Below are 57,671 nucleotides of genomic sequence, written 5' to 3'. Positions count from 1 at the left end.
AGGTCAGCGGCGTCAGCACGAAGGTCGGGATGATCGAGATATCGTCAAAGTTGCGTGCGAACACCGCGTTGACGAAGCCCAGCAGCGAGAAGATGGTAGCCGTCAGCAGTACCACGACCACGGTCACACCCAGGTGATGCACCTGCAGGTCGGTGAAGAACATCGACAGGATGGTCACGATCACCCCCACCGCCAGGCCACGCAGCACGCCACCCAGCACATAGCCGACGAGGATGGTGTGTGGCGACACCGGTGACACCATCAGCTCTTCGATCGAACGCTGGAACTTGCTGCCGAAGAAGCTCGACACCACGTTGCCGTAGGAGTTGGTGATCACCGACATCATGATCAGCCCCGGCACGATGTACTGCATGTAGGTGAAACCACCCATGTCGCCGATCTGCCGGCCGATCAGGTTACCGAAGATGACGAAGTACAGGACCATGGTGATCGCCGGCGGCAGCAGGGTCTGCGGCCAGATGCGCAAAAAGCGCCGCACTTCGCGGTAGACGATGGTCTGCAGGGCGACCCAGTTGGTGCGCAGTTCCACACTCATACGGCCACCTTCGACAGGTTTTTTTCCACCAGGGACACGAACAGCTCCTCGAGTCGGTTGGTCTTGTTGCGCAGGCTCTGCACTTCGATGTTCTGCAGCGCCAGCTGGCCGAACAGCGCAGTGATGCCGATGTCCTTCTCCACCTGCACTTCCAGGGTGTGCGGGGTCAGCAACCGGCACGGGTAGCCTTGCAGCACCGGCGCCGAAGCCAGGTCCTGCTTGAGGTCGAGGACGAAGGTCTCGACATGCAGCTTGCCCAGCAGCTGGCGCATGCTGGTGTTCTCGACGATGGTGCCGTGGTCGATGATGCCGATGTTACGGCACAGCTGCTCGGCCTCTTCCAGGTAATGGGTGGTGAGGATGATGGTGATGCCCTTCTGGTTGAGCTCGGTGAGGAAGCTCCACATCGAACGGCGCAGTTCGATGTCCACCCCAGCAGTGGGTTCGTCGAGGATCAGCAAGCGCGGTTCATGGATCAACGCACGGGCGATCATCAAGCGGCGCTTCATGCCACCGGACAACGACCGCGAAGGCACGTCACGCTTGTCCCACAGGCCCAGCTGGGTCAGGTACTGCTCGGCGCGTTCCTTGGCTACCTTGGCCGGGATGCCGTAATAGCCCGCCTGGGTCACGACGATGTCGAAACACTTCTCGAACTGGTTGAAGTTGAACTCCTGCGGCACCACGCCCAGGCAGCGCTTGAGCGCCGAAGGCTCGCGGTCAAGGTCATGGCCGAATACGTTGACCGTGCCGCTGGTCTTGTTCACCAGGGTCGAGAGGATGCCGATGGTGGTGGACTTGCCGGCGCCGTTGGGGCCGAGCAAGGCGAAGAAGTCGCCCTCGGCAACGTCCAGGTCGATTCCCTTGAGGGCCTGGAAGCCGTTGCCGTAGGTCTTGGTCAGCTGTCGGATGGACAGGGCGGAACTCATAGCGGGTCACTTACCGAAGAAAAAGGTGCAGGACACGCCAGGCAAAGTCACTGGCGCAGTGAGTGCGGCCAATGGTGCTTGGCCTGGCCGCACAAGTACAGTCATGTGTATTGATAGTGACTATCGAAACAGCCGTGGTGTTCGATCAGGTCAGCGCGGTCATCACCGCAGCCTGGTAGGCCGGGCGAGCCTTGAGGCGCTCGTACCAGGCTTCCAGATGACGCATGGCCGGGCGCTCGATGGGCATTTCGAACCAGGCGTAGACGAAGCTACCCAGTGGGATGTCGCCCATGCCGATCTGGTCACCGGACAGGTACGGCTGTTTGGCCAGGGTTTCGTCAGCAATGGCCAGCAACTGGGCGCATTGCTTGTGCGCGGCATTGATCGCTACCCAGTCGCGCTGGTCTTCCGGGGTGCGCAAAAGCCCCCAGAACAGCGGACGGAACGGGCCGGCGAAAGACGAGGTGGTCCAGTCCATCCACTTGTCGGCCAGGGCGCGTTGGCGCGGGTCTTCCAGGTACCAGCCCTGCTCAGTGCCATATTCGGCGCACAGGTAGCGGACGATGGTGTTGGATTCCCACAGGGTCAGGTCGCCGTCTTCGAGCATGGGCACCAGGCCGTTGGGGTTACGGGCGCGGTAGTGCGGCTCGTTGACCACGCCGAAGGCGCCGCCGGCGTCGATCGACTCGAAATCCAGGCCCAACTCGTGGGCGATCCACAGCGCCTTGCGCACATTGCTCGAATTCTTGCGGCCCCAGATCTTCAGCATGGCAACGTCCTTATGAATGCGGAGGAGGCACAGTCTACTCCAGAGTTTTATCGCCTGTACCGGCCTCTTCGCGGGTAAATCGGGGCGCCGAACCGCCACTCATGCAGGTACTGCACCGCTCTCAGGCTTGGTGTGATCCCTATGGGAGCGGGCGCGCCCGCGAAGAGGCCGATACAGGCAAACACCGGACTGAAACTCCCACCGCCATACCCTGTCACTGTTCTGACCCGGCCGTTCGCAGCGTTGCGTCTAAGCTGTCTGGTACGGCTTACCCCCCCTGGTTCCGAGGAGGACCGATTATGTTGCTGTTGTGGTTGGTAGTGCTGGTGATCGGCGCGGCGTACCTCACGCACCGGCGCCTGGCGCCCTTGCAGATTCTCGGCATCATGGCGGGCTATGTACTGCTGATGGGCATTTTCAGCAGCGCTCCCGGCTGGCTGCTGACTCTGATCTGGATAGTGCTGGCACTGAAAGTCGCCCTGGTAGCGTTGCCGGAATGGCGCCGCAAGGTATTCACCGGCCCCGTGTTCAAGTGGTTCCAGCGCACCCTGCCGCCAATGTCGCAAACCGAACGCGAGGCGATCGACGCCGGCACCGTATGGTGGGACGGCGAACTGTTCAGCGGCCGTCCAGATTGGCGCACCCTGCTCGCCTACCCGGCTCCGAAGCTGACCGAAGAAGAACAGGCCTTCATCGATGGCCCGACTGAACAACTCTGCGCCATGGTCAGCGACTGGCAGATCGGCCAGGACATGGACCTGCCGGCTGAAGCCTGGGCTCATATCAAGCAGAATGGCTTCTTCGCCCTGATCATCCCCAAGGAATACGGCGGCAAAGGCTTCTCGGCATACGCACATTCCCAGGTGGCGATGAAACTGGCCACCCGCAGCGGCGACCTGGCCTCCACCGTGATGGTGCCCAACTCGCTCGGCCCGGCCGAACTGCTGTTGCATTACGGCACTGACGAACAACGCAACCACTACCTGCCACGCCTGGCGCGTGGCGATGATATCCCCTGCTTCGCGCTCACTGGCCCGCTGGCCGGCTCCGACGCGGGCGCCATGCCTGACACCGGGGTGGTCTGCAAGGGGCAGTGGAACGGCGAAGAGGTCATCGGCCTGCGCCTGAACTGGGAAAAGCGCTATATCACCCTCGGGCCCGTCGCCACCCTGCTGGGCCTGGCGTTCAAGGCCTACGACCCGGACCACCTGTTGGGCGAGCAGGAAGAACTGGGTATCAGCCTGGCGCTGATCCCTACCGACACGCCCGGCGTCGAAATCGGCAAACGCCACCTGCCGCTGGGCGCCGCGTTCATGAACGGCCCCAACAGCGGCAAGGATGTGTTCGTGCCGTTGAGCTTCCTCATCGGCGGCCAGGGCATGCTTGGCAAGGGCTGGATGATGCTGATGAACTGCCTGTCGGTAGGCCGCTCCATCTCCCTGCCCGCAGTAGGCACTGGCGCGGCCAAATACACCAGTCTGGTCACCGGCCAGTACGCCAACATCCGCGAACAGTTCAATGTGCCGCTGGCGGCTTTCGAAGGTATCCAGGAGTCGCTGGCTCGCATCGGCGGCAATGCCTGGCTGATGGACAGCGCGCGCCTGCTGACCGCCAAGGCCGTGGACCTGGGCGAGAAGCCTTCGGTGCTGTCGGCGATCCTCAAGTACCACCTCACCGAGCGTGGCCGCGAGTGCATCCAGCACGCCATGGACGTGCACGGCGGCAAAGGCATCATCATGGGGCCGAACAACTACCTGGGGCGCAACTGGCAAGGGGCGCCGATCTTCATCACCGTCGAAGGCGCCAACATTCTTTCGCGCAACCTGATGATCTTCGGCCAGGGTGCCATCCGCTGCCACCCGTTCGTGCTCAAGGAAATGGCCCTGGCCGGGCGCGAGGACCGCGATCAGGCATTGAAGGAATTCGACGACCTGTTGATGAAACACATCATGTTCGCCGCGAGCAACGCGGCCAGCACGCTGGTGTTGAACCTCGGCCTGGGCCGCCTGGAAAGCGTACCGGGTGACGCCTTGAGCCAAGGCTACTTCCGGGCGCTAAACCGCCAGGCTGCGGCATTCGCCCTGCTGGCCGACCTGTCGATGATGCTGCTGGGCGGCGCGCTCAAGCGCCGCGAACGCCTGAGCGCAAGGCTGGGTGACGTGCTCAGCTACCTGTACCTGTCCAGCGCCGCCCTCAAGCGCTATCACGACCTGGGTTCACCGGAGCACATGCAGCCACTGTTGCGCTGGGCCATGGAAGAAAGCCTCGGCCAGGCGGAAAACGCCCTGGACCGCCTGCTGGACAACTTCCCCAACCGCTTCGTCGGCTGTGCCCTGCGCGTGCTGGTATTCCCCTTCGGCCGCCGCCATAGCGGGCCGAGCGATGAACTGGATGCCGAAGTCGCCGCACTGATCGGCCGCAGCAAAGGCGACCCGGCGCTGGAGGAGCTGTTAGCGGGATGCTTCAGGCCACAGGCCGAAGGCGACCCGGTTGCAGCGTTGCAGCGGGCCAGTGATTTGCTGAACGAAACTGCCCCTGTGCAAAAAAGGCTGCATCAGGCCATCAAGGACGGCAAGGTCAAACCAGGGCATGGCCAGGCGACGATCGAAGCTGCCATTGAAGCAGGCCTTTTGCAACCGGCAGAGGGGCAACGCCTGGTAGAAGCTGAACAGGTGCGCCGCAACGTCATTGATGTGGACGCCTTCGACAAAGATCAGTTGGCCCCCAATCCAGGATGCATTCGCTGAGCTTAGGCGAAAAGCCATAGTGCCGACAGAGCCGCAAAACGGCTCTGTCGAGATGTTGCAAGCAGGAACAAAGTGTTAACCGTTATATAACGCCACAGCCTCCTCCGGCGAGTAGAGCGGCATGGGGATAATGGTGAACGCCCATAACAGAAGGCGGGGGTCACTCGTGTCCCGCGCCCAGACGACAGAGAACGAGGATGGATTGCTGGCGGCCGGGTTGAATACCCCCGAAGGCGATAGAGTGCCATTACCCGAAACGACACCCCACTCGGTATCATCTTCCGGGACCGGCAGGTCTTTACCCGCCCCAACGTCGTAGTACCAGAGTTCAAGTTTGAACTTGCCGTTTTCCAGGGAAGCCTTCAAATAATGCGTTTGCGGCGCATGATATGTGGCAAATGTCGAGTATGCACTTTCGCCATTTTGCGTGGCTTTGACCGTATCAGCCGTGAACCATTTGGGGACGCTGGAAATAACAGCGGCCGGGCGACCGGTCTTGTTGTTCACATCCAGAACCACACCAGAGCCAGGACCAACAGGAGGGTAATAGTATCGGGTGCTACCTTCTTTCTCCAGGCGCCCCAGCGGCTCGCCTTCCAGAACCCAGGCCGCCGTATCGGGACCTGGCTGTAACAGCACAGCCTGTCTATATTCGCCACTCGCAACGACACGCACCAAGGGGTCGAGCGTCAATGCAAGCTTTTGTGGCCGAACGCCTTCAGCTGGAGAGAATTGCTCCCGGGGGGAATCGTATTCCGTGCCATAGGCACCTAATGAGGATTGGTAGGAACCATCTTTCCTCCTGAGCCGGGGAGGCGGGAAAACCAGAGTGGGAAGCCAGGTTTCATCTTCAGGAGCCTTGCCCTGCTTCACTTCAGGAAATGCATGCTCGCTGAACAGGAATACCACGACGTTGTCCACGAGCACGTTTCCGGGCAAAGGCAGCGAGCCCGGTGCACGCTCAGCCAGCGAATCTGGGGTGAAATACTGGAAGGCCATTGCCGTTCCCTGATTGTAGGGCTGGAAGAAAACACTCAACTCACGCAAGGTGCCTTTGATGGGCTGCTCCAGGGAATAAAGATCGACACCGCGCTTGGTTTGATAACCCCGCATCAGTTTCAACCGCAGTGTGTCTTCGCCGGTAAATGAAAAATCCGGTTCTGCTCCCCACCTCAGGCGAACAGAGCCATCAGCGCGATAAGCGACAGAGCTGCCAAGCATGTCGGCCTTGATCGTCAGGACCTGGCTGCCGTCATAGACGTTATCCCTGATTTCACTCAACCACCCGACACTGCGCCCCGGCTCCAGGCGAAACGCAACCTCACGTTCGCTCAGCAGCCGTTTTTTCATGACGATGAAGCGGTCCGACCATGTCAGTTGCGGATGACCAAAAACCACGGACGCCACTTTATGCACATTGGCACCGGCCTGCCTTTCGAGCAGGAGTGCTTCGCCCGGCGTAAACTCATTCTTTGCGTAATATGCCTTCCAGCAGTCGTTCAGCAGGATGTACCACACCAGACTGTAGGCAATGGGAAACCCTGCATTCGGTACCAGATCATTTGCGCGATCCATGATGCTCTCCAGTTCAGGCCAGATGGCCTGGCACCATTTGAAATCGCTTCGCCTTTTTCTTTCTACTGGCAAAAATGTCAGGCCTCCAAGCACGCAAACCAACTGCACGCTGCCCAGGTGGGCGAACCTCATTGGGGTATACTCGTACTTTTGAGCTAGTCGAGGACCGCATCATGGCCACCCCCCACCTGCAATATCACCTGCAATTGCTGCAGCATCTGCGCACCATTCTGGTGGCTGTGGCCGAGGCCGAGCAGGTACCAGAAGAAAGCCATGCATTGTTCCTCGAGCGCTTCGACGAACTGCTGAACCTGCTGCCTCAGGATCCACTGCATAGCCAGTACCTGGGGCAAGACCTGCTTTGCCAGGTCATCCAGCGCTATCCGCAAATCGCCCACCTTGTACCGCGCGATCTGCTCTGGTTCTTTGGCGGTGATTGCCTGCACTTCATGCCCGATGAAGAGTTGAGCCTCTATCAGCAACTTGAAGAGCGGCGCCATGAAGCCGAGCAGAACGGCGAACCCTTCGACTGGAATGTACAAAAACAGCTGATGACGGCGGCCCGGTAATACCCCTCTACCCCTGGCGACACCTGTCGTGGCGCGTTCTCCACGCAGCAATGCGACTTCCCTTACAGCTTGCCTTTTGCGATCGACGATAGGCTTACGCATGCCGACCCGCCGTCCAGCCCCCTGGACGTCGGCTCGACATACACCAACACGTCAACTCCCTATCTGGATCGCATCATGAAACGTATCCTTGCACTTTGCGCGCTTGGCCTGGCCTGCAGTTCGGCCATGGCCACTACTGGCCTCATCGACTTCGAAGGCACTGTGAGGGCTGGCGGCACCTGCCCGATCAGCGTCGTCAACCCAGGCGGCTCTCCCCTGCCGATAATCAACTTTGGCAACTTCGAGACCAAGGACTACACATCGGCCGGCCAACAAACGGAGATGAAAAAGTTCGCGCTGCGTCTCGACCCTGCTACCTGCACCGAGACCATCCCGGCCGAGACGACCGTCACGTTCAATGCCAACTATACCGGCCCAACGCCCAAACTGTATGGCCTGAAAACGGGCGTAGGCTACAGTGAGGGCTTTGCGATTGCCATCTACGACTCGAGCGGTCAGCTCGATCCTAACACCCCGTCTGCCAAGTACCCTCTGGACGATACAGTCCCCACTGAAATGATTTTCAACACCAATCTGCACACTACTAAGCCAGTGACCGAGGGAACAATCGCTTCCAGCATCAGCTTCGTGGTTGCCATTCCTTAAACCCGAACTCGACAAGCGTGGCTCGCTGCGCTTGTTTCCATGCCTTTGTCAGACCACCTTTATGCCTACTTCCCTATTGCGTCAGATTGTCCTTGCCACAGCCGTCACTAGCGCACTCATCTCCTCGGCCCAGGCGGCGCTCACCATCAGCGTCACCCGCATCGTGCAGGCAAGCGACAAGCAAAGCAGTTCGATCACCGTTGCCAACCCCAGCACCCAGGCGTTTGCAGTGCAAAGCTGGGTGGATACCGACGTGGACGACGGTACCATTGCTGTTCCATTGATAGCCGCACCCGCCTTGTTCCGACTGGACCCGGGCAAAGAACAGACCGTACAGATCAATCGCCTGCCCAATGACCTGCCAGATGACAGAGAGTCATTGTTCTTCTTCAATGTGCAGGAAATCCCCCAGGTGCAAGATGAACAGGCGAACACCCTGACCATTGCACTACGCACCCGGATAAAGCTGTTCTACCGCCCTGTGGGCCTGCAGGGTTCTGCGCAGGCCGGTTTGAACGCCCTGCAATGGTCGGTGCAACACAACGACGGCAAGGCACAGCTGGCCGTGCACAACCCCTCGCCCTACCACTACACCTTCAGGAACCTCCAGGTGGGCCAATCCACTGCGCGCAAAAGCATCCAGGCACAAGAGATGGTAGCCCCCAAAAGCACCCAAACCTACGACCTGCCAACCTCGGCTTTGGCCCCAGGCATGCAGGTATTCTTCACAACCATCAACGATTACGGCAGCACCACGAGAGAAGTGACGGCGCCGGTTTCCGGCCTGTGAAAGGTATTCCGGCTCAGGGTAACAAGCGCGGGCTCAACTTCGGGAACGGCACCGGAACGCCTTGCGCGGCAAACCTGACCTCGACGTGCAAGGTGAATGGTAAGTCGAGTTTCAGCGTCTCCAGGAAGGACCTGGGCAGGACGACGTCGTTACCTCTACCTATGCCTTCGGATAGATCAGCGGTCTTGACTACGTAGTCTTTGAGCACCTGGAATGGCTCTGCTTCGTTATCGTCAGCCAAGACCCCCGTCACCCATATGTCGACCAACTGACCTTCAAGCATCAACGACCAGGTATTCAACTTCACCGGAATACGGGCTGGCGCCTTGGAAAGTTCCAGGCCGGTACCGCTGACGCCTACCAACTCGACCCTGGGCAACCCTTTGCTTACTCGCCAAATGTACAGATTGACCGGTGGCGACGGGTAATCGAGACGCTTGTCGCCAGACGCCACAAACCTTACTTGAAGGCTGAGCGCCCCCTGAGCCAAGACGTTTTGCAGCGGAATCTCGAACTCACGCTCACGCCCCTGATAACCAGTCGTGGCTGAGTAGTAACCAGGATCGCCGGGTTTCCCCCACTCCACCCGCAGCCGCTCATCCGGGTAGACCACAGCCGAAGCCGGCACCCCGACCAACAGCGGGGGCTCCAGGTCATCGAGCGCAAGGCGCAAATCATCGTCTTTTCCCTCCGCCTGGGGAATGCTCGCTAGCGGAAAGGTTCGCGTAGCGGCCGAGACCCGCAACTTTAGAGGCTTGGAAAACGCACTGAGGTTGCCTGCCCTATCCTTGATCGCATAGTACAGGTAACGGTCCCCATCGCCGAACCGGACAATCATTTCAGCGTCGAAATCGATGTAGAACGGCCCGCCAGTGTCGTCAATGCCGAATTCACCGACATCGTTCTCTTCAAAAGGCTCGGTATCCCAGTAGTAGATGATCCTGTCACCGACGGCAGGCGTTGTGTAGCGGGCTACCTCGGTGCGCAAGCGCTGGCCGTGGTTTCTCAGGTAGCGCTCGGTGAGGCCGTCACGCTCGATCTCGTCCGGGTCTTCCAACACCGTCAGCATGCCCTGGTTCGCGCCCAATGCAGGCGGGGTCAGGTCAATCAACACGGTCAGCGTATCCGATGGGCTCATGTCACAAAAGGCGTTGGTCACCTCATAACGCAATTGATGGGGCCCAGCGACAAGTCGTTCTTTTGGAACGCTCAGTATGAGGTCCTCGGGCTGTACCGGGGCTTCCCACTTCTTGTCTTTCACAACCGGGAACTCATCCCAGAACAGCGTAAGCCATTCGGGCTCTCCAGGTCGCGGATCGGATATCGGCCACATGGGCACGATGACGCGCAGGGGCTGCTGCGTTGCGGTGACCGGCAGCAGGTTTTTCTCGCCGCCGTCGATATCTTCGAGCAGCACCGGGACATCTACAGGCTCCAGCAACGCCCCAGGCTCGCTTGGCAGGGTACTCATCGGCTTCACTCTCCCGAAGTGGAGGCCTCGACGGCCCCCACGGTTGGTGTTTACCAGCGGTAATGCACGCCCACGTTCACACCCCAGGGTTGGTCGACGTGCTCGCCAAGGCTGTGGTCGAGGTCGACGTGCATTTGCAGGCGCTCTGCAACCGTTACCGCCAGCCCCGCCCCCAGCTCCAGGCGCGACCCCGACAGGTCATTGGCGAAACGGTTCTGGTTGACCTTCACATCGTTGTTGTTGATGAACTCATGCGCGTAGGCCGCCCGCAGGTAGGGCTGAAGGACACGTCCCTGCTGCATTTCGAAGTTACGGCCAAACGTTGCCCCCGCCTTGCCCAGCAGCGAACGTACGGCATCACCCTCGGCCTGCAGGTCGTTATCCAGCTGATAGTTCTTGCCTTGGATGTAGGCGGTGGCCCACTGGGTGAATGGCTCGAAGAAATAGCCGTGCTCCCATTCGATATGCCGCCCGAATTCGGCCGACACGCCAACACCATGGTTGTTGTAATGCCCCTTGGTGCGTGTGCCGTCACTCAGCGCCACTTTCGAATCATTATCGAAGCGGTTGAATTTCAGCACGCCATCGAAGTAATAGCCGCTGCTACGGTCCAGCCAGCTGCTGTACAGCCCCAGGTAGTAGCTGTCGATCTCCCCACTGGTGCCACCGCTCAGGTCCAGGTCCGAGCGGCTATGGCCGGCTAGCACACCGAGCAGCCATTGCCCGTCCCCAATGGGCAGCGGTGCGTCGGCCCCCAGCGAGAAGCCCTGCTGGGTTTGCTTGTAGGCGACGCCCGAGCTGGCGGCCACGTCATACTTGTTGCCGTACGCACGCATCCAGCCACCGGCCTTGCCATCATCCAGGCGCAATTCCCCCATACGGCTGCGCAAGCTGGTCAGCTCGCCATACCAGACAGTGGGCGCGGTGTTGAACAAAGCCAGCACCGAACGGGTGCCTGGGCTGATGATCTTGCGCGAGCCATCCAGCCACCAATCGTTGCCCTGCTTGGTCAGCTCGTAGGAAAACGCCCCCAGATCCACCGGCCCGTTGATCAACGAAAACGAGGCGCCACCATCTGCCGTCTGCACCACTTTCAGCTTGCCTTCCTGCTGTGGCTCTTCCCCGCTGCTGCCAATCAACAAACCATGGTTGCCGCTGGATGTGCCCGTGATATCGAGAAAGTCGGTTTTCCCTTCGGCAAAGTCGGCATCCATGGCAAAATTGCCACTTCCCCGCAGGCTGCCGAGTGTCAGGCGCTGGTACTCGGTGGGTTTGCCGAACTGCACCGTGCCGCCATCGAGGGCCAAGTCACCCACGGCGGCGTCATCGACCATTGTCCAGCGCGACTGATTGCCAATGGTCAGCTTCCCGACATTTTCCAACTGCCCGGTGAGGGTGGCCTGCTTGTCGAGCGTGACGGTAGCGCTGGAGCCTTGTTCAGCCCGAACGTTGCCCTCGAGTTTGCTGTTCTCGACAACCAGTTCGGCATTCGACTGGTTACGCACTTCAAGCAGGCTGCCATTGCTACCGCTCAGTTGCGAGCCGTTGCTGACCGTGATCTTCGCGGTCGCCGCGCCCAGCCTGCCGCCGTCCACCACGATGGCGGCCCCATCCTGCCCGACGACCCGCGACCCGTCCAGGTCAATGCGAGCTCGCCCCGTGGTGCCGTCGGCACTGACCAGAATGCCTTCCTGGGCACCGATGACCTGGCTACCCTGCGCGTCGAGCCAGCTATTGAACATCCGCACGCCGGCACTGCCCGGGCCCATGCTCTGCACCCTGCTGCCAGCGAGGTGCAGCTCCGAAGTGCTGGCGACCTGCGCGCCCCTCAGCTTGCCAGTGACGGTGCTGTCGCTCAGCCAGGCCGCCGAACCGCCAGCACTGCTGCGCGCCACTGTCAGGCCGGTACTCTCGCTGGCGATGGTGCTGCCATTGATCCGGGCTAGCGAGCCCCCCTCCATCAACACACCATCGTCCGCTGCAACGATCGAACTGCCGTTGAACTCCAGTTCACTTCCCTCACGCAAGAAAATGTGCTGGGTAGATGCGCCATTACCGGTCAGCTTCGCCCCACCCAACACCTGATAACCGACCAGGGGACTGGAAGCTTCAATGACCGTGTCACGCTCGATGATCTGCTGGGCTGCCAGTATATTGGCACCGTACAAACCAAGGGGCAGCACTGTTACGCAACAGGCCACGCTTCGGTAAAACCTCTGCACACTAAACGTGCTCTTCATATCAAAGCTCTCATGCGGCTCAAGTTCAGGCACAACCTTGGCGAACACAGGGAACCCCCCAGGCAAGTACCAACCTCAGCCAAGCTACAGGGAAGAAAAACACCGATGCATAGGAAAAGTCCTACAAATACCAGAGAAAAGACTGATATCGCGCAAAGCGCTTCGTGCACAATGCGCGAGCCACCCAGTAACGGATCAGCGACTGATATCGCAAACCCCCGATGATGGAATGAAAGCAAGCAGGACCTTGGTCACTCCTGAAGGGATCTCTTCATCCGTTAGAATCGTATATTCGAAATTCGCTCTCGACTTTGTGTATTCCGGATCGTCTGATCCTTCGTAAGTGGGAAGCACGTTTGTATCGTAAGGAATACGGTAGGTGAAACCAGTTACAGGATGATCCTCATCGATATCAACCTCTTCTTCAATCGTCACTTTTTCAATGATCACCTCAGGTTCAGCAGGATTTTTACCGCGATAGACCCACCAATGAACTCTTATTTTGGTGAACTTACCGTACTTCAGGTATTCGCTGAGATCCGGAATCAGCACTTCGACCGCAGCCCCATCAGGGTGATCTTTCGTTGCCTGAATACTGACACAGGTGACCGCGTCTTTGACTAGATGATCAAATGTTGCATCTGGCGCTTTAATGACAATCGCGTCGACCTTGACCTCGGTAACAACAGACCGCACGGGGTTAGGCACACCAGATCGCCAGACCTCATAATACACAGGAACAGCGGGGTGATTGCCCACCTTGAGAATAGTACCCCAAGGCACATTATCCACTTTAATTAAGTCACCGGCGTTATCTGTATCTTTTACCGTATAGGTGACGGCCGCTTCTCCACCCCAGTAAAAATAAAGTGTGTCATCTGTTTCGGCAAAATCGAAAAGCTCAAATTCCAGCGCGGCATCCAGCTCAGTATCCCTGTCATCCAGTTCATCACGCAGGCCACTCCCCTGACCGGTAACAACTGGCTTTGTCGCATCTGGATGAATAGGCAGCGGCCACTCCGGATCCGGGGCTCCCGGATACAGGGTTTCGAAATTGACAACGATATCGGTATCGGCACCACCCATCGGGTGGGTCCCCCGCCGCACTGTATAACTGACCTTGGTATCCACCTCGCCTGGGCCCGAGCCGTACCCGTTCAACAAGGCATCTTTGGGCACCTTGATCCGAATGTACTCGCCTGGCGCAGAGCCAACCATTTCACCTGACAGTTCCGTCCCCTGCCATTCGACTACAACGAGATCGGTGCTTTTCAAAGCGACATCCGCCTTGACCCAGACTTCAATACCTTCATCGGCGTCAAGCTGGTCGATCAGGTAACCGTCTTCTGCCGTGGCAAGCGGTACAATGGGATCTTCAAAAACCGTGGGCAGCGTGCCAAGTGCCACTGCCACGCTCTGGTAGATGGAAGGGAGACTGACGTTGCCAGCCCGGTCAACCAGAACATATGCAATGAACACACCACCGTCGCCGACCGCTCGAACAACACGCTCATCGATCTCTACGGACTGCCCTTTGCCGGTTGTTACAACATTCGTAACGGGCGGGTCAAAATCCTCGAACTTATCGGGAATACGGTTCATCCAGTACACATAAGCGGTATCCCCTTCCTCCCAATCTTTATGCTCAGGCAACTGAAGGATCACTTTGCCACCGGCAGCCTCCAAGGACGCATCAGTCACCGCCGGAACAGGGGCGAATGGAGTGGGTGCCAGATGCTTGTAAGGCGGTTCCGTATCGAAAATCAAGACCAGCGAATCCGAGGTCGAAATATCGTCATAGTCGTTCATGATCCACGTTCTGAAATAATGAGTGCCCTGCAAGCGCATCTGATCCTTGCTTTTATCCAGCTTTATAGGATAAGGATCAGCGACAGGGTTACTCAAGAAATCTTTCGTTTCCTCATAAAGCGTCGTCCAGCGTTGCTCATCGCGCGAATGTTCGATACGCAGCGTGTCCTTTTCGGAAAATAACCACTTGGGCACGCTCAAGATAAAATCGTGCGCGTCGTCCTTCAAGTATTCACTGCGTACCAGACCACTGTCTTTATCGGCCAGCAGGGCATCATCAATAATCAGGTCACCCAGATCGCTTTGCAGCCCTGGAAGACGAGCACGTTGCCATGCCGCAATTGCACGCCGGAATTGGATACGAAGCCATTCGGATGGCGAATATTTCTTTGTGGAGCTGCTCATGATTTTCTCTCTTCGTTGGAAAGCTGAAACCGAACCTGCCCGACGAGAAAGTTAAGTGCTTGCCCTGCCTGTGACAACTAGCATTTTTACCAGGTACCGAAGCAGGCATGCCCCTGCCTAGGCAATAAAAAAGGGGCTGCCATGCAGCCCCTCTGCCCGCGCCCGCTAAACAAGCAAGCCAACACGCCTGCTTGCGCCAACGGGTAACTATTGCTTTTTCAGCTCAAGGTAATTTCGCGGGTCTATAGTACCTGTAAACAGAAGCCTGAGATCGTGTTGATTACCGTAATTGTCCGTTACGGTAAACAACACGGAGTCCTGCAACACCTTGCGGTATTCAGTACCCCCGTAGTCGTCCCAATAGATCAGGTTCGAAGTTCGCTCCAAGCTAAACAGCACCGCACCGGATGTCACATCCTCCTGGCCTTTGAAGTCATAATCAAGCCCCTTGAAGTTGACAGTTGGCTCCGCAGCCAGCAGTTGCAGTTCAGCCTGGTAATTAATGCCTGGCGGTATCTCCACTGTGTCATCAGGCAGCCGTGGTTTGAACGCGCTGCCAGTAAAGGTGGCAAAGGTCTCGTCGAGTTGCTCCGACTCCCACTTGACCATCGAATAGGTTTCAAATTTGGCATCGACGAAGTAAAACCCCTTACCGCTCAGCTCCCAGTAATCGGTGGTCGAGTGGTAATAATTGAAGGGATCTTCCTTGACGATCTCACCGGGCCCACTCGCCACGCGCTTGCCCATTTGTTTTGGAAATTCGAAAAGTTCCAGGTTTGTTACGGGTGGCTTGACGCCCTCCAACTGAATTTCACCGAGACCTACCGTAGTATCGATCGAGTAATGCGTTTTCTTGGTATGCGCCTGGAATCTCGCCCTGAAATTCGCCGTTTCCGCGAGGTGTGAGTGCACAAAGAATGTGACGACACGTCTACCTTCATCTTCCCCCGGAATGCGCTCCACGCCTTCGTCCTTGGGCTCCACCTCATGTCCAGGGTTGACTGGAATATAGTCATACTTGTACTGGCTGTCTTTCGGAATACCTATTTGATCTCCCGTCAAGCAAGACACCGGGTTGTTAGCCTCATCCAGGAGTTCCGGTGAATTGAGCTCCGTTTCATCCACCGGGTCCAACACCTCATGTCCTTGGTTGACTGGGAAATAATGATACTTGTTCTGGCGCCGACGAGTGAACATCCACTTGTTCGGGCTGCCTTCCGGAATACCTATTTGATCTCCCGTCAAGCAAGGCACCGGGTTGTTAGCCTCATCCAGCAGTACCAGTGTATTGAGCTCCGTATCATCCACCGGGTCCCACACCTCGTTGCCATGCTCGTCTTTGAACGAATGGGTTTGCAGAATAACATCTATGCCAACCTGTCCAAGCCTATTGGCGTACACCTGGTTTCTATTGTTATTGTTGAGCCGCAGGCTGAACTCTTTGAGGGTTTTCCACCGTTCGCTCAGCGACAACGCTTGTGCCGGAGCAGGGGTTTGGTGCTCGATGATGACCGCGCCGGCGAAAGGCCCGTCAAATGCCACGACGACACTTGCTTCCTCGTCGGTTGTAGCCGGTGCTGTGTATTCCCCTTTGGCACTGATTTCTCCGGGGCCAAACAAGCGCCAATCAGCTGGTGCATCCTCCGGCAGGCTGAAACTCTGGGTAGCGCCCGGCACTATGCGCGGGACAGGGTTCGGCTTGACATTGAGCACGTGGCCAACCCCAAACAGTACGATCGTGGCATGGCCCGTTTTGTCGCCTTCGCTGACTTCAATACGCTGCACACGGACGAAGGGTGGATTATCCAACCTTGTTGGCTTGAAGGTTGCCTCGCGAGGGTCATTGGGGTCATACACGATGGTACCGAACTCAGTCTCCAGCAATTTCCACTTGAGGCCGCTGCCGCCACTTGCACGCAGGACAATCTCGTCCGGATAGTTGGGATACCAGCTGGCCACGCGCGGTGAAATCGTCAGCGGTTCCACAGACTCGATCACCAATGCTGACCGCGCTGCAGCATCAGCTTCCTCCGACACCTTGGCCGTCACTACAGTTACACGCTGAGCGCTGCCACTCTCCTCGACGGGCCTGGCTTGGTAGGCCTTGTCGGTAGCTGACCCTGCAGCCCGGGGGAAAGAGATGTCCCGCGCCTGCCAGTCATACATCTGGGCGCCGTTGGTCGTGAAGGTGACACGCTCGCCCGCTGCGATGCTGCTCAGGCCCGGTGAAAGCCAAGCCATCCTGGCACTTGCCTTCAGACCACCAAAACCGATCAGGTCGTGAGGGTGGTGCACATCGGAGACATCCAGGGTCTGCCCGCCAGGCAGAACAAGTTGCGAGCAGATCCGGCGGGTTTGCTCCGTTGCAATCTGGCCCCTGAGCTTGCTGACCAGCAAAGCAGCGCCCATGTTTTCAGCCACGCTGTCGACCTTGCGCGGCAACAGGTACGGCATCGCACCAGGAGTCGAGCCTCTTTTGGTTGTACCCGACATGTGCAGCAGGAACAGGGCGGCCCCATCACTCTCAGGTGAACTTCCGGTGCCAGCGCCCTCGGGAGCCCTTTGGGTAATAGGGGAAACATCAACAATAGTGAAGGCATCCTTGCAGTGCGGTACTGCGGTCATGAACACAAACGGCTGTTTGAACGCTGATTGAGCCATCAGCTGCTTCAGCATGAACTTCCCCATCGGCTCTGCCGCTTCCGAAGAAAGCTTACAGCGCGGATCCGTTGCACTGCTTAAATCGAGTGCGAACTGGAGTTGTTTCTCGCCCGGCGCCTCCAGCGGCAATATCACCAGATTGGCCGTGAACTCCAGCCGCTGGCCGAGGCCTGGTACCAGCCGATGGATCCTACGCAGGTGTTTCACCGTACCCGGAGCCACCGACCAGTTCTCGCATCGCCCTGCAATCAGTTCCATCTGCACAACGACCTTGTTGGACTGGCCTGAGGCTTGTTCAAAGGACAAGGACGGCGGGCCGAACATAAGGCCCTCGAAAATCACCTGGTCGTTTTGACGCTCATCAAGATAATAAGACCCAGCAATGGGAGGGATGAAATCGTTTCGGCTCAAGCGGTCAGAAAACGTGTTCTGCAGCAATGCCGTGAGCGTATCCCGCCCAAGCGCAAGGATCGCTCCCCAACCGTAATCCCTCGGCCCCTTGGCAAGTTCAGTGAGTAAGGCTGATTTAGTATTAACGGCCATGATCAGATCTCTCCCTCATCAGATACAACGGCGATGGCGCGTTTGACGGTGTTGCTCAACACTATGACCGAGTACGACCAGACAGGGTTACGTTCGACATCCGTTTCTCGGGACGCAACAATAATATAAGGGCCCTCGGAGTCTTGTATTTCATAATAACCCGTACTGGAATCGATAGTGCCTTCTCCCCTCAGCACCGCCCATGTTAATTCCTCAGGCTCAATTAAAAGTTCCTTACCCTGCCCCGCATCGTAGTACCAGAGTTCCAGCTTAACGACCCTTTTGCCTCCGTGTTCAGTCTGTACGGCCTTGATATGACCAAACGCTTCACGCCAAGGTATGACGATATCGATGCTCTGTTTCAGCCCACCGGCCGAAACCTCCACCCGGTCTAGATGAACAAGCGCCTCTATTGCGCCAGCATCCGGCACCCTTTTGGGGGACAGATAAATGCGTACATCCTTGTCCTCGGGAATTTCCAGATCGTCGTCATCCATAGGCTTTCGTATGGTACCCTTGCTGCCGGCGGCCATGGACCAGGTCAGGTCGTGCTTGATTTCACCCCCCCTCAGAACAGAGCGTGGGGTCGGCTCGCCTTCTTCATCAGGGTCAAAGTGCGCAATCAGGAAATATGGATATACGGAAATGCTGGCCGGCACGACGGTCACCAATGCGCTGCTCTTTTTATCTCCAGCAGTAGCTGTAACAATCACTCGTTTGTAGCCCCCCTCGATCTCACTCGCCGATGGCGGGGTGTAAAGCCCATTTACAATTGTGCCAAGGTTCTTGGGCGACTCATTCGGTAATGCCCTGAGCGTCCAAACCACTTCGCCGACGTCTTCTGGCAAGTCGTCATACTTGAAGGTATCACTTGCTGCAATCGTGTTTTCAAATGGAGTCAAGGCCAAAGAGTATTTCGGGGTCAGGTCGCCCATCAGCGCGAAATCATCGGCGAACTCGCCATCGCGAGGCGTGGCAACATCCTCGCTTCTGAAAACCAGACCATTCAGGCGGAATAGGTCCACCTCTATACCTGCATTATCCAGAGCATTGGTAATACTTCTGAACGCAGCACGGATAGGATCAATGAATCTGTTCTTACATTTTGTAAGCACATAGTATTTGGATGCATAATTGAAGCCAACCGAAACATCCGTTGTAATTTCTGCCTCTTCTACAGCTGCCCCAGCTTCGACCTTCAACGAACCGTTATCCAAAAGCCTAATAGGGTAATCTTTTTTAAAGTTTAATTTTACTCTACCTGGACGGTCAGCGGTAAACCATCCTCCCCCTCCCACCCCCCCAGACCCGCCTAGCCAGAAGGTGCATGAAAAGTCCACAGGGGCGTCAATATTCACCCCAACTGAAATCTTACCTCCACTAAAATTTACATATAGTTTTACAGCATCAAAATTGAGTCCAGAATGATACTGACGCTGATATTTCCACCCCCCTTCCTCAAAGCCCGGATCTGGATAATTTTTGTCCTCGGTGGGCACATTGAAAATCGAGGCCTTAAACGTCATCTCCCGATAAAAACCTGACTCTTTCTCCAGCGTGTACTCAAGCCCCGAAAGCTCCGGTATCGCCAAGATGTGCTTGAGCAAGACCTGCCGCACCCAGGCCTCATTGGACAATATAATACCCATCGAGTAGGGGGCATCACTAGAATTTCTAGGCTCGAACAGATAGTAAGGAATATCACTATTTTTGTCCGGAAAGTTCCCAACCACATCGCGCAAAAAAGAAATACCCACGTAAAGTACCCCTTCAGGGATTTCTTCCGCACTGACCTGACTGAGTTCCATAGCCCCCACCAACGGATGCGTGCGCACCCTGAATCTGACAGGATTGAGTTGACCCTCAACAGGCTTGAGAACATTAAGCTCCCACACCTGCTTGTCTTTCGGCCATATTTCTTTGAAATATTTCTGAAGCGCCGCCCCCAGCTTCTGGTTCATCTCTTCCCAGCCGGTGGCCTCGAATGTGTATCCCGTACCATTCGAAAGATCGAATACTACAGCCCCCTCTTCACTGACGAAGCCGTCACCGGTTTCCTTGAGCAATATGTCCATGCGGAGCTTGGGTGCGCTCAAGGGGTCCATAAAGGAGTATTCGACCAACTCCGGCTGAGAACTGCCGGGAACTTGCCGATACTCTCTGAGAATACCACCCAGCACATTCATGCTCAAACGGGCCTTTGACATTCCAAGGTCAGCGTTTGCAAAGGAAAGAACAGGCCGATCCAACTGCATGTTCTCGATTTCACGCCAAGTACCATTATCCCTGTCGGTCTTCAGAGTGATCAAAGGTAGCCATTCTCCGCCGATGAGAAATTCCAGATGCTCCTGCGCAAGTATCGCGTTGGTTCTCCAGCGGTCCAAAACCAACACTGCATGCCATCCAAACGTGCATGGCCCCTGATCCATATACTTACGAAACTGTGCTCTCGTTGGTCGTGCCATTACTATATCCTCCGATAACGAACACCCAGTGCAGGCCTTCGGCCTCAAGCTGACCCTGGCCCCGACTGGGCATAAAAAATCAACTCAAGGTTTCAATGTAGGCGACAAACTCTTCAGATTGATGTAGTGGGCCCCACCGTCAAAGCTCAACCGTACATGCAACGTAAAGGGCGTGTCGAACTTCAGCCTTTTCAATATTTTTTGCTTGTCCAATTTTGCCTTGATACCATTTTCTGCCTCCTCCGCGGTAACAGGCTCAGACGCGTCACGGATAATCTCTTTCAGCTTGCCATCCTCTTCGCCCGGTTTATCAGGCGGTGTCACGCCAGTTATTGACAACTCGATCAAATCGCCTTCGCGAGCAAATACCCAGTTATCCAATTCAAGATCGGCCCCCTCTTCGGGCACTGCGGACAAGTACAAGTTACGGTCAGTCACCGGCGGACATACAATTGCAATTTGCGGATATTCACCTATCTGCACGGGCTTGATACGCAGGTGATAGGGATCAGACTCGCTCGGGGCACCACCGCCGTATACCTGGTACACCACTTCGAAACGCCGGCCCTCATCGGTCGGGCCCCGGCCCATGTTCGCTGGCACGTATTCGGCCGGGATGTGGAAGCGAAGCGGATTGTCGAAATCAGGCGTTTTGGCGGTGTACTCGCCATACCCAGGCCAGCCGCGCCATTCAACTTGCGCCCGTTCGCCCGGCAACAGCACGTCCGGGAGTTCCACCCAAACCCCGCTGAGCCCATCGTTGGCATCCAGAGTGCCGCGGTCCTTTGCGTCCGGGCTTGCATCGATGACATTCGGTGCAGACAGTACGCGCATGATGCCTACCTTGACCGACAGCTCGAGTGAACGCTGCCCGGCGCCTTCACGGCCATAAAGGTAGGAAAGCCTGACGGTCGCTCCCTGGTTCTCGGCCAGGTAATCGAACGGGATATGAAAAGAGACATCACCTACGACTTCAGTACTGGCATCCACGCGAATGGTCTGCAGGAAATCGCGCACAGGGCTACGCCAGCTCAACGTGACCCGATCCGCGATCGCCATATCGGGGTAACCCTTTACGACGATCGTCAAACCATTCCTGAAGTTTTCAGGGGGCAGTTCGTTACCCGGACTATGGCCGTCGATAATCGGTTCAGGCAAGTAACCAGGCAAGGTTGCTTCAGAGTCGACTACGAATATCTGCTTGGGTGACTGGACTGTTTTTTCATCAACGGAATCAACTTTATAATCGACCTGCTTGCGTGACTTGGCATTTTTTTCACCACCGAAAACAATTTCATAAAAGACTTCAGCACGACCTGGGTCGATAAACCGAAATTCATTCTTGCCGACGGTGAAGGTCAGGGCCTTGTTATCCAGATGCTCTTTAGTCACTTCCAACTGACCGGTAATAGGTTTTTGCTCCTCACCCTCTTCATCGAACCCTATCAAGGTGAACTTGATGATGTCACCTATTGTCAGCGTTTGATAAGAAGGCACGACAAATGTCACCCCTGCCGTATCCAGATCTTGTGGTTGTATGAACAGTTCGTGCGATTCAAGGGCGAGAGCGACAGGCAAACCCTCGGGACTTGCCGCTGCCCTTACCCCAATGAAAGAGAAAACCCGACGTGACTGCAGGATCTCGGTCCCGGTGTTCACGGTATAGGAATAAAATGCCTCGCCGTCTTTGGCCTTGGTAACAATATCATTCCTGATTCGCACCTTAAGCCCATTCTTTACGTCATCGTCCGAAGGAAAAAACGTACCCTTGGCATCAAAAGACTCGCCAAAATCGTTCACGCCCCACCAATCGATTGAAACTACATCTTCCTCGGCCATGCCGGTGTACTGGATGATAGTTTCCAGATCGTCCGTACCCACCCGCTCAAGATCGATCTCTTTCCTGTCATTTCGCAACGGGATAACAGGCTCTTCCAGCCCCTCAAGCTTTTGATTCATAACTGCTTCCTCGCTTTCGCACCGGGCTGACCAACTGCCTGCAGCAGCGGTCAATTCAATCGAATGCGAGAAAGTTATAAAGGCTCTGTTCCAGCCTCACAACTAGCAGAAATAACAGGTTCTCGCGCCGCGGACAGCACCCGCAGGCATAGGCCTCGTGCAAGTACCTATCAGTTTTGCCAGGTGTCGGCGCACGCCAGATTTTCTACTCTGCACCTGCAACAGGCGCGCGCCTATCAACTTCAAAGCCCTGAAAGGACTGCCCCATGAATCCGAAACAGCCCGACACAGCCAAAACCGCTGGAACCATTACGGTTTACACCACGAATGATGACCACCGCGCATACGAAGTTCCTGCCGAAGGCAGTGACTGGTCTAAGACATTTTCGCTATCCGGTTTTAAAGCACGGCAGATTCATATGATCGGCATTCCCTCGGCCGCCACCATTACCTTGGAGTCGAGAGATCGGGTGGACGGTAAACCGAAATGGTGGGTGACATTCAAAACCACCCATTCGCCCTCAGTGCTGGATAAGAACGACATTGATCAGTATGTCAATCGCAACGCAAAGAACAGCTTCATACGCACCGCGCTCGGCTTTCTGGTCGTTGACAAGTCTGAACAACCTGCAGACAGAGACACACTCGGCGAAATAATCGTCAAGGTTTCAGCCCCACGTCGAGAGCCCAATGCCACCGCGCCTGTCGCTGCTGCCGACCATGGAGAACAACCATGACCCTGCAAAGCAACGCAACCAACTTCGCCAGCTACACCCGTGGCAGCGTCGACGTGCGTACCGGGCTGTACGGTTTCACCCTGGAAGTGCCACCGCTCAATGCCAACTTCCTGCAAGGCCCCAAACTGCCCGTGGACCTGACCTTCAACCCGCTGAACATCTTCAACGCCGGCTACGGCATCGGCTGGGACTTCAAGTTCAGCCGCTACGACCTGCGCACCCATATGCTCAGCCTGTACACCGGCGAAAGCTTTGCCGTGTCCGACCAGGGCCCGGGCCAACCAGCCGTGATCCACGAGCAGAAGTTCAAGGCCTTCACCTTCGAGCACATCGGCAGCCACGATGCCCCGCGCTTCCTCGTCACACACACCCACCACCTGCGCGAAATCCTCGAGCCCCTCCGCGCCGATTACTCGATATTCCTGCCGACACGGGTCGAGACCCTCGCCGGCCTCGGCATCAACTTGTGCTACGACGACCGCGGCCGGCTGGTATCCATCACGGACGATTTCAATCAATCGCTGCTCACCCTCCAGTTCGAGGGCAACAGCCAGGTGCAATTGCACGTGCACCCCGACACTGAAGCCCACCAGCAGTTCACCCTGAAGTTCGAGGGTGAAGAGTTGCGCTCCCTGATTACGCCCGCCAGCGACCAACGCGAATGGACTTTCCAATACGACCGCATGGCCGGCATGCCTGTCCTGCTGCGGGTCTCCCGGCCCTTCGGCGGCGAAGAGCGCATCGACTACAAGGAGCGCGGCCACCAGTACCCCGGCATCGACGAGTACCTGCCCCATGTGATCGAGCACCTGGAAATCCCCGACCCGCGGAACGAAAAGGACGCGATCAAGACCACCTACCAGTACAGCGGCGAAAACTTCCTGGGGAACGGCGCATCCGGCCTGGTCTGGGACAAGCAATCCAACCGCGACCAGCTCTACCGCTTCGCCGGCAGCAGCTACAACTACCACACCACGGTCAGCCACTACCTGAATGGCAAGGTGTCGAAAACCGTCAGGCATGCCTTCAACCGCTTCCACCTGTTGACCGAGCAGGTCACCGACGAAGCCGGCTGCATCCTCACCGTCAGCACCGAGTACCACGACAAGGCGGGCAACTTCGACTCCCAGGACGTGCGGGTGCAGTTGCCGAAAAAGGTGACCAAGACCTGGACCGTGCGTGACACCAAGCTGCATCGCCAGGAATCGATCGAAACCGATTACGACACCGACGGCAACCTTGTGCGGGAACGGCTCGCCAACGGCATGATCATGCTGCGCGAGTTCTACCCCGCCAGTGGTGCCAAGGGGTGCCCGCCCGACCCCGATGGCTTCAAGCGCAACCTCAAGAGCCTCACCGTCTACCCGGCCGAGGGTGAACCGGCCAAGGTCCTGCGCACACGCTACACCTACCGCTCGTTGCCCAGGCTGGCCACCGCCCAGGCACCCCGGCAGGCCGACAGCTGGCTGGCCACCGACGGCTGGCTGGTGGCCGACAGCGTGCAGGAGCTGGAAGTCGTCGACGGCGGCGAAAAACTGCTGCGCCGCGAGGACATCACCCACCTGAACATGGCCGCCAATGCGTTCCTGCATGGGCGCATCGGCTGCAAGACCACCACGCTGGGCAAGGCCGTGTCGCGCACCGGATGGCACTATCAGCAGAGCAACGATGACAACGGCAAGCCGACCCAGGTGCGCACCACCACCACCTTCAAGCCCCATGGCGGCACGCTGGAAAGAACCATCAGCAACCTGCACAGTGCCTTGCGCGACCAACCCATCGAAACGCAAGACAGCAACGGCGTGAAAACCCGCTACGACTACGACGTCGTCAACCGGCCGAGCATCGAGACCGTGGCGCCCGGCGACGCCGACACCGCCAGCCGCACCTATCGCTATGGCCGGGACACGGAAAACCAGCCCACCCTGTGGTACGCCGAGACCACCGACGTCAACAAGGTGGTCATCCGCACCTACCATGACGGGCTCAACCGCCCGGTCCGCGAAGAGCGCACCTTGGTCGCGCTGGACGACCCGCAGTCCAGTACCCGGATCACCCGCAAGGTCTGGGAAAAAACCTACGACACCCTCGGCCGTGTCGACAGCGAGACCCAGTTCGACTACCTGCCCACCGCGCCCGGCAGCGACAACGCCAAGGAGCAGGTCATCGCGCTGACCTCGCACTACCGCTACGACGCCTGGGGGCACCGATGCGAGGAGCTGAAACCGGATGGGGTCAAGCTCGTCACCCTGTTCTCGCCTTTCGGCGCCGACGGCAACCACATCGAGCAGTGGCAGGAAAGCCCCGACCAGCCGGGCATCAGGCAGAAACACCGCGTGGTGGAGTACAACCGCTTCGACAAACCGGTCTACGAATACAGCCTGCACCTGCCCGCCGACGCCGAAGCAGGCGCCAAGCCGGTGGAAGTCGACCGCATCGACTACCTCTACGATGGCCTGGGCCAGGCCGTGAAGGAAACCCTGAGCTTCGCGCCCGAGCACAACATCAAGCCGCGCGTCACCGAATACCGGTATGACGCCTGGACACGCCACTTCGAAACCGTGCGCCCCGATGGCAGCGTGCTGACGCGCACCTTTGACGAACGCAGTACCGCAGAACTCACCACCCTGCTGGAAATCCGCGCGCAAAGCGGCGCAGCGCCGCAGCCGGTGTGCAAACGCAGCTTCGACGGGCTCGAACGCCTGACCAGCGTAACGGTTGGCCCGCGTGTGGAAACCTACCAGTACCGCGACCAGACCGACCTGGTGAGCACCCGCACCTTCAGCAACACCGACCCGGCCCACAAAGACAAGCCCAAACAGGTCGAGCGCTACGAATACAAGCCGGCACTGACCGCCGAGCCCACCCTGATCAGCACCACCCTGGAAGACGCGCAAGGGCCACAGGCCGCCAACGAAGCCACGTTCGCGTACCGCCCCAGCAGTGCCGAAGTGGTCAGCGCCGGCAACGAGCAGGGTGACCGCGTCTACGCCTACACCGACCAGGGGTACCTGGCCCGGGAAGAATGGAACGGCAGCGATGCGCAGCAGTACACCATCGACAACCGTCACTCCCTGCAAGGCCGCCTGCGCTATCGCAAGCACAGCGACGGCGACGCCTGCCTGTACGAGCATGACCCACTGGCGCGGCTGACCAGCGTCACCCAGGGCCACCTGCAGGCCGTGCTCGCCTACGACAGCATGGGCCGGCTGCACACCCTCACCACCCGTGACACCCGCGACCCGGAAAACCGTTATGTGCGCACCACCCAGACCTACGACGACCTGGGCCGTGAGCACCGGCGCACGCTGCAAACCCCCGACCAGACGCAAATGCTGGAGCTGCAATGGCTGGACGGCACCACATTGAAGTCACGCACCCTCTACAACCTCACCGATGCGGACGAACACGAGTGCCTGCGCCAGGAAGTGTTCGAGTATGACCCACTCAACCGCCTGGTGATCCAGGACTACCTGGGCGACTGGGACAAAGAGGACGAGACGAGCGAACGCTGGCAGGCCTTGCCGCGCAATGCCAAGGGCCGCGCCATCTGCGCCAAGACCTACGACTTCGATGCCATGGACAACCTCGAGCGCTGCCTGACGCGGTTTGCCGATGGCAGCAAGGACACCGCGAAATTCAGCTATGCAAACGACGACAGCTTCCAGTTGACCAAGGTGACCCACACCCTCGGAGACTACCCGCCAACACAGGCCTTCACCTACGACGCGCGCGGCAACAGGCTCAACGACGAGCAAGGGCGCCCGATGGAGTACGACCTGCGAGGCCGCCTGGAGCGTGTACGTGAGAAAGACGGCAGTGAACGGGTGAGTTACCTGTACGACGGCCATGACCAGTTGCTGGCCAGCGTGCACGGTGGCGGGGCCCGCAAGGTACAGCGGCGCTACCAGGACCATCGGCTGGAGGCCACCCTGGAAGGCAGCCTGCTGACCCAGTACCTGCTGGGTGACACCCATGCCCTGGCCGTGCAGCGCTCGGACGCCCCCAGCGACCCGCTGCTGCTGCTGACCGACAATGCCGGCAGCATCGTCACCGAGGTGGACGCCAAAGGTACCCGCCCCGCCAGCTACACCGCCCATGGCGAACGCCAGGACGACAACGGCATGCACTGCCTGCTGGCGTTCAACGGCGAGCTGCGTGAGGAGGCCACGGGCTGCTACCTGCTGGGCAGCGGTTACCGCGCCTACACCCCGGAACTGGGCTTCAACAGCCCCGACTCAATGCCACCGGAAGAGGTCGGGCCCAACCCTTACCTGTATGCCCTGGGCAACCCAGTCAGGTGGGGGGACCCTACCGGGCATAAGGTGCAGCCGCTCGCTGACAGTGGCGTGGCTGAGTACGAAGATGACGTGGACAGAGCGGTAAAGGGCGCGAAATGGGGCATGGTGGGTGTATTTGGCGTCATACTCCTTGGATCAGTCTTCCTCTCACTATCTGGTGTCCCTTTGGCAGCCGTATCTCCCATAGCCTGGGCCGGTATGGCTACGCAAGCTATCGGCTTAGGCATACAGCTCGCGGGAGCAATACTTGAAAAGAACAACTCTAAAGTTTCAAATACACTCACTAGTGTAGGTGCGGTAATCAGCGCCATTGGCGTAGCTTTTACTTTAGTGGGCATAGCCAGAAAAAAAACTCAACTATATGGTTCTAGATCCTCAAGTGTCCCAAGGGGAGTATCCAACCCTCCAGCGAACCGCAATCCTATGACAACCCCCCCGGATCTTTTAGAAGCGTACCGACGTGTACAGGCAACTCGTTTGAATGCATTAATTCCACCTCCATCTTACGACAGGGCAACGCTGCCAACTTACGCTGAAGCCATACAGATGACTCCCCTCTCGCCCGGAAACACCCCGGCGCTGCAAACACCACCTTCATCTGCACCGGTGCCCGCTTCATCTTTGTCAACGTCTGATTCTGGTAGTCAAGGAGACTATCGATACGTAAGGACGCCCGTTCACGTAAACAAACCGACGGTCCGACCATGGTCTTGATCCTCAAACCCGACCCGACACGCTCCACCGCTCTCACATTACAAGACGCATAGCTTTTCCAACCAGACGGCGCTCCCGGCTGCGATATTCGCCGGGAGTCCCCCCTCCCCTGTCCATATCTCTCTACAGCGCGCAAGACTGTTCCTACATCCGCCTCAGACCTCCCTCCCTACCCTGTCTGTCCCGAACCCGGCGCCGTCAGCCTCCCCTGATGCATGCCGCCTTCTGCATACAGCCAAGCCCCAGCTCCTGCCTCAGCCCCGGAGCCAAGGGTGCCCTAGGGACCTTCCATGCCCAAGCTTCACTGTCGCAGGCCTGCCTGGACACCTCCACTGCCCGCGTTAGTGGGCAGTTCATTACTACTGCTGTCGATCACACCAACCTTCGCCGCTACGCCGCGCTTCCAGGCCGAGTTCATGCACCAGGCCGCAGGCCAGGCCAGCGAGGCCGGCGCCTTTGCCCTGCAGGCGCTGGCCGAGCAAGCCCCTCTGGCAGCCGGGCGCTACCGCGTGCAGGTCGTGGTCAATCACACCACGCCCTACACACGCGAGATCGACATTCACAGTAACGACGGTCAAGGCCTGCAGGCCTGCCTGACCGGCGAACTGCTGCGCGCCTTCGACCTGCGCGAAGAAGCCCTCGATACGCCATTGCCCACCGATGACAGCTGCCTGGACCTGGCCACCCTGGTACCCCAGGCACGGGCCGACTTCGACCCACAACGCCTGCACCTGGCATTGTCCATCCCCCAGATCGCCCTGCGCCGGCACACCGCAGGGTCAGTACCCGAAGCGCGCTGGGATGCCGGCATCAATGCCGCGTTCGTCAACTACCAGGTATCGGCACAGCACTACAGCAGCGACAGCGGCCGCCGCCGCAGCAGCCAGGACCTGTACCTGAACAGCGGCATCAATGTCGCCGGTTGGCGCCTGCGCAGCACCCAGGCGCTTCGTGACAGCACCGATGGCCAATTCGACAGTCGCCGCAGCGACACTTATGCGCAAAGCGATGTGCCGGGGCTGCGGGCCAACATCACCCTGGGCGAAACCTCCACCGGCAACGAAGTGTTTCGCAGCGTGCCCTTCGTCGGCGCACGGCTGGCTTCGGACCTGGACATGTACTCCGACACCGAACAGCAGTACGCACCGGTGATCCGCGGGGTAGCCCAGACCCGCGCGAAACTGGAGGTGCTGCACAACGGCTACCCGATCTACTCCACCTACGTGGCACCTGGGCCATACGCCATCGATGACCTCAGTGTCGGTGCCAGCCATGGTGAACTGGAGGTGATCCTCACAGAGGCCGATGGGCAGGTACGCCGTTTCACCCAACCCTATTCGTCACTGGGCAACCTGCTGCGCGAGGATGTATGGCGCTACAGCGCAACCGTGGGCCGCTACAACGGCGCCGAGGACCTGGACCGGCCACGGTTCTGGGAAGGCACGCTGGCCCGGGGCGGGGTCTGGGACAGCACGCTGTATGGCGGTGTGTTCACCAGCGATTACTACCGCGCCGGTGCCTTGGGTGTCGCCCGTGACTTCGCCGACCTGGGTGCGCTGTCGTTCGACGTCACCCACGCACAAACCGACCTCGGCAGCTTGAAAGGCCAGGTGCAAGGGCAGAGCTTCACCACGCGTTATGGCAAGAGCTTCGCAACCGGTACCAATCTGCGCTTCGCCGGCTACCGTTATTCGACTGAAGGCTACCGCGATTTTGTCGAGGCCGTCCGGGAACGCAACCAGTCCGTGCATTACCTGGGCAACCGCCGCAGCCGACTGGAAGCTTCGGTCTACCAGAATGTCAGCAATGGCTCGCTGAGCCTTACGTTCTCGCAGGATGATTACTGGGGCAGCACTGCCCAACGCCGTCAGTACCAGGTGCAGTACAACACGCGCTGGCGTGACGTGAGCATCAACCTGTTCGCCTCCCAGGCCCTCACCGACAACACCGGCGATAACCGCATGTTCGGCCTGAGCCTGTCACTGCCCCTGGATTTCGGCAGCCGCCATACCGCCAGTTTCGACCTGCAACGCCATGACAGCCGCTACAGCGAACGTGCCAGCCTAAGCGGCGGAATGATGAACAACCAGCTCGGCTACCAGGTATCGCTGAGCAACGACCAGCAAAACAACACCAGTGGCGCACTGTCCCTGGCCCATCAAGGGACCAACGTCAGCTATGGGGGCGGCTACACCCAGGGTGCCGACTACCGCAGCGTGTCGCTCAACGCCAGCGGTGCCCTGCTGGCCCATGGTTCGGGCATCGTATTGGGCCCTTACATGGGCGAGACCAGCGCCCTGGTACACGTGCCTGACGTTGCCGGCATCACCCTGGCAAACACGCCGTCGAGCCAGGCCAACCGCCAGGGCTACCTGCTGTCACCGAACCTGCGCCCTTACCGGCTGAATTCGCTGTTGCTGGATACCGACGAACTTTCGCCGGAGACCATCATCGACAATGCCACGCAGCAGGTCGTACCGCGCCGGGGCGCCATCGTCAAAGCCAGTTTCCCCAGCCGCCAGGTGATGCGCATGGTCCTGACCCTGCAGGGGGCGGACGGGCGCCCACTGCCCTTCGGCACACAGATAAGCGATGCCCAGGGCAATGTCCTGGCCGTGGTCGGCCAGGCCGGCCAGGCGCTGGTCGCCAGCGATGAACCAGGGCCCCAGCAATTGCACGCGCGGTGGGTAGACCAAGCCACCCGCGAATGCCAGGTGACGGTCCACCCCGGCGACATACCCCAGGTCAATGGCTACCGCCTGCAAACGTTAACCTGCCAACCCCGGCATGCAGCGTCTTCAACCCAAACCGACATGAATCACCAGGAACACACCTCATGAGCACATTTCGATGCACGGCACCGCGCCCTGCCGCCACCGCTGCCTGCGCCTTGGCATTGGGGCTGCTCTGCAGCGAGGCACAGGCCAGATGCAATTGGGAAACGGGCGCTAATTACATGAGCTTCAATTTTGATGCGGGCACCCGCTGGGTACCCCGAGACGCCCCAATCGGGACAGTGATTGCCACCCTCCCCTTGCGTGTTTCGAACGACGCGAGTGCCACACTGAACTGTTTTTATGAGCCCTCGACTCCTACGACCTTCAGCATGCCCGCCGCAACGGCGATGGCCTTGGGTGTGCCTGTTCAGGGTCAGCGTTTTGCCGACAAAGTGCTACGCACCAACATCGACGGTATCGGTGCCATCGTCACCGTGGGCTTCCCCTTCGACGGTACGGCGGACAATTCGTTCACATCCGACGACGGCACTCTGACCATTCCTTACAATGGCACCATGCGCGTGGACACACCATTCCCTGCGAAATTGTCCGTCTTCAGAGGCACCTTGGAATTGGTCAAGACCGGCCCGACGCCTGCAGGCGAATACGACCTGGACAGAGAATTGTTCCACGGGCTTACCAATGACCTAGGCAAGGTCATGGACTTCCGCGTACGTGGCAAGATCAGGCAAGCGCAATGCAAATTGCTGAGCAAGCCGGTCAGCGCCGGCCCGGTCAAGTTTGCAGATCACACGCTCGCTGATTTTACCGGCCCGGGGCCAGTGGGCACCGAGGTGGCGTTCAACATTAGCCTCAGCGACTGCGATGATGACAGTACCGCGCCGACGACCTACGCCCATATCGAACTGGACGGCACCAACGGCTCATCGGTGGTAGACGCCGATCAGGGGGTCTTCAGCCTGGGCACGGGTTCCACCGCTGACGGCTTCGGTATTCAGATCATGCACGGTGACGGGCGGACACTGCCGCTACAGAAAGCCGTCGAGGTGAAACAACTGAATGTCGGCGAAACCGTTCTGAACTTCAAGGCACGCTACTTCCAGCTCGACTCCCAGGTGAAGGCTGGCCTGGCGAAGGCCTCGTTGAAATTCACCATCAGCTACAAGTGAGCAAACCACAGGCGCCTTGCGACAGGGCGCCTCGGCAGGCCAATTTCAGAAAGGCGAAAACGAAGAAAGGGACTTGCGTCCCTTTCTTCGTTCTTCGATTTGGAGCGGGAAACGAGACTCGAACTCGCGACCCCGACCTTGGCAAGGTCGTGCTCTACCAACTGAGCTATTCCCGCATTGTGAAGCTTTTACCGCTACCGGCGTGAAGCACCATGAAGACCTCCACCACCACTGCACCGCATAGACGCCACAGTATTTAAACTGGAGCGGGAAACGAGACTCGAACTCGCGACCCCGACCTTGGCAAGGTCGTGCTCTACCAACTGAGCTATTCCCGCATTTGGCGTCCCCTAGGGGACTCGAACCCCTGTTACCGCCGTGAAAGGGCGGTGTCCTAGGCCACTAGACGAAGGGGACACACGACACTTTTCAGTGCACCAGAACAGAACCTCACGATTCAGCCTGGATTTTCTTTTCCTGCCCCGCCGTTAAGCGTTGCCGGAGAAACTGGAGCGGGAAACGAGACTCGAACTCGCGACCCCGACCTTGGCAAGGTCGTGCTCTACCAACTGAGCTATTCCCGCAATTTGGCGTCCCCTAGGGGACTCGAACCCCTGTTACCGCCGTGAAAGGGCGGTGTCCTAGGCCACTAGACGAAGGGGACACACTGCTGGCATTACTGCCTGCTTTCACTCCCTGCCGCGTTTCGCTGTGTGCTTTACGCTGCAAGTGGCGCGCATTCTATGGAGGCTTCGAACAGGCGTCAACCCCTTTCTATAAATTTATTTAAATCAATGACTTCGGCCCATATAGAAGACGCCGCGAAGGCGTGCCGAAGGATTGGCGTTGATTTTCTGACACAGTCGTCGCAAAGTGCCATCACTCGAGGAATGCGGCGGTCAGCCGACAAAGTGCAACAAGGCGGCCGCGCCGGTCCCTTCGCGGCAGCGGCTGCTGGCACTACACTCTATTAAGCAAAACTTCTTGATGAGGCGTTAACGGTGACACCACTTCTGATCACTCTGCTCATCGTGGCGGGTATCGCGTTGCTGATCGTGATCGGCTACCTCAACAACGTGGTCGAAAACAGCAAGCTCGAACGTGCGCGACTGAAGGTCGACCTGGCCGATCGGGTCCGCCGTTGTGGCGAAATCACCGAGACCTTCCCCGGCCAGTTCATGACCCCGGCGCTGAAGCTGGTGCTGGCGCGCCTGGAGCTGAACCTCAACCAGCGGCGCCTGGCGCTGGACAAGCACAGCAGCGAACTGAAGGCGCGCATCGCCGAACTCGAGGGGCTGATCGGCCAGGGCGAAAGGATCCCGGTGAACAACCCGCCCAGCCCGATCCAGACCGAGGTCAAGGCCAAGGATGTGCGCTTCCTGCTCGAAGCGCTGCACACCCAGATCGTCAAGGCCACCCAGGAGAACGTGCTGTCGGCCAACGAAGGCAAGCAATGGGTCAGGGAGATCCGCCACATCCTGGTGCTGCTGCATATCGAGTTCTTCAACAACCTCGGCCAGCAGGCGCTGCAACAAGAACAGCCGGGCCAGGCGCGGCTGGCCTTCGAGCGCGGCGTGCAGTACCTGCGCAAGCAGCCGGAGCCGAAAGTGTATGAAGAGCAGCTGACGTACCTGGAGAAACTGCTGGCCCGGGCCAATGCCCAGGTGCTGGACAAGATGGAGCCGGCGGAGAACGAGCAGAACGAACTGACCCAGGGGCTCAAGACCGATGAGGACGAGACCTGGAAAAAGCGGGTGATCTACGACTGATGCTGTGTGACCTGCTCCGGCCCTTCGCGGCTAAAGCCGCTCCTACAGGGATCGCGCGGTACCTGTAGGAGCGGCTTCAGCCGCGAAGGGCCGGAACAGGCAACACTCATTAGCAGTCGGTCAACTCCAGGAAGATCGCCGCCAACCTTTCCAGCCCCACCTGATCCGCCTCACTGAAGCGCGCCAGTTTCGGGCTGTCCAGGTCCAGCACACCAATCAACCGCCCTTCCTTCACCAGCGGAATCACCAGCTCGCTGTTCGACGCGCTGTCGCAGGCGATATGCCCCGGGAACGCATGCACGTCCTCGACCCGCTGGGTCTGCCGGGTGGCCGCAGCCGCGCCGCACACGCCCTTGCTGAACGGAATGCGCACGCAAGCCACCTGGCCCTGGAACGGGCCGAGCACCAGCTCTTCGTTGCGGTTGAGGTAGAAGCCCGCCCAGTTCAGGTCGTCCACCTGGTTGTAGAGAAACGCCGAAAACTGCGCGGCGTTGGCGATAAAGTCGCGTTCGTCGGCAAACAGCGCCTGCACTTGCGCCGCCAGCAGGTTGTAGCCGTCGAGGCCAGCGCCACTGGCATTGAGGTCGATCATGTTTACTTTTGCTCCAGCAATTGCAGCCCAACCCAGTAGCGGGCGAACTGATAGGCACAACGGCCATTACGGTTGCCGCGGCCGGTGGCCCAGCGCACGGCGAGGATGTCGAGTTCTTCGGTACGCTGCCAGGCCAGGCCGGCGGGGCGTGCCAACTGGCCGATCCAGTGCTCGACCACGTCGAGGAAATGCTCCTGGGTGAACGGGTAGAACGACAGCCACAAGCCAAAACGGTCCGACAAGGCAATCTTGTCTTCCACCGCTTCGCTGGGGTGCAGTTCGCCGTCGACACGCTTCCAGTTCTCGTTGTCGCTTTCCTTCTCCGGCACCAGGTGGCGGCGGTTGGAGGTGGCGTACAGCAGCACGTTGTCTGGCGCCTGTTCGAGCGAGCCATCGAGCACGCTCTTGAGCACCCGGTAATCACCCTCCCCGGCTTCGAACGACAGGTCGTCGCAGAACAGGATGAAGCGTTGCGGCAGCTTCTGCAGCTGCTCGACGACACGTGGCAGGTCGGCCAGGTGGTCGCGCTCGATTTCGATCAGGCGCAGCCCTGCACCTGCATGCTCGGCCAGCAGGGCGCGCACCAGCGAAGATTTGCCGGTGCCACGCGAGCCCCACAGCAAGGCGTGGTTGGCCGGCAAGCCGTTGATGAACTGGTGGGTGTTGCGGCCCAGCTGATCACGTTGCTTGTCGACCCCGATCAGGTCGGTCAGGCGGATGTCCAGGCTGACTTCCAGAGGCATCAGGTAGCCTGTGCGGCCATCGCGTTGCCAGCGCGCAGCCAGGGTGGTGGCCCAGTCGATGTCCGGGCGTGGCGCCGGCAACAGGGGTTCGAGACGTGCCAGCACCGATTCGGCGCGGTCCAGGAAAGCAATCAAGCGAGCGTCCATCAGGGCTCCTGCAAATTCAGATTCGGGGCTGCTGTGCCGGCCTCTTCGCGGCTGAAGCCGCTCCTACAGGTACACCACAGGCCTCAAGGGCAGTGATAAACCTGTGGGAGCGGCTTTAGCCGCGAAGAGGCAGGCACAGCCAGTAGAACAATCAAGGCTGAATGTGTGACAGACCCACCAGCAGCCGGGGCTGTTCGGCTATGCTTGCGCAGCGCAAGGGACGTGAAACCGGCTCGGGACCCATGGATATCAAGTTCACCAATCGCCTGTCATACAAGCAAGCCCGGTTGACAGTCCTGGTCGGCTTCATCCTGGGAACATTGCTCAGTCTCATCCAGATCGGCATCGATTATGCCAGCGAAGACGCATCCATCAACCGCGAAGTGCAGGCGTTGCTGCAGATCAGCCACAATCCGGCCTCGCGCATCGCCTACAACATCGACTCGGAGCTGGCACTGGAGCTGACCCGCGGCCTGCTGGAGTCGCCGGCGGTGATCCGCGCACGGCTGATCGACAACAACGAGACCGTGCTGGCCGATGTCGAGCGCCCGCGCCTGCAGGACCGCTACCGGCCACTGAGCGACTTTCTGTTCGGCGAGAAGCGCCAGTTCAAGGAACGCCTGTACCTGACCCACATGCCCGAGGAATACCTCGGCACGTTGTACCTGGATGTCGACACCTACGCCTTCGGCGGGCGCTTCCTCGACCGTGCCGGGGTCACCCTGCTCAACGGCTTTGCCCGCAGCCTGGTGCTCACCGGCATTCTCCTGGCGCTGTTCTACATGATGCTGACCAAGCCCTTGGTGACGGTGATCGGCGCCCTCACCGGCCGCGACCCTCGCCAGCCCGGGCAAACCCGGGTGGATTGCCCGCCCGGCCACGAACTCGACGAGATCGGCGTGCTGGTCAGGGTCGCCAACCAGCAGTTCGTCAGCATGGCCACCGAGATCCAGCAGCGGCGCACCGCGGAAAACCGCCTGACCCAGTACCTCAACGAACTGGAAGACATCGTCTCGGCCCGCACCGAAGAACTCAAGGCCAGCAACAGCCGCCTCAGCCAGTCCAATCAGGAGCTGGAAGAGGCGCGCCAGCGCGCCCTCGACATGGCCCAGGCGCGCGCCGCCTTCCTGGCCAACATGAGCCACGAGATCCGCACCCCGCTCAACGGCATGCTCGGCATGATCGCCCTGGCCCTGGACAGCCCGCTGGCCGGCGAACAGCGCCAGCAGCTGTCGATCGCCCACGACTCGGGCAAGGTGCTGGTGGAATTGCTCAACGATATCCTCGACCTGTCCAAGTTCGATGCCGGGCAGCTGGAACTGGAGCGCATCCCCTTCGACATGGGTGCCATGGTCGAGGACACCGCCAACCTGCTGTCGCAGAACGCCGCGCAAAGCGTCGAGCTGACCTGCCTGATCGCCGGCGACTTCCCCAGTTCAGTGCTCGGCGACCCCACGCGGGTGCGCCAGGTGGTCAGCAACCTGCTGTCCAACGCCCTCAAGTTCACCCGTTTCGGCCGCGTCGACGTGCGCCTGACGCGTATTGTCGGTGGCGTGCGCCTGGAAGTGCGCGATACCGGCATCGGCATCCCCGAGGCGGCCCAGGCACGGATCTTCCAGCCCTTCACCCAGGCGGGCGCCGGCATCACCCGCCAATACGGTGGTACCGGGCTGGGCCTGGCCCTGACCCGCAACCTGTGCAAGGCCATGCAGGGCCACCTGCACATCCAGTCCGAGCCTGGCTTTGGCAGCCGCTTCAGCGCCGAACTGCCGCTGCCCACCCACACCGAGGCCATTGCGCCGCCAGCCCTGCAGGGCAGGGTCGTCGCCCTCAGCGACGCCGGCAGCGGCCTCACCGAACTGCTCCAGGGCTTGTTGCCTGCCTGGGGGCTCGACTACCAACGGCATGACAGCAGCGCTGCATTGGGCAATGACATCGACCTGCTGATCACCGACGATCTGCAGCAACTGCTCCAGCTACGCCCCGCGCTCAAGGCGCCGATCCTGTTGGTGACGGCCTACGGCAATTTCCTGCCCACCGAGCAATCGGCGCAACTGGCGCCACTGCATCAACTGGCCCGGCCGCTGTCGCGCAATGCGCTGTACCAGACCCTGCGCCGGACCTTGCAGGGGCATGCCCCGGAGCACCCGCTGGCTACCCCGCTGCTCACGGCCAGCGAGGGCCGCGCGCGCATTCTGCTGGTGGAGGACAACCCGGTGAACCAGCTGGTGGCCAAAGGCATGCTGGCCAAGCTCGGCTGCCAGGTGCAGCTCGCCACCCAGGGCGTCGAGGCCCTGGAATGGCTGGAGCGGGAAGACTTCGACCTGGTGCTGATGGACTGCAACATGCCGGTAATGGATGGCTACGAGGCCAGCCGGCGCATTCGCCAGAGCGGGCGCTGGCCAGAGCTGCCGATCGTCGCCCTGACCGCCAACGCCATGCCCGAGGAGCGCGAGCGCTGCCGCGCGGCGGGCATGAGCGACTACCTGGCCAAGCCGTTCCGCCGCGAGGAACTGCTGGCGCTGATCGACCACTGGGTGCCGTTCAGCGGCTGAGCAGACGCTCGATGTCGGCTTCCAGTGCCTGGGGCTTGGTGGTCGGCGCGTAACGGGTGACCTTGCCGCTGGCCGGGTCGACCAGGAACTTGGTGAAGTTCCACTTGATCTTCTGCGAGCCGAGCAACCCCGGGGCGCGCTGCTTGAGCTCGACGAACAGCGGGTGAGCACCCGGGCCATTGACCTCGATCTTGCGAAACAGCGGGAAACTCACGCCGAAATTGGCTTCGCAGAACTGCGCAATTTCGCGCGCATCGCCCGGTTCCTGCTTACCGAACTGGTTGCACGGGAAGCCCAGCACCACCAGGCCACGCTTGCGGTAGTCCCGCCACAGCTGCTCCAAGCCTTGGTATTGCGGGGTAAAGCCACACTGGCTGGCGGTGTTGACCACCAGCAGCGCCTTGCCAGCAAAGTCGCCGAGCGTTTTCTGCTCGCCGCCCAGGGTCACGCAGGGGATATCCAGCATCGATCCGGCCATTTTCAGGCTCCGTCGCGGGGTTTGAAGTCCAGGCACACCGAGTTGATGCAGTAGCGCAGGCCTGTCGGTGGTGGGCCGTCGGGGAACACATGGCCCAGGTGCGCATCGCACTGGGCACAGGTGACCTCGGTGCGGATCATGCCGTGGGAGGTGTCCCGGATCTCGATCATCGCGCTTTCTTCGATCGGCGCGTAGAAGCTCGGCCAGCCGCAACCGGCATCGAACTTGGTCTGCGAGTCGAACAGCGGCAGGCCACAGCAGATGCAATGGTAGACGCCGGCGCGGCGCTCGCTGTTGTACTTGCCGCTGAACGGCCGTTCGGTGCCCTTGAGGCGACACACCTGATACTGCTCGGGATCGAGCATGGCGCGCCATTCTTCCAGTGTCTTGTCGATCTTTTGCATAAGTGAACCTCGGCAGGCTGAATTTCACCTCGCGCCGTCTTTTCCGTAACGCGGGTGGCACGTATATTAGTTGGCTTCGTGTGCAAGGCCTCAAGTCTGGCACCCGCGCCTCGCCCTTTCAAACCTTTCGACGGCGGCGCGCCGCGTATTCTCAATCGGGATCACATCATGCAGTTCAGCAAATCGAACAAGCTCGCCAATGTCTGCTACGACATTCGCGGCCCGGTGCTCAAGCACGCCAAACGCCTGGAAGAGGAAGGCCACCGCATCCTCAAGCTGAACATTGGCAACCCGGCGCCGTTTGGCTTCGAAGCGCCAGACGAAATCCTCCAGGATGTGATCCGCAACCTGCCCACCGCCCAGGGCTACAGCGACTCCAAGGGCCTGTTCAGCGCACGCAAGGCGGTGATGCAGTACTGCCAGCAAAAGGAAATCGAGGGCGTCACCATCGAGGACATCTACCTCGGCAACGGCGTGTCCGAGCTGATCGTGATGTCGATGCAGGCGCTGCTCAACAACGGCGACGAAGTGCTGATCCCGGCCCCCGACTACCCGCTGTGGACCGCCGCCGTGAGCCTGGCCGGTGGCAAGCCGGTGCACTACCTGTGCGACGAGCAGGCCGACTGGTTCCCGGACCTTGAGGACATCAAGGCCAAGATCACCCCGAACACCAAGGCCCTGGTGATCATCAACCCGAACAACCCGACCGGTGCGGTGTATTCGAAAGAGCTGCTGCTGGGCATGCTGGAACTGGCGCGCCAGCACAACCTGGTGGTGTTCTCCGACGAGATCTACGACAAGATCCTCTACGACGAAGCCGTGCACATCAGCACCGCGTCGCTGGCCCCGGACCTGCTGTGCCTGACCTTCAACGGCCTGTCCAAGTCGTACCGGGTAGCGGGCTTCCGTTCCGGCTGGCTGATCATCTCCGGGCCCAAGCACCACGCCCAGAGCTACATCGAAGGCATCGACATGCTGGCCAACATGCGCCTGTGCGCCAACGTGCCGGCGCAGCACGCCATCCAGACCGCGCTGGGCGGCTACCAGAGCATCAACGACCTGGTACTGCCGCCGGGCCGCCTGCTGGAACAGCGCAACCGCACCTACGAGCTGCTCAACGACATCCCGGGCGTCAGCTGCGTGAAGCCGATGGGCGCGCTGTATGCCTTCCCGAGGATCGACCCGAAGGTCTGCCCGATCCTCAACGACGAGAAGTTCGCCCTCGACCTGCTGTTGTCGGAGAAACTGCTGATCGTTCAGGGCACCGCGTTCAACTGGCCGTGGCCGGACCACTTCCGCGTGGTGACCTTGCCGCGGGTGGATGACCTGGAAGCGGCGATTGGCCGGATTGGCAATTTCCTGCGGACTTATTCGCAGTAAGGTTCGCCGGGATATTTGTGGTGTCGGCGAGATCGAGCGCCGCCCGCGCGGCGCATCGCGGATAAATCCGCTCCTACATTTGTTGCAACGTGCCCATGCCTGTCAGGCCATGGTTGTAGGAGCGGATTTTATCCGCGATGCGCCACGCAGGCGGCGCTCGATACCGCAAACCCCGCAAACCTCAAGGCATGCACCGTTTCTTACATCCTGCAATGCTCTATCTCACAGCCCGCGCAAAATCCTCTGCCATACTCCGCCGTACACAGTTTGAAATAGTCGCCCGATTGAATCGCTGCGGCCGGCACCTTATATACCCCGCAGTAAGCAACGACTCATCCGTCAGGAGAACGTAACAACCATGATGCGCATTCTGTTGTTTGTAGCCACCAACCTCGCGGTGGTGCTGGTTGCAAGCATTACCCTGAGCCTGTTCGGCTTCAACGGGTTCATGGCCGCCAACGGGGTTGACCTCAACCTCAGCAGCCTGCTGGTCTTCTGCGCCGTGTTCGGCTTTGCCGGCTCCCTGGTCTCGCTGTTCATCTCCAAGTGGATGGCGAAGATGACCACCGGCACCCAGATCATCAGCCAGCCGCGCACCCGCCACGAGCAGTGGCTGCTGCAAACGGTCGAGGAGCTGTCCCGCGAAGCCGGCATCAAGATGCCCGAAGTGGGTATCTTCCCGGCCTACGAGGCGAACGCCTTCGCCACCGGCTGGAACCGCAACGACGCGCTGGTAGCTGTGTCCCAGGGCTTGCTGGAGCGTTTCTCGCCTGATGAAGTGCGTGCCGTGCTGGCCCACGAGATCGGCCACGTGGCCAACGGTGACATGGTCACCCTGGCGCTGGTGCAGGGCGTGGTGAACACCTTCGTGATGTTCTTCGCCCGCATCATCGGCAACTTCGTCGACAAGGTGATCTTCAAGAACGAAGAAGGCCAGGGCATCGCCTACTACGTGGCGACCATCGTCGCCGAGCTGATCCTCGGCATCCTCGCCAGCATGATCGTCATGTGGTTCTCGCGCCGCCGCGAGTACCGTGCCGACGAAGCCGGCGCGCAACTGGCCGGTACCGCCGCGATGATCGGCGCCCTGCAGCGCCTGCGCGTGGAGCAAGGCCTGCCGGTGCACATGCCCGACACCCTGAAGGCCTTCGGTATCAATGGCGGCCTCAAGCACGGCCTGGCCGGCCTGCTGATGAGCCACCCGCCGCTGGAAGACCGCATCGAGGCCCTGCGCCGCCGCGGTTGATCCACTGGCAATAGAAAAGGGCGACTTCGGTCGCCCTTTTGTTTTCGCTCAGAACTGTACGCGGTACACGCGTTCGACCAGGCTGTTCACTCCGGCTTGCTGAAACTTCGGGCTTTCCCCGATCACTTCCTGCGCCTCCAACGCCTCCACTTGCCAACCTATAAACCCACGCCGCACTTCATCATCCGCTACCGAAAACGGCGGCCCGGCCAGCAGTTCCTGCTGATAGTCCAGTGTCACCAGCAGCCCGGCACCTGGCGGCAATAGCTGTGAAAGCAAACGCATGTATTGCGCACGCATTTCAGGCGGCAGGGCAATGAGTGCGGCGCGATCATAAAGCGCCGCGCAATCGGCAACATCCTCCGCGCGCAAAGCAAAGAAATCACCACACCACAGCTGCACATCACCGCTGCACCAGACTTCGAAAGCGCCCTGCTGCGTCACTTTCGGCTCCAGCCCATGCTCACGGAAGAAAGCCTCCACCGCCCGCCGCGACAACTCTACCCCCAACACCCGGTACCCCTGCCCTGCCAGCCAGGCCAGGTCCAGGCTCTTGCCACAGAGTGGCACCAGCACACGACTGCCCGGCGCCAGCTGCAACTGCGGCCAATACTGTTGAAGATATGGGTTCACCTGCGACTGATGGAAACCAATCTGGTTGTCGGCCCACCGCTGCTGCCAAAACGCTGGCTCCATGATCACTCCCGATTTTTTGATAATTTTTCGGCAAAACTTGGTTTGGATTTCGATCAGTAGTTGATCGAAGATGGTTGCATCTTAACCCTCAGGACCCCTGTCATGCTGCCCAGCCTGTTCATCTCCCACGGTTCCCCCATGCTCGCCCTGCAACCCGGCGCCAGCGGGCCGGCATTGGCCGGGCTGGCCAACGCCCTGCCCCGGCCAAAGGCGATCGTGGTGGTGTCGGCGCACTGGGAAAGCAGCGAGCTGCTGGTAACCGGCGCCTCGCAGCCAGAGACCTGGCACGACTTCTACGGTTTCCCGCCGGCACTGTACGCAGTGCAATACCCGGCGCCGGGCGAGCCAGCCCTGGCCAGCCAGGTCAGTGCACTGCTGAACGCCGCAGGCTTGCCGGCGCGCCTGGATGTGCAGCGGCCATTCGACCACGGCGCCTGGGTGCCGCTGTCATTGATGTACCCGGATGCGGGCATTGCGGTGATCCAGGTTTCCTTGCCCAGCCAGATGGGGCCTGCGCTGCAGATCAAGGTCGGCCAGGCACTGGCAGGGCTGCGCGCTGAAGGCGTTTTGCTGGTCGGTTCCGGCAGTATCACGCACAACCTGGGCGAACTGGACTGGCATGCCGGGCCTGATGTGATCGAACCCTGGGCGCTGGCGTTCCGGGATTGGGTGGTGGAGCGGCTGCAGGCAGATGACCAGGCCGCGCTGCTGGATTACCGCAAACAGGCGCCGTTTGCGGCGCGCAACCATCCCAGTGATGAGCACTTGCTGCCGCTGTTCTTTGCCCTGGGGGCCGGGGACAGGTTCGGGATCGTGCACCAGGGCTTCACCCTGGGGGCTTTGGGGATGGACATTTACCGGTTCGACTGAATGGCCGCTTCGCGGGCTTGCCCGCGAAGAGGCCGGAACAGGCCAAAAAAAATCCCCGACCTAGGCCGGGGATTTTTTCATTGCATCAGGATCAATCTTCGCGGTAGCGGCGCAGCTTCAGCTGCTTACCGGCTACTCGAGTGTCCTTGAGCTTGGACAGCAGCTTCTCGAGGCCATCTTCCGGCAGCTCGATCAGGCTGAAGCTGTCGCGTACCTGGATACGGCCGATGGCGTCACGGGCCAGGCCACCTTCGTTGAGGATCGCACCCAGCAGGTTCTTGGCGGCGATACCGTCACGGGCACCCAGGGCGGTACGGCAACGCACACGGCCTTCGGCCAGCGGCATTGGCGCGCGACGCTCGCGGTCACCACGATCACCACGGTCGCTGCGCTCAGTGCGCTCACCACGTTCGGCACGCTCGCCACGCGGGGCGAAGCTCGGCACCAGCGGCTGCTCGCGCTCTACCGCGGCCAGGTCCAGTGCCTGGCCATTGGTGGCCTTGCGCAGCAGGGCCGAAGCCAGGGCACGTGCACTGCAACCGAGGTCGGCGGTCAGGCGGTCGAACAGCTCGCCATGGGTGGCTTCTGCTTCGGCAACCAGCGGCGCCAGGCTCGAGGTCAGCTTCTTGATGCGGGCATCCAGTACAGCCTGGGCGTTCGGCAGGCGGGCTTCGGCAACCTTCTGCCCGGTCACGCGCTCGATCACCTGCAGCATGCGGCGCTCACGCGGGGTGACCAGCAGCAGTGCACGGCCATCACGACCGGCACGGCCGGTACGGCCGATGCGGTGCACGTAGGATTCCGGGTCGTACGGCATGTCGACGTTGAACACGTGGGTGATGCGCGGTACGTCCAGACCACGGGCAGCGACGTCGGTGGCGACGACGATGTCCAGGCGGCCATCCTTCAGCGAGTCGATCACACGCTCACGCTGGTTCTGGGCGATGTCACCGTTCAGCGCAGCAGCCTTGTAGCCCTTGGCTTCCAGCGCGGCGGCCAGGTCCAGGGTGGCTTGCTTGGTGCGCACGAAGGCGATCAGCGCGTCGAACTCTTCGACTTCCAGCAGACGCAGAACAGCCGGGATCTTCTGGTCGGCGTGGACCATCAGGTGGGCCTGCTCGATCGCGGTAACGGTCTGGGTCTTGCTCTGGATCTTGACGTGCTTGGGCTCACGCAGGTGACGTTCGGCGATCGAGCGGATCGACGACGGCAGGGTGGCGGAGAACAGTACGGTCTGGCGGCTGGCCGGGATGGCGTCGAAGATCACTTCGAGGTCGTCCATGAAGCCCAGCTTGAGCATTTCGTCGGCTTCGTCCAGTACCAGGTACTGCACGGTCGACAGGACTTTCTCGTCACGACGCAGGTGGTCGCAGAGACGGCCCGGGGTAGCGACGACGATTTGCGCGCCGTTGCGAATGGCACGCAGCTGTGGGCCCATCGGGGCGCCACCGTATACAGCCACCACATTAACGCCTGGCATCTGCTTGGCGTAGGTTTCGAAAGCGGTAGCTACTTGCAGCGCCAACTCACGGGTTGGCGCCAGGATCAGGGCTTGCGGTTCGCGCTTGCTCACATCGATCTTGTTGAGGATCGGCAGGGCGAAGGCAGCGGTCTTGCCGGTGCCAGTCTGCGCCTGGCCGATCATGTCGTGACCGGCGAGGATGATCGGGATCGATTGTTGCTGAATGGCGGACGGCTCTTCGTAGCCGGTCGCCAGAACGGCAGCAACAATGTTCGGATTAAGATCGAGAGCGGCGAAGCCGCCGGTTTCCTGGGTCATGGGTCTGCCTCTAAGTGCATCCGCAAAGACCCATGCTGCAAAGCTGCACATGCCTTGAAAGACCGGAACGGTCACCCAGGCAGCTTTGTCGGCGGGGATTTGCGAAAACGATTGAAAAAGAAAACTTTGGGAAGGTCCGCCTAGCGGACGTGCAGCCGAAGCTGGACTCGGAGGATTTGCACCACCTGATTTTGAGGCCCGCTAAAAGACCGGCGCGTACTATACCCGAATTAATGCCGGGTAGTGAGTAAATTTTTCTGGCCCTTCGGCCAGTATCGGGCCATCAGGCGGTGGCTGCTGAATCGGTTTTCTTCAGGAGCTCCGTGCAGGCTTCTTCGCGGGTAAACCCGCTCCCACAGGTACCGCGCAAATACTGGGTGCAGTGATGACCCTGTGGGAGCGGGTTTACCCGCGAAGCAGGCGACACTGTCTTCAGGTGGCGGGCCGAATCTCGCGAATCAACCCTTCCAGGCTGTACCCCAGGCGCGGCGCCAACGCCTCGGCCCGTGCCCGCAGACCGTCGAGGTCCAGTTGCTGCTCAAGGTCCGCCGGCACCAGCAGGATCACATTGCCCTCCTTCACCGGCAGCTCCCAGTAATGCCGGTGGTACAACCCGCGCAGCAGCGCCGCGCCCAGTGGCTTGCCATCGTCATTGGCCCACTGGTTGATCACCAGCCAACCGCCCGGGTTCAGCTTCTTCTGGCAGTTTTCGAGGAAATTCCACGCCAGGTGCCCGACACCCGGCCCGTGGTCGGTGTAAAGGTCGACGAACAGCAGGTCGGCCTGCTCGGCCGAGGGCAGCAACTCCAGGGCGTCGCCGATGCGCACGTACAGACGCGGATCATCATCCAGCCCCAGGTACTCCATGGCCAGGCGCGGCACGTCCGCACGCAGCTCAATGGCCTCGATGTCTTCCAGCGGCAGGAACTTCATGCACGCCTGGGTCAGGGTGCCGGCGCCCAGGCCGAGAAACAGCGCACTCTCCGGCAGCTCATGGCACAGCGCACCGACCAGCATGGCGCGGGTGTAGTCGTACTCCAGCCAGCTGGGGTCGGCGGTGAACACGCAGCTTTGCTCGATGGCATCGCCAAACTCGAGGAAGCGGTAATCCTCCACCTCGTACACGCTGACCACGCCAAAGGCATCCTCGACCCGGGCCAACAGCTTCTCTTCCCGCTCTGTCGCCATGTACCTGCCACCCACCCGCGCAAAAACGCGCATTGTCCGCCAACGCCCCGGATGCAACAAGCTCGGCGCCGCTGTTACCATGGCAGGCAGCCTATAACAGACAAGACCGAGCCCGTGATGAACCGACCGTGGAGCCCCGACAGCTGGCGTGCCCTGCCGATCCAGCAGCAACCGACCTACCCCGACGCCGCGCACCTGCTCAAGGTCGAGCAGACCCTGGCCAGCTACCCGCCGCTGGTGTTCGCCGGTGAGGCACGCGAGCTGCGCCGGCAGTTTGCCGAGGTCACCGAGGGCCGTGCCTTCCTGCTGCAAGGCGGCGACTGCGCCGAGAGCTTCGCCGAGTTCTCGGCGGCGAAGATCCGCGACACCTTCAAGGTGCTGCTGCAGATGGCCATTGTCATGACCTTCGCCGCTGGCTGCCCGGTGGTGAAAGTCGGGCGCATGGCCGGGCAGTTCGCCAAGCCGCGCTCTTCGGGCGACGAAACCATCGGCAACGTCACCCTGCCGGCCTACCGTGGCGACATCGTCAACGGCATCGGGTTTGACGAAAAAAGCCGCGTGCCGGACCCGGAGCGCCTGCTGCAGGCCTACCACCAGGCCACCGCCAGCCTCAACCTGCTGCGCGCCTTCGCCCAGGGCGGCTTTGCCGACCTGCATCAGGTGCACAAGTGGAACCTCGATTTCATCGCCAACTCGGCGCTGGCCGACAAGTACCACCAGCTGGCCAACCGCATCGACGAAACCCTGGCCTTCATGCGTGCCTGTGGCCTCGACAGCGCGCCGCAACTGCGCGAAACCAGTTTCTTCACCGCCCACGAAGCGCTGCTGCTCAACTATGAAGAAGCCTTCGTGCGCCAGGACAGCCTGACCGGCGACTACTACGACTGCTCCGCGCACATGCTGTGGATCGGCGACCGCACCCGCCAGCTCGACGGCGCCCATGTCGAGTTCCTGCGCGGCGTGCACAACCCGATCGGGGTCAAGGTCGGCCCAAGCATGAACCCTGAAGAGCTGATCCGCCTGATCGACACGCTCAACCCGGCCAACGACCCCGGCCGCCTCAACCTGATCGTGCGCATGGGCGCCGGCAAGGTCGGCGCGCACCTGCCGGGGCTGATCCGCACCGTCGAACGCGAGGGGCGCAAGGTGCTGTGGAGTTCCGACCCGATGCATGGCAACACCATCAAGGCCAGCAGCGGCTACAAGACCCGCGATTTCGCGCAGATCCTCGATGAGGTCAAGCAGTTCTTCCAGGTGCACCAGGCCGAAGGCAGCCATGCGGGTGGCATTCATATCGAGATGACCGGGCAGAACGTCACCGAGTGCATCGGCGGCGCCCGGCCGATCACCGAGGATGCCCTGTCCGACCGCTATCACACCCATTGCGACCCACGGATGAACGCCGATCAGTCGCTGGAACTGGCCTTCCTGATCGCCGAAACCCTCAAGCAGGTGCGGCGCTGAGCAAGGCCTGACGCAACTGGCTGCCCTCTGCCCGAGGGCAGTTCAGTTGCACCCGCTCCAGGCCCAGCCACTGGGCCATGCGCAGCAGATTTGCCGCCAGGGCTTGATAACCCTCTTCGTCCAACGCTATCGATTCCGCATGCACGGCGTGCACCGCCAGTTGCCCAAGGGCGCGCTCGGCGCGCAAGTCCAGGCGCGCGGCGATGCGTTCGCGGTAAAGGAAAGGCAGCACGTAGTAGCCGTACACCCGCTTGTGCGCCGGGGTGTAGATTTCCAGGCGGTAGTGGAAATCGAACAGCCGCTCGGTGCGGCTGCGCTCCCAGACCAGTGAATCGAACGGCGACAGCAGCGCGCTGGCGTCGATGTGCCGGGGGATGCGTGGCGTGCCGGCACAGTAGGCGAGCTGCTTCCAGCCCTGCACCTCGACCGGCTGCAGGCGGCCATCGGCGACCAGCTCGTCGAGCGCCGCCCTGCCCTGGCCGGGCTCGAGGCGGAAGTAATCGCGCAGGTCGCGCTCGGTGGCCACGCCCAGCGCCGTGGCTGCATGCAGCATCAGGCCTTGGTGGGCTTCGGCTTCGCTCGGCAGCGCCTGCTCGAGAACCGCCTTGGGCAACACCTTTTCCGGTACGTCGTAGAGCCGTTCAAAGCCCCGGCGCCCCGCCACCGTCACTTCACCGGCGGCGAACAGCCATTCCAGCGCGTGCTTTTCTTCGCTCCAGTCCCACCACGGGCCGGCCCGCTCCTGACGGGTAGACAAGCTGCCCGCGCCCAGCGCGCCCTGTTCGCGCACGGCCGCCAGCACACGGGCGATCACGTCCTGGCGTTCGCGGCCGAACTGCGCGAGCTGGCGGTAGATGCCGCGGCCATCGGCGGCATGGGCCATGCGCCAGCGCAGCAGCGGGTAGAGGTTGAGGGGCAATAGCGAGGCCTCGTGGCCCCAATATTCGAACAGCTGCCGCTGGCGGCCACGGCCCCAGGCGAGCTGGTCGAGCATGGCCGGCGGGTAGTCGCCGAGGCGGGAGAACAGCGGCAGGTAATGGGAGCGAACCACGGCGTTGACCGAGTCGATCTGCACGACGCCCAGGCGCTGGAGCATGCGCTTGAGTGCGGGCAGCGCCGGAGCGGACTCGTGCTGTTTACCAAATCCTTGAGCTGACAGGGCCAGGCGCCGAGCTTGGTTGATGGACAACTTGAGGGGCAAGCCTGATCTCCTTGTGGCGTCTGTTCCGGCCCTTTCGCGGGGCAAGCCCGCTCCCACAGGGATAGCACTGCCTCAGGCAAGATGGGTTCCTGTGGGAGCGGGCTTGCCCCCCGAAAGGGCCGGCAAGTCCACCGACAAACTTAGCTCATTTACGCAACGGGTCATCCCAGAAATGCCGGTCGGCCTCTTGCTGGATGTCTGCCCGGCTCAAGCCCAGGTCATGCAGGGTCGCATCACTCAGGCTGGCCAGTTCCTGGCGCTGGCGGTACAGCTGCAGCCACCGGGCCGGACGGTCCAGGGCCACATGCCACAGGTGGTTCAGGGAAAAGGCAGGTTGCTGGATGCTGCTGACTTGACCTTTCATCGTGAAGCCCTCCGTGTTGATGGCTTCAGTCTCTGCCCAGGCTTAAGATCAATCCAACGAATGTTTCTGATGCCATGCATCTCGGAGATTGATGCAATGTCCCAGTACCAGAGCCTCGATGCCGACGTGCTGCGCACCTTCGTCGCCATCGCCGAGCAAGGCGGCTTCACCCGCGCCGGGGAAGTGGTCAACCGCACCCAGTCGGCAGTGAGCATGCAGATGAAACGCCTGGAAGAAGACATCCTGCAGCGCCAGCTGTTCGAGCGCGAGGGGCGCCAGGTCCGGCTTACCGCCGAGGGCCAGGTACTGCTGGGCTATGCCCGGCGCATCCTCAAGCTGCATGGCGAGGTGTTCAACACCCTGCGCATGCCGCACATGGTCGGGATGGTGCGCATCGGCACGCCGGATGACTACGCCATGCGCTTTCTGCCGACCATTCTCTCCAGCTTTGCCCAGGCATACCCGCTGGTACAGGTGGAGGTGCATTGCGACTCGTCCAAGCAACTGATGCTGCGCCAGGACCTGGACCTGACCATCGTCACTCGCGAGCCCGGCAACGAGGTTGGCCAGTTGTTGCGCCAGGAGCGCCTGGTATGGGCCGCCGCCGAAGGTTTCTGCCCGCAGGAGCAGCGGCCAATGCCGCTGGCGCTGTTCAACAGCGACTGCTTCTGCCGCGCCTGGACCTGCAATGCCCTGGAGGCCCAGGGCATCGATTACCGCATCGCCTACACCAGCCCCAGCCTGGCAGCGATCTTCGCCATCGTCACTGCAGGGCTGGCGGTGACAGCGCAATTGCAGAGCCTGGTGGGTGGCAACATCCGCATTCTCGGCGAAAGCGAAGGCTTGCCGCAGTTGCCGGTGGCCAACGTGATGCTGCTGCGCAACAGCCAGAGCCAGTCACCGATCACCGACTGCATGGCCGATTACATCGTCGAAGGATTCCAATAATTTGGGGCCGCTTTGCGGCCCCGGCGATCTTACAGTTCAAACGCCAACATCACCGCACACACAACCAGAAACACGCAGAACATCGCCCGCAATACCTTCTCTGGCAGCGCATGGGCCAGTTTCACCCCCCAGCTGATACTCAGCAGCCCACCGACCGCCAATGGGATCCCCACTCCCCAGTCGACACTGTGATGCACCCCATAGGTCACCAGCGTCACCAAGGTGCTCGGTGCCGCCAGCGCCAGCGACAGCCCCTGCGCCACCACCTGGGTAGTACCGAACACACTGGTCAGGATCGGCGTTGCCACCACCGCCCCACCCACACCGAACAGGCCGCCCATGGTCCCGGCAAAGCTGCCCAGCACACCCAGCCACGGCCAGGCATAGCGCAGCTCGGCAGTGGGTGGCGAAACCTTGAGGAATATCCGCGCCACGTTCCATACCGCCAGCGCCACCAGGAAGCCGACAAAGCCCAGGCGCATGGCGTGGGCATCGATGCCCACCGCCCAGATCGACCCCAGCCAGGCGAACAGGAAGCTGCACAGAGACAACGGCACGGCATGGCGCAGTTCAATGCGGTTGCGCTGGTGATAGCGCCACAGTGCCAGCAGCACGTTCGGCACCACCATCACCAGCGCCGTGCCCTGGGCCAGTTGCTGATCGAGGCCGAACAACACCCCCAGCGCCGGGATAGCGATCAGCCCCCCGCCAATGCCGAACAACCCACCCATGGTGCCAAGGCCTGCGCCCAGCACGATATACAACAACCACTCGATCATCAGGGTCTCACCCGCCTGTTTGCAATGCGAGCATGCTAACGATTGCGGGCTGGCAGGGAAACGCACAGCAACGCACAATGGCTGTGCGTATTTCGCAAAGCCAAACGGCGCAAAACCACAAGCGCAAGAGCAAAGTGACCATGAGCCCCGACGCCCTCACCGACCAGTTGAGCCTGTTCCTCGACGTGCTGGAAACCGGCAGTTTCTCTGCTGCCGCCCGCCGCCATCCGCTGACCCCTTCGGCCGTGGCCCGGCGCATCGATAGCCTGGAGAACGCCGTCGGTAGCCGCCTGTTCACCCGCAGCACCCATGCCGTGCGCGTCACCCCGGCAGGCAATGCCTTCGCCGAGCGCGCCCGACGCATCATCGAGGAACTGCGCCTGGCCCGTGCCGAAGCGGTATCACTGAGCAATGCCCCAGAAGGCCTGATCCGCATCGACGCCCCGGCCGCCTTCGGCCGCCGCCACCTGGCACCGGCGATCGCCGACTTCCTGGTGGCCTATCCAGGCCTGGACGTGCAGCTGCGGCTGATCGACAGCTTCGTCGACCTGCACGGCAGCCACCTGGGCGAGGTCGACCTGGTGCTACGCGCCGGCCCGCTGGCCGACACCCGCCTGGTCGCAACAAAACTGGCACACATGGTGCGCATTGCCTGCGCCAGCCCTACCTACCTGGCCAGCCGCGGCGTGCCAAGCTGCCCCAGCGAGTTGCCCGGCCACGATGGCCTCGACTGGGACGGCCTGGCGCCACCGTTCGCCTGGCGCTTCGCGGTCGGCGGGCAGATGCGCCTGTACCGCCCGGCACGCATGCGCATGGCCGCCAACAACGCCGAAACCCTGCTGTTCGGCGCCCTCGCCGGCCTGGGCATCGCCCACCTGCCGACCTGGCTGATCAGCGACTACCTGCTGCGCGGTGAACTGGTGCCTCTGTTCTGCGACAACGGCCTGCCCGAGGTCGAAACCAGTGGCATTTATGCACTGCGCCTTGAACATGAAACGAACTCTCGCAGCCGTTTGCTGCTCGAATTTCTCAAGAGCCGCTTCAGCCCGGTGCCACCCTGGGACCTGGCGCTGCGCAGTGAACTGCGCTGGCAGTAAGCGCCCCGACCTTCAGCGTGCTAGATTTCTCCATTGATGACATTCAAGGACCTGCATGAACGCCAACACCCAAGCTTCCTGTGACGAGCTGCTGCTGGACAACCAGGTCTGCTTCGCCCTGCACTCCACCTCGTTGCTGATGACCAAGGTCTACAAGCCGCTGCTGCAAGCGCTGGGCCTGACCTACCCGCAGTACCTGGCCATGCTCGTGCTGTGGGAACAGGACGGCCTCACCGTAGGTGAAATCAGCCAGCACCTGCTGACCGACCCTGGCTCGCTCACGCCACTGCTCAAGCGCCTGGAAAGCGAAGGCCTGCTGCAGCGCAACCGCAGCCGCGAGGATGAGCGGGTGGTGCTGGTGCAACTGACCGACAAGGGCCGCGCCTTGCAGCAGCAGGCCCGGGAAGTGCCGCAGTGCATCCTCAAGGCCAGCGGCCGCAGCCTCGAACGCCTGCAGCAGCTGCAGGCCGACCTGCTGGAGCTGCGCGACAGCCTGCAAAAAAACCTCTGACGGCTACGCTGTGTGATGCCCGTTCGGACGAGCGGTGAAGATTTATCTTGCGCACTAACTAATTGCGCGCTAATTTAAATCCCGTACTCACATGACGCCACCTGATGACCAGGGGCGCACAGCACACTAGCGAGGCTCAAGATGCAAAAGGTCACTCCGCTGTACATCGCAGAAGCCACCTCCACCGGCGGTCGCGACGGCAAATCCCGCTCCAGCGACGGCAAATTGGAAGTCAAGCTGAGCACCCCCAAGGAACTCGGCGGCGCAGGTGGTGACGGCACCAATCCTGAGCAGATGTTCGCCGCCGGTTACTCGGCCTGCTTCATCGGCGCGCTGAAGTTCGTCGCCGGCCAGGAGAAGAAAGCCCTGCCTGCAGATGCCTCGATCACCGCCAAGGTCGGTATCGGCCAGATTCCCGGTGGTTTCGGCCTGGACATCGACCTGCACATCAACCTGCCGGGGCTGGCTCAGGCCGATGCCGAAGGCCTGGTGGAAAAGGCCCACAAGGTCTGCCCGTACTCCAACGCCACCCGCGGCAATGTAGATGTACGCCTGCATGTGACGGTGTAAATCACAGGCATAAAAAAACCCGGCCAAGGCCGGGTTTTTTGCGTTTCGCAAGAAGGATTACTTCTTGGAGCGGCCTTTGAAGCTGTTGTCGCGAGTGTCGATGTCGATCCACTCGTCGATAGCGATGAAGTCGGCAACCTGGATCTCGGTACCGTTTGCCAGCTTGGCAGGCTTCATGACTTTACCGGAAGTGTCGCCACGAGCAGCGTTCTCGGTGTAGACGACCTTACGGCTGATGGTGGTCGGCAGTTCAACCGATACCAGGCGACCTTCGAAGAACACGGCTTCGCAGACGTCTTCCATGCCTTCTTCGATGTACGGCAGAACGGCTTCGATGTCCTCGGCGTTCAGCTCGTACATGGTGTAGTCGGTGGTGTCCATGAAGGTGTATTCGTCACCGTTGATGAACGACAGGGTCGCTTCTTTGCGATCCAGGATCACGTCGTCCAGCTTGTCGTCCGCACCGTACACGGTTTCGGTCTTGTAGCCGGTCAGCAGGTTCTTCAGCTTGGTCTTCATGATCGCGCTGTTACGGCCCGACTTGGTGAATTCAGCTTTCTGAACCAGCCACGGATCGTTATCGATGCGCAGAACGGTACCGGGTTTGATTTCTTTACCAGTTTTCATTGCAAAATATCCGAATCTGGATGGATTTATAAAAATCGAGGCCGCGTATCATAGCGAATTTCGGTAAAAGTGTACTAGCGCTGCGGCAAGGTCCGGCCGAGCGGCCTGACTCACCGCCCAATCCGCGGCGTGCTGCTGCAGTTCCGCCCAGTGTTTGCGGGCACCTTGCCAGGCCGCGTGCATGTCACGGTCCATGTTCCAGGCACGCCACAGCGCCAGCAGCGCCTCGCTGGCAGCGTCCGACAGGCCCTGTCGATATCGGGCAAGGAAGGCTTCGAGCTTTTCCCAGTGGGCATTCTCGTCCTGCACATAGATATGCCACAGCATTGGCCGGCCGGCCCACTGGGCGCGCACGAACGAATCCTCCCCTCGTACCGCGTTGAAATCGCAGCTCCACAGCAGGCGGTCATAATCATCCTGGCTGACGAACGGCAGGATCTGCACGGTCAGGGTGCCACGCTGGTGCACATCGCCGGCTTGCAAGGCCTGCTCACCGAGCCAGGCGCCCAGGTCGCCGAGAATACGCCCCTGTGGGACCAGCAGGTGAACCGGCTCGGCATCCTCGACCAGGGCATCGAGCCAACGGCCCAGTTGCCCGTTTTCGTAGGCAAACAGCGACATCAGCAGCGCACCTGGCTGCAACTGCACGCCCAGGCCCTGGAGGAACGCCGCACGCGCCTCGGCCGATTGCTCGAAGGCCTGCCGACGCGGCAGCAGGCTGGCTTCGCGCAACAACCCGCCGGTCCCGGCGGTGAACCCTGGGAAGAAAAACACCTTGCGCAGGCCATTGGGCTGGGGCGATGGCAAGCCATGACAACCTTCCACCCAGTCCTCGGCGCTGAGGTATTCCAGGTTCAGCCACAGCACCGGCGAGGTGCGCACGCGCATCGCTTCGACGTAGGCTGCGGGCAACTGGCAGGCAAAGGCCCCGATCACCACATCCGCCGGCGCCGCGGGCTGCCAGTCGTCGGGCCAGGCACGTACATCCACACCCTGCTGCCATTGCTGCGCCGCACCGGCATCGGCGCCTGGGCACAGCGGCACGAAGGCATTCAGGTCATCAACCCACAGGCGCACCGCCAGGCCGTGCTCGGCCACCAGTTGCCGGGCCAGGCGCCAGGTCACGCCGATATCGCCATAGTTGTCGACGACGCTGCAGAAAATGTCCCAGGTGGTTTTCATGTGCCCTGCCTCGCCCTGCGCAAAAACCGCGAATTCTGCGGATAAATTGTCGCCGACAAAAGCACCGCGCGGCAAAAAGCGCCAGCGCCATGCGACAATGGCCCCCTCGCCCGCCCTGCCAGGAGGCCGCCATGCCCCGCCACCGTGAACTGAAGATCACCCTCAAACCGCTGCAGCTGATTTTCTGCGTGGCCTTTGGCCTGTGGCTCGGCGCCGTGGCGATCGCCGTGAGCCTGTGGCTGGCCTTGCAGCTGTGGCCCGAACAGGTGCAACCGGTGGCCCAGGCAGTGGCTCCCGCCTACAGCAAGTCGCCAGCGGCGGCGACACCGGCACAGCCGCAGGACGCGCAAAACGAGATGTTCGAGCGCTACAAGGACATCCTGCACAAGCAGGAAATCCAGCAGGCCGCCGAGGCGGCCCAAGGCAACCCGCGCAACCTCAACAGCCCCAAGTGCCAGTTTTGGCTTGCGCAGAATCGCACCGCGCCGACCGACAAGAGCCAGGCCAACGTTCTGGAGTTCTGTTACTGACCATGGACAAGGCCCTCCTGCTAAGCCGCATCGTCACGGCCCTGGAAACCGACATGGAGGTGCTGCGCCGTGCGGCGCAGACCGCCTACGAGGCGGCCACCGCCGAAGAGAACATCGCCGAAAACAAGTACGACACGCTCGGGCTGGAGGCCTCGTACCTGGCCACCGGGCAGGCACGGCGCACCGCCGAAATTCGCCAGGCGCTGCTGACTTACCAGCAGTTGCTGCTGCGCGAGTATGACCCGGCGCGGGGTGTGCAGGTGAGCAACCTGGTGACCCTGGAAGATGAGGATGGCGGGCAGCGCTTGCTGTTCCTCGGGCCAGAGGCGGCCGGGTTGAAGATTGGCGAGGGGGAGGAGCTGGTGACCGTGATTACTCCGAGGTCCCCCCTGGGGAAGCTGTTGGTGGGCAAGAAGATCGATGACGAGGTGAGCCTCGGTGCTCAGCTTTTCTACATCATCGATGTTGCCTGACACGGCCCTTTCGCGGGGCAAGCCCGCTCCCCCAGGCATCGCACAATGTCCAAGCCTGTAGTGATCCTGTGGGAGCGGGCTTGCCCGCGAAAGGGCCGGCACTGGCGACACACCTCTAGGCCAAGGCATCAAAGCGCCCCGCCAACCCCCGCTCGGCAAACTGCTCCACCACAAAGTCGATGAACGCGCGGGTCTTGCCCGGCAACAGCTTGTGCTCGGCGTAATACAAGCTGATAGCCCCATCATCCACATACCAGTCCGGCAGCACCCGCTGCAGCTGCCCCGCCTCCAGATAAGGCACGGCGAACGGCAAGCTGACCAGCGCAATCCCCAATCCCTGCTGCGCCACCGCACACGCCGCATCCGAGTCGCTCATGGTCATCGCCTGGCGCAACAGCAACGGCTGCTGTTGCTGCCAGCGACTGGTCAAGGGCCAGGAGCGTACCCGCCCGGTCTGTGGCGAGCGGATCAGAATCCCGTCATGCCGCTGCAACCCCTGCGGGTCTTCGATGGCGGCATGCCGGCCCAGGTACGCGGGCGCCGCCACCAGCACCCGATGCGCCGGGGTCAGCTTGCGCGCCACCACCCCAAGCGGCAGCTCGAAACCACCACCAATGGCTGCATCGAAGCCCTGGCCGATCAGGTCGACCTGGCGGTTGTCGAAATGCCAGTCCGGGGTGATCGCCGGGTAGCGGCGCAAGAACTCACCCAGCAGCGGCAGCACGTACAGGCGGCCGAACACGGTGCCCATGCTCACCCGCAGCAGCCCGGCCGGCTGGCCCTCGGCGCTGGCCAGGTTGGCCACGGCGTACTGGATGGTCCGGAAGCTATCGCTTACCTCGCCCAAAAAACGTTGCCCCGCCTCGGTCAAGGTCAGCTTGCGCGTACTACGCTGGAACAGCCGCACCCCAAGGCGCGCTTCCAGTTGGGCGACGTGCTTGCCCACCGCCGCCGGGGTGATGCTCAGGCGCCGGGCCGCCTCGGCGAAACTGCCCACCTCGGCGCTTCGAATGAAGCACTCCAGGGCGTTGAAAGACTCCATGGCCATGATTACCAACCAAAGGTTTACTCTGCTGATAGTGATTGCCATCTTATCAGCAGGTAATCATCGGTCGATACTGCGTCCATCCAAGGCATTCGGCCTTGCTTCCAGCAGGAGATCAGCATGTCCAAGCAACTTACCCTCGAAGGCAAAGTCGCCTTCGTCCAAGGCGGCTCACGCGGTATCGGCGCGGCCATCGTACGGCGCCTGGCCCGCGAAGGTGCACAGGTGGCCTTCACCTACGTCAGCTCCGCCGGCCCGGCCGAAGCGCTGGCCGAAGAGGTCAAGGCTGCCGGCGGCCAGGCCCTGGCGCTGCGCGCCGACAGCGCCGACGCCGCCGCCCTGCAACTGGCGGTTGACGATACCGTGAAGGCGTTCGGCCGCCTCGATATCCTGGTCAACAACGCCGGCGTGCTGGCCGTGGCGCCGCTCGCGGAGTTCGACCTGGCCGACTTCGATCGCACACTCGCGGTCAACGTACGCAGCGTGTTCGTCGCCAGCCAGGCAGCCGCCCGCTACATGGGCCAGGGTGGGCGCATCATCAACATCGGCAGCACCAACGCCGAGCGCATGCCGTTTGCCGGCGGCGCACCGTACGCCATGAGCAAGTCGGCACTGGTCGGCCTGACCAAGGGCATGGCCCGCGACCTGGGCCCGCAGGGCATTACCGTGAACAACGTGCAACCGGGGCCGGTGGACACCGACATGAACCCGGCCAGCGGCGAGTTCGCAGAAAGCCTGATTCCGCTGATGGCGATCGGGCGGTATGGGCAGGCGGATGAGATCGCCAGCTTCGTTGCTTACCTTGCGGGGCCTGAAGCTGGCTACATTACCGGCGCCAGCTTGACGGCCGATGGCGGGTTTGCTGCTTGAGGAGTGTCAGGGCGGCAATGTGCACGGCTTAAGTTGTATGCTGCTGCACAAACCGAGCGCCGCCCCCGCGGCGCATCGCGGATGAATCCGCTCCTACATCTGTTGCAACGTGCCGAACCTGTGACGCCATGGTTGCCAGCCTTGGTGCATGTCTTGAGTCTTGCTAACGGGCTGAAAAACATGGCCTGACAGGCATGGCCACGTTGCAACAGATGTAGATACTCTGTTGGCGGTCAAGCTTTTCTGAGGTGTTCAGAGCTGAAAAGCTTGGCTGTATGGAATGGCTCATCTCCGTGCATACATGCCC

The 57,671-nt window shown here is 60.8% G+C and carries 43 protein-coding genes, 5 tRNA genes and 1 pseudogene (1 of these 49 running past the window's edge); 21 read left to right on the top strand and 28 right to left on the bottom strand.

All coding sequences use genetic code 11. The features are described 5' to 3' along the window. The 3 genes from ACIPZ5_RS24915 to ACIPZ5_RS24905 form a co-directional block, all read right to left on the bottom strand. Positions 1-556: the 5' portion of an ABC transporter permease gene (locus ACIPZ5_RS24915; RefSeq protein WP_085675531.1), read on the bottom strand. It extends 224 nt beyond the left edge of the window; only the first 556 of its 780 coding nucleotides appear in the window; its start codon is at positions 554-556; its stop codon lies beyond the left edge, outside the window. After that, a complete protein-coding gene (locus ACIPZ5_RS24910) occupies positions 553-1,485 on the bottom strand; it encodes an ABC transporter ATP-binding protein (RefSeq protein WP_313713464.1) in 933 nt (310 codons plus the stop codon). The genes ACIPZ5_RS24915 and ACIPZ5_RS24910 overlap by 4 nt, the downstream gene beginning before the upstream one ends. A gap of 145 nt (positions 1,486-1,630) precedes the next feature. Beyond that, complete coding sequence (locus tag ACIPZ5_RS24905; protein ID WP_110638316.1) at positions 1,631-2,254, bottom strand: glutathione S-transferase; 624 nt, start codon at positions 2,252-2,254, stop codon at positions 1,631-1,633. A gap of 299 nt (positions 2,255-2,553) precedes the next feature. Between ACIPZ5_RS24905 and ACIPZ5_RS24900 the strand changes: the two genes are divergently transcribed. After that, positions 2,554-5,001: an acyl-CoA dehydrogenase gene (locus ACIPZ5_RS24900; protein ID WP_343599594.1), complete on the top strand. Its 2,448-nt coding sequence runs from the start codon at positions 2,554-2,556 to the stop codon at positions 4,999-5,001. A gap of 75 nt (positions 5,002-5,076) precedes the next feature. Here the strand turns inward: ACIPZ5_RS24900 and ACIPZ5_RS24895 are convergent, their stop codons facing one another. Continuing rightward, the gene (locus tag ACIPZ5_RS24895) at positions 5,077-6,708 is read right to left on the bottom strand and encodes a hypothetical protein (protein ID WP_400811181.1); all 1,632 of its coding nucleotides are present in this window, start codon (positions 6,706-6,708) and stop codon (positions 5,077-5,079) included. Between the two features lie 41 nt (positions 6,709-6,749). Between ACIPZ5_RS24895 and ACIPZ5_RS24890 the strand changes: the two genes are divergently transcribed. The 3 genes from ACIPZ5_RS24890 to ACIPZ5_RS24880 all read left to right on the top strand — a co-directional run bounded on the left by ACIPZ5_RS24890 (position 6,750) and on the right by ACIPZ5_RS24880 (position 8,643). Then, positions 6,750-7,145 carry a PA2817 family protein gene (locus ACIPZ5_RS24890; protein ID WP_343599592.1) on the top strand — a complete coding sequence of 132 codons (396 nt, stop codon included), beginning with the start codon at positions 6,750-6,752 and terminating at the stop codon, positions 7,143-7,145. A 177-nt stretch (positions 7,146-7,322) separates the two neighbouring features. Beyond that, positions 7,323-7,853: a fimbrial protein gene (locus ACIPZ5_RS24885; protein ID WP_400811179.1), complete on the top strand. Its 531-nt coding sequence runs from the start codon at positions 7,323-7,325 to the stop codon at positions 7,851-7,853. 31 nt (positions 7,854-7,884) lie between these two features. Beyond that, positions 7,885-8,643, top strand: coding sequence for a molecular chaperone (locus ACIPZ5_RS24880; protein ID WP_400811209.1), 759 nt, complete (start codon positions 7,885-7,887; stop codon positions 8,641-8,643). A 13-nt stretch (positions 8,644-8,656) separates the two neighbouring features. On the opposite strand, the gene ACIPZ5_RS24875 is transcribed toward ACIPZ5_RS24880, so the two are convergent. The 6 genes from ACIPZ5_RS24875 to ACIPZ5_RS24850 all read right to left on the bottom strand — a co-directional run bounded on the left by ACIPZ5_RS24875 (position 8,657) and on the right by ACIPZ5_RS24850 (position 22,196). Continuing rightward, positions 8,657-10,114 carry a hypothetical protein gene (locus ACIPZ5_RS24875; RefSeq protein WP_400811177.1) on the bottom strand — a complete coding sequence of 486 codons (1,458 nt, stop codon included), beginning with the start codon at positions 10,112-10,114 and terminating at the stop codon, positions 8,657-8,659. A gap of 50 nt (positions 10,115-10,164) precedes the next feature. Next, positions 10,165-12,297, bottom strand: coding sequence for an autotransporter outer membrane beta-barrel domain-containing protein (locus ACIPZ5_RS24870; RefSeq protein WP_400811175.1), 2,133 nt, complete (start codon positions 12,295-12,297; stop codon positions 10,165-10,167). A gap of 252 nt (positions 12,298-12,549) precedes the next feature. Then, positions 12,550-14,568: a hypothetical protein gene (locus ACIPZ5_RS24865; RefSeq protein WP_400811173.1), complete on the bottom strand. Its 2,019-nt coding sequence runs from the start codon at positions 14,566-14,568 to the stop codon at positions 12,550-12,552. A 207-nt stretch (positions 14,569-14,775) separates the two neighbouring features. After that, positions 14,776-17,772: a hypothetical protein gene (locus tag ACIPZ5_RS24860; RefSeq protein ID WP_400811171.1), complete on the bottom strand. Its 2,997-nt coding sequence runs from the start codon at positions 17,770-17,772 to the stop codon at positions 14,776-14,778. Between the two features lie 2 nt (positions 17,773-17,774). Beyond that, entirely contained in the window at positions 17,775-20,237 is a 2,463-nt protein-coding gene (locus ACIPZ5_RS24855; RefSeq protein ID WP_400811169.1) for a hypothetical protein, read from the bottom strand. A gap of 84 nt (positions 20,238-20,321) precedes the next feature. After that, positions 20,322-22,196, bottom strand: coding sequence for a hypothetical protein (locus ACIPZ5_RS24850; protein ID WP_400811167.1), 1,875 nt, complete (start codon positions 22,194-22,196; stop codon positions 20,322-20,324). A 266-nt stretch (positions 22,197-22,462) separates the two neighbouring features. Here ACIPZ5_RS24850 and ACIPZ5_RS24845 point away from each other — a divergent pair, with 266 nt between their 5' ends. From ACIPZ5_RS24845 to ACIPZ5_RS24830, 4 genes are all read left to right on the top strand, one after another. Then, a complete protein-coding gene (locus ACIPZ5_RS24845; RefSeq protein WP_400811165.1) occupies positions 22,463-22,933 on the top strand; it encodes a hypothetical protein in 471 nt (156 codons plus the stop codon). Further along, positions 22,930-27,948 carry an RHS repeat domain-containing protein gene (locus ACIPZ5_RS24840; RefSeq protein WP_400811163.1) on the top strand — a complete coding sequence of 1,673 codons (5,019 nt, stop codon included), beginning with the start codon at positions 22,930-22,932 and terminating at the stop codon, positions 27,946-27,948. Before ACIPZ5_RS24845 ends, ACIPZ5_RS24840 begins: the two co-directional genes overlap by 4 nt. Positions 27,949-28,238: 290 nt before the next feature. Next, on the top strand, positions 28,239-30,788 hold the full coding sequence (locus tag ACIPZ5_RS24835; RefSeq protein WP_400811161.1) for a fimbria/pilus outer membrane usher protein: 2,550 nt from the start codon (positions 28,239-28,241) through the stop codon (positions 30,786-30,788). Next, the gene (locus ACIPZ5_RS24830) at positions 30,785-31,855 is read left to right on the top strand and encodes a fimbrial protein (RefSeq protein WP_400811159.1); all 1,071 of its coding nucleotides are present in this window, start codon (positions 30,785-30,787) and stop codon (positions 31,853-31,855) included. The genes ACIPZ5_RS24835 and ACIPZ5_RS24830 overlap by 4 nt, the downstream gene beginning before the upstream one ends. Positions 31,856-31,955: 100 nt before the next feature. Here the strand turns inward: ACIPZ5_RS24830 and ACIPZ5_RS24825 are convergent. The 5 genes from ACIPZ5_RS24825 to ACIPZ5_RS24805 all read right to left on the bottom strand — a co-directional run bounded on the left by ACIPZ5_RS24825 (position 31,956) and on the right by ACIPZ5_RS24805 (position 32,519). Continuing rightward, a tRNA-Gly gene (locus ACIPZ5_RS24825) sits at positions 31,956-32,031 on the bottom strand. Between the two features lie 86 nt (positions 32,032-32,117). Further along, positions 32,118-32,193, bottom strand: a tRNA-Gly gene (locus ACIPZ5_RS24820). A gap of 3 nt (positions 32,194-32,196) precedes the next feature. Then, positions 32,197-32,272: transfer RNA gene (locus ACIPZ5_RS24815), tRNA-Glu, on the bottom strand. Between the two features lie 91 nt (positions 32,273-32,363). Then, positions 32,364-32,439 (bottom strand) — tRNA-Gly (locus ACIPZ5_RS24810). Positions 32,440-32,443: 4 nt separating this feature from the next. After that, positions 32,444-32,519 (bottom strand) — tRNA-Glu (locus tag ACIPZ5_RS24805). 337 nt (positions 32,520-32,856) lie between these two features. Here ACIPZ5_RS24805 and ACIPZ5_RS24800 point away from each other — a divergent pair. Further along, positions 32,857-33,624: a hypothetical protein gene (locus ACIPZ5_RS24800; RefSeq protein WP_343599590.1), complete on the top strand. Its 768-nt coding sequence runs from the start codon at positions 32,857-32,859 to the stop codon at positions 33,622-33,624. Positions 33,625-33,733: 109 nt separating this feature from the next. Here the strand turns inward: ACIPZ5_RS24800 and ACIPZ5_RS24795 are convergent, their stop codons facing one another. Further along, on the bottom strand, positions 33,734-34,216 hold the full coding sequence (locus ACIPZ5_RS24795; protein WP_085627184.1) for a GAF domain-containing protein: 483 nt from the start codon (positions 34,214-34,216) through the stop codon (positions 33,734-33,736). 2 nt (positions 34,217-34,218) lie between these two features. Further along, positions 34,219-35,106 (bottom strand): ATP-binding protein, encoded by an 888-nt coding sequence (locus ACIPZ5_RS24790; protein ID WP_343599589.1) that lies wholly within the window; start codon positions 35,104-35,106, stop codon positions 34,219-34,221. A gap of 200 nt (positions 35,107-35,306) precedes the next feature. Here ACIPZ5_RS24790 and ACIPZ5_RS24785 point away from each other — a divergent pair, with 200 nt between their 5' ends. Next, positions 35,307-37,661 carry a response regulator gene (locus tag ACIPZ5_RS24785; protein WP_343599588.1) on the top strand — a complete coding sequence of 785 codons (2,355 nt, stop codon included), beginning with the start codon at positions 35,307-35,309 and terminating at the stop codon, positions 37,659-37,661. Here the strand turns inward: ACIPZ5_RS24785 and ACIPZ5_RS24780 are convergent. Both ACIPZ5_RS24780 and msrB read right to left on the bottom strand, forming a co-directional pair. Then, positions 37,651-38,139, bottom strand: a complete 489-nt coding sequence (locus ACIPZ5_RS24780) for a glutathione peroxidase (protein WP_343599587.1) — start codon at positions 38,137-38,139, stop codon at positions 37,651-37,653. The genes ACIPZ5_RS24785 and ACIPZ5_RS24780 overlap by 11 nt on opposite strands. Before the next feature lie 2 nt (positions 38,140-38,141). Beyond that, positions 38,142-38,543 carry a peptide-methionine (R)-S-oxide reductase MsrB gene (msrB, locus tag ACIPZ5_RS24775; protein ID WP_261941068.1) on the bottom strand — a complete coding sequence of 134 codons (402 nt, stop codon included), beginning with the start codon at positions 38,541-38,543 and terminating at the stop codon, positions 38,142-38,144. 168 nt (positions 38,544-38,711) lie between these two features. On the opposite strand from msrB, the gene ACIPZ5_RS24770 reads away from it, so the two are divergent. Both ACIPZ5_RS24770 and htpX read left to right on the top strand, forming a co-directional pair. Further along, a complete protein-coding gene (locus ACIPZ5_RS24770) occupies positions 38,712-39,923 on the top strand; it encodes a pyridoxal phosphate-dependent aminotransferase (RefSeq protein ID WP_012313392.1) in 1,212 nt (403 codons plus the stop codon). Positions 39,924-40,281: 358 nt separating this feature from the next. Further along, positions 40,282-41,169: a protease HtpX gene (gene htpX / locus ACIPZ5_RS24765; RefSeq protein ID WP_023661073.1), complete on the top strand. Its 888-nt coding sequence runs from the start codon at positions 40,282-40,284 to the stop codon at positions 41,167-41,169. Positions 41,170-41,217: 48 nt separating this feature from the next. On the opposite strand, the gene ACIPZ5_RS24760 is transcribed toward htpX, so the two are convergent. Next, a complete protein-coding gene (locus tag ACIPZ5_RS24760) occupies positions 41,218-41,865 on the bottom strand; it encodes a thiopurine S-methyltransferase (protein WP_400811155.1) in 648 nt (215 codons plus the stop codon). Between the two features lie 102 nt (positions 41,866-41,967). Between ACIPZ5_RS24760 and ACIPZ5_RS24755 the strand changes: the two genes are divergently transcribed. Beyond that, positions 41,968-42,735, top strand: a complete 768-nt coding sequence (locus ACIPZ5_RS24755; protein WP_343599586.1) for a class III extradiol ring-cleavage dioxygenase — start codon at positions 41,968-41,970, stop codon at positions 42,733-42,735. 91 nt (positions 42,736-42,826) lie between these two features. On the opposite strand, the pseudogene ACIPZ5_RS24750 reads toward ACIPZ5_RS24755, so the two are convergent. Both ACIPZ5_RS24750 and ACIPZ5_RS24745 read right to left on the bottom strand, forming a co-directional pair. Further along, positions 42,827-44,549 (bottom strand): annotated as a pseudogene (locus ACIPZ5_RS24750) (DEAD/DEAH box helicase). 398 nt (positions 44,550-44,947) lie between these two features. Next, a complete protein-coding gene (locus tag ACIPZ5_RS24745) occupies positions 44,948-45,703 on the bottom strand; it encodes a spermidine synthase (RefSeq protein WP_343599585.1) in 756 nt (251 codons plus the stop codon). A 117-nt stretch (positions 45,704-45,820) separates the two neighbouring features. Between ACIPZ5_RS24745 and ACIPZ5_RS24740 the strand changes: the two genes are divergently transcribed. Next, positions 45,821-47,167 (top strand): class II 3-deoxy-7-phosphoheptulonate synthase, encoded by a 1,347-nt coding sequence (locus ACIPZ5_RS24740; RefSeq protein WP_079227016.1) that lies wholly within the window; start codon positions 45,821-45,823, stop codon positions 47,165-47,167. Here ACIPZ5_RS24740 and ACIPZ5_RS24735 read toward each other — a convergent pair. Together ACIPZ5_RS24735 and ACIPZ5_RS24730 are read right to left on the bottom strand one after the other, a co-directional pair. Then, the gene (locus ACIPZ5_RS24735; protein WP_400811153.1) at positions 47,148-48,368 is read right to left on the bottom strand and encodes a winged helix-turn-helix domain-containing protein; all 1,221 of its coding nucleotides are present in this window, start codon (positions 48,366-48,368) and stop codon (positions 47,148-47,150) included. The two genes, ACIPZ5_RS24740 and ACIPZ5_RS24735, sit on opposite strands and share 20 nt — an antisense overlap. A 145-nt stretch (positions 48,369-48,513) precedes the next feature. Beyond that, positions 48,514-48,732, bottom strand: coding sequence for a DUF1127 domain-containing protein (locus ACIPZ5_RS24730; RefSeq protein WP_261941073.1), 219 nt, complete (start codon positions 48,730-48,732; stop codon positions 48,514-48,516). Between the two features lie 96 nt (positions 48,733-48,828). Here ACIPZ5_RS24730 and ACIPZ5_RS24725 point away from each other — a divergent pair, with 96 nt between their 5' ends. Next, positions 48,829-49,680 carry a LysR substrate-binding domain-containing protein gene (locus ACIPZ5_RS24725; RefSeq protein ID WP_313711544.1) on the top strand — a complete coding sequence of 284 codons (852 nt, stop codon included), beginning with the start codon at positions 48,829-48,831 and terminating at the stop codon, positions 49,678-49,680. Between the two features lie 29 nt (positions 49,681-49,709). Here the strand turns inward: ACIPZ5_RS24725 and ACIPZ5_RS24720 are convergent, their stop codons facing one another. Further along, the gene (locus ACIPZ5_RS24720; RefSeq protein ID WP_343599583.1) at positions 49,710-50,459 is read right to left on the bottom strand and encodes a sulfite exporter TauE/SafE family protein; all 750 of its coding nucleotides are present in this window, start codon (positions 50,457-50,459) and stop codon (positions 49,710-49,712) included. 140 nt (positions 50,460-50,599) lie between these two features. On the opposite strand from ACIPZ5_RS24720, the gene ACIPZ5_RS24715 reads away from it, so the two are divergent. The 3 genes from ACIPZ5_RS24715 (at position 50,600) to ACIPZ5_RS24705 (ending at position 52,637) form a co-directional block, all read left to right on the top strand. After that, positions 50,600-51,556, top strand: a complete 957-nt coding sequence (locus tag ACIPZ5_RS24715) for a LysR substrate-binding domain-containing protein (protein ID WP_400811150.1) — start codon at positions 50,600-50,602, stop codon at positions 51,554-51,556. Positions 51,557-51,611: 55 nt separating this feature from the next. Further along, positions 51,612-52,067: a MarR family winged helix-turn-helix transcriptional regulator gene (locus ACIPZ5_RS24710; RefSeq protein WP_027919493.1), complete on the top strand. Its 456-nt coding sequence runs from the start codon at positions 51,612-51,614 to the stop codon at positions 52,065-52,067. 141 nt (positions 52,068-52,208) lie between these two features. Further along, a complete protein-coding gene (locus ACIPZ5_RS24705) occupies positions 52,209-52,637 on the top strand; it encodes an organic hydroperoxide resistance protein (RefSeq protein ID WP_023632623.1) in 429 nt (142 codons plus the stop codon). A gap of 57 nt (positions 52,638-52,694) precedes the next feature. Here ACIPZ5_RS24705 and efp read toward each other — a convergent pair whose 3' ends face one another. Continuing rightward, positions 52,695-53,264, bottom strand: coding sequence for an elongation factor P (gene efp, locus ACIPZ5_RS24700; RefSeq protein ID WP_027919495.1), 570 nt, complete (start codon positions 53,262-53,264; stop codon positions 52,695-52,697). 48 nt (positions 53,265-53,312) lie between these two features. After that, positions 53,313-54,446 (bottom strand): elongation factor P maturation arginine rhamnosyltransferase EarP, encoded by a 1,134-nt coding sequence (gene earP / locus ACIPZ5_RS24695; RefSeq protein ID WP_400811147.1) that lies wholly within the window; start codon positions 54,444-54,446, stop codon positions 53,313-53,315. A gap of 131 nt (positions 54,447-54,577) precedes the next feature. Here earP and ACIPZ5_RS24690 point away from each other — a divergent pair, with 131 nt between their 5' ends. Both ACIPZ5_RS24690 and ACIPZ5_RS24685 read left to right on the top strand, forming a co-directional pair. Then, positions 54,578-54,976, top strand: coding sequence for a hypothetical protein (locus tag ACIPZ5_RS24690; protein ID WP_343599581.1), 399 nt, complete (start codon positions 54,578-54,580; stop codon positions 54,974-54,976). Between the two features lie 2 nt (positions 54,977-54,978). Continuing rightward, positions 54,979-55,449 carry a transcription elongation factor GreAB gene (locus ACIPZ5_RS24685; RefSeq protein ID WP_343599580.1) on the top strand — a complete coding sequence of 157 codons (471 nt, stop codon included), beginning with the start codon at positions 54,979-54,981 and terminating at the stop codon, positions 55,447-55,449. A 115-nt stretch (positions 55,450-55,564) separates the two neighbouring features. On the opposite strand, the gene ACIPZ5_RS24680 is transcribed toward ACIPZ5_RS24685, so the two are convergent. Further along, complete coding sequence (locus ACIPZ5_RS24680) at positions 55,565-56,497, bottom strand: LysR family transcriptional regulator (RefSeq protein ID WP_400811145.1); 933 nt, start codon at positions 56,495-56,497, stop codon at positions 55,565-55,567. Positions 56,498-56,614: 117 nt separating this feature from the next. Between ACIPZ5_RS24680 and ACIPZ5_RS24675 the strand changes: the two genes are divergently transcribed. Further along, positions 56,615-57,364, top strand: coding sequence for a 3-oxoacyl-ACP reductase family protein (locus ACIPZ5_RS24675; RefSeq protein ID WP_400811143.1), 750 nt, complete (start codon positions 56,615-56,617; stop codon positions 57,362-57,364). The last annotated feature ends 307 nt before the right edge of the window (positions 57,365-57,671 follow it).

Origin of the sequence: Pseudomonas sp. NPDC089428, from assembly GCF_044749325.1 — a bacterium.
In the GTDB taxonomy this organism is placed as follows: domain Bacteria; phylum Pseudomonadota; class Gammaproteobacteria; order Pseudomonadales; family Pseudomonadaceae; genus Aquipseudomonas.
Note: the sequence above shows the minus strand (reverse complement) of the source record. Positions and strands in the feature narration are given on the sequence as shown.

What these genes read in the sequence shown, in the direction of transcription:
- ACIPZ5_RS24710 (WP_027919493.1), top strand. Translation starts at nt 51,612, where the DNA reads ATGAACGCCAACACCCAAGCTTCCTGTGACGAGCTGCTGCTGGACAAC.
- ACIPZ5_RS24795 (WP_085627184.1), bottom strand. Translation starts at nt 34,216, where the DNA reads ATGATCGACCTCAATGCCAGTGGCGCTGGCCTCGACGGCTACAACCTG.
- ACIPZ5_RS24680 (WP_400811145.1), bottom strand. Translation starts at nt 56,497, where the DNA reads ATGGCCATGGAGTCTTTCAACGCCCTGGAGTGCTTCATTCGAAGCGCC.
- ACIPZ5_RS24730 (WP_261941073.1), bottom strand. Translation starts at nt 48,732, where the DNA reads ATGAAAGGTCAAGTCAGCAGCATCCAGCAACCTGCCTTTTCCCTGAAC.
- ACIPZ5_RS24720 (WP_343599583.1), bottom strand. Translation starts at nt 50,459, where the DNA reads ATGATCGAGTGGTTGTTGTATATCGTGCTGGGCGCAGGCCTTGGCACC.
- ACIPZ5_RS24790 (WP_343599589.1), bottom strand. Translation starts at nt 35,106, where the DNA reads ATGGACGCTCGCTTGATTGCTTTCCTGGACCGCGCCGAATCGGTGCTG.
- ACIPZ5_RS24895 (WP_400811181.1), bottom strand. Translation starts at nt 6,708, where the DNA reads ATGAGGTTCGCCCACCTGGGCAGCGTGCAGTTGGTTTGCGTGCTTGGA.
- ACIPZ5_RS24770 (WP_012313392.1), top strand. Translation starts at nt 38,712, where the DNA reads ATGCAGTTCAGCAAATCGAACAAGCTCGCCAATGTCTGCTACGACATT.
- ACIPZ5_RS24885 (WP_400811179.1), top strand. Translation starts at nt 7,323, where the DNA reads ATGAAACGTATCCTTGCACTTTGCGCGCTTGGCCTGGCCTGCAGTTCG.
- ACIPZ5_RS24705 (WP_023632623.1), top strand. Translation starts at nt 52,209, where the DNA reads ATGCAAAAGGTCACTCCGCTGTACATCGCAGAAGCCACCTCCACCGGC.
- ACIPZ5_RS24785 (WP_343599588.1), top strand. Translation starts at nt 35,307, where the DNA reads ATGCTTGCGCAGCGCAAGGGACGTGAAACCGGCTCGGGACCCATGGAT.
- ACIPZ5_RS24715 (WP_400811150.1), top strand. Translation starts at nt 50,600, where the DNA reads ATGAGCCCCGACGCCCTCACCGACCAGTTGAGCCTGTTCCTCGACGTG.
- htpX (WP_023661073.1), top strand. Translation starts at nt 40,282, where the DNA reads ATGATGCGCATTCTGTTGTTTGTAGCCACCAACCTCGCGGTGGTGCTG.
- ACIPZ5_RS24845 (WP_400811165.1), top strand. Translation starts at nt 22,463, where the DNA reads ATGAATCCGAAACAGCCCGACACAGCCAAAACCGCTGGAACCATTACG.
- earP (WP_400811147.1), bottom strand. Translation starts at nt 54,446, where the DNA reads ATGAAAACCACCTGGGACATTTTCTGCAGCGTCGTCGACAACTATGGC.
- efp (WP_027919495.1), bottom strand. Translation starts at nt 53,264, where the DNA reads ATGAAAACTGGTAAAGAAATCAAACCCGGTACCGTTCTGCGCATCGAT.
- ACIPZ5_RS24875 (WP_400811177.1), bottom strand. Translation starts at nt 10,114, where the DNA reads ATGAGTACCCTGCCAAGCGAGCCTGGGGCGTTGCTGGAGCCTGTAGAT.
- ACIPZ5_RS24690 (WP_343599581.1), top strand. Translation starts at nt 54,578, where the DNA reads ATGCCCCGCCACCGTGAACTGAAGATCACCCTCAAACCGCTGCAGCTG.
- ACIPZ5_RS24865 (WP_400811173.1), bottom strand. Translation starts at nt 14,568, where the DNA reads ATGAGCAGCTCCACAAAGAAATATTCGCCATCCGAATGGCTTCGTATC.
- ACIPZ5_RS24900 (WP_343599594.1), top strand. Translation starts at nt 2,554, where the DNA reads ATGTTGCTGTTGTGGTTGGTAGTGCTGGTGATCGGCGCGGCGTACCTC.
- ACIPZ5_RS24835 (WP_400811161.1), top strand. Translation starts at nt 28,239, where the DNA reads ATGCCCAAGCTTCACTGTCGCAGGCCTGCCTGGACACCTCCACTGCCC.
- ACIPZ5_RS24780 (WP_343599587.1), bottom strand. Translation starts at nt 38,139, where the DNA reads ATGGCCGGATCGATGCTGGATATCCCCTGCGTGACCCTGGGCGGCGAG.
- ACIPZ5_RS24755 (WP_343599586.1), top strand. Translation starts at nt 41,968, where the DNA reads ATGCTGCCCAGCCTGTTCATCTCCCACGGTTCCCCCATGCTCGCCCTG.
- ACIPZ5_RS24910 (WP_313713464.1), bottom strand. Translation starts at nt 1,485, where the DNA reads ATGAGTTCCGCCCTGTCCATCCGACAGCTGACCAAGACCTACGGCAAC.
- ACIPZ5_RS24855 (WP_400811169.1), bottom strand. Translation starts at nt 20,237, where the DNA reads ATGGCACGACCAACGAGAGCACAGTTTCGTAAGTATATGGATCAGGGG.
- ACIPZ5_RS24675 (WP_400811143.1), top strand. Translation starts at nt 56,615, where the DNA reads ATGTCCAAGCAACTTACCCTCGAAGGCAAAGTCGCCTTCGTCCAAGGC.
- ACIPZ5_RS24745 (WP_343599585.1), bottom strand. Translation starts at nt 45,703, where the DNA reads ATGGCGACAGAGCGGGAAGAGAAGCTGTTGGCCCGGGTCGAGGATGCC.
- ACIPZ5_RS24860 (WP_400811171.1), bottom strand. Translation starts at nt 17,772, where the DNA reads ATGGCCGTTAATACTAAATCAGCCTTACTCACTGAACTTGCCAAGGGG.
- ACIPZ5_RS24725 (WP_313711544.1), top strand. Translation starts at nt 48,829, where the DNA reads ATGTCCCAGTACCAGAGCCTCGATGCCGACGTGCTGCGCACCTTCGTC.
- ACIPZ5_RS24850 (WP_400811167.1), bottom strand. Translation starts at nt 22,196, where the DNA reads ATGAATCAAAAGCTTGAGGGGCTGGAAGAGCCTGTTATCCCGTTGCGA.
- msrB (WP_261941068.1), bottom strand. Translation starts at nt 38,543, where the DNA reads ATGCAAAAGATCGACAAGACACTGGAAGAATGGCGCGCCATGCTCGAT.
- ACIPZ5_RS24760 (WP_400811155.1), bottom strand. Translation starts at nt 41,865, where the DNA reads ATGGAGCCAGCGTTTTGGCAGCAGCGGTGGGCCGACAACCAGATTGGT.
- ACIPZ5_RS24890 (WP_343599592.1), top strand. Translation starts at nt 6,750, where the DNA reads ATGGCCACCCCCCACCTGCAATATCACCTGCAATTGCTGCAGCATCTG.
- ACIPZ5_RS24685 (WP_343599580.1), top strand. Translation starts at nt 54,979, where the DNA reads ATGGACAAGGCCCTCCTGCTAAGCCGCATCGTCACGGCCCTGGAAACC.
- ACIPZ5_RS24840 (WP_400811163.1), top strand. Translation starts at nt 22,930, where the DNA reads ATGACCCTGCAAAGCAACGCAACCAACTTCGCCAGCTACACCCGTGGC.
- ACIPZ5_RS24905 (WP_110638316.1), bottom strand. Translation starts at nt 2,254, where the DNA reads ATGCTGAAGATCTGGGGCCGCAAGAATTCGAGCAATGTGCGCAAGGCG.
- ACIPZ5_RS24830 (WP_400811159.1), top strand. Translation starts at nt 30,785, where the DNA reads ATGAGCACATTTCGATGCACGGCACCGCGCCCTGCCGCCACCGCTGCC.
- ACIPZ5_RS24740 (WP_079227016.1), top strand. Translation starts at nt 45,821, where the DNA reads ATGAACCGACCGTGGAGCCCCGACAGCTGGCGTGCCCTGCCGATCCAG.